49 protein-coding genes and 1 pseudogene (1 of these 50 running past the window's edge) are annotated in these 57,509 nt (G+C 68.0%); 23 read left to right on the top strand and 27 right to left on the bottom strand.

Translation table 11 applies throughout. From position 1 onward, the window contains the following. Window positions 1–169 precede the first annotated feature (169 nt). Window positions 170–1,150, top strand: coding sequence for a tyrosine-type recombinase/integrase (locus CFP71_RS39095; RefSeq protein ID WP_093938927.1), 981 nt, complete (start codon window positions 170–172; stop codon window positions 1,148–1,150). A gap of 1 nt (window position 1,151) precedes the next feature. On the opposite strand, the gene CFP71_RS39100 is transcribed toward CFP71_RS39095, so the two are convergent. Beyond that, window positions 1,152–1,526: a hypothetical protein gene (locus CFP71_RS39100; protein WP_425266647.1), complete on the bottom strand. Its 375-nt coding sequence runs from the start codon at window positions 1,524–1,526 to the stop codon at window positions 1,152–1,154. Between the two features lie 75 nt (window positions 1,527–1,601). On the opposite strand from CFP71_RS39100, the gene CFP71_RS39105 reads away from it, so the two are divergent. Next, entirely contained in the window at window positions 1,602–2,381 is a 780-nt protein-coding gene (locus tag CFP71_RS39105; protein ID WP_093938929.1) for a glycerophosphodiester phosphodiesterase family protein, read from the top strand. 59 nt (window positions 2,382–2,440) lie between these two features. Here CFP71_RS39105 and CFP71_RS39110 read toward each other — a convergent pair whose 3' ends face one another. Then, window positions 2,441–3,115: a transglycosylase family protein gene (locus CFP71_RS39110; protein WP_167406435.1), complete on the bottom strand. Its 675-nt coding sequence runs from the start codon at window positions 3,113–3,115 to the stop codon at window positions 2,441–2,443. 270 nt (window positions 3,116–3,385) lie between these two features. On the opposite strand from CFP71_RS39110, the gene CFP71_RS39115 reads away from it, so the two are divergent. The 3 genes from CFP71_RS39115 to CFP71_RS39125 all read left to right on the top strand — a co-directional run bounded on the left by CFP71_RS39115 (window position 3,386) and on the right by CFP71_RS39125 (window position 6,149). After that, on the top strand, window positions 3,386–4,786 hold the full coding sequence (locus CFP71_RS39115) for an MFS transporter (RefSeq protein WP_093938931.1): 1,401 nt from the start codon (window positions 3,386–3,388) through the stop codon (window positions 4,784–4,786). A gap of 30 nt (window positions 4,787–4,816) precedes the next feature. Continuing rightward, on the top strand, window positions 4,817–5,575 hold the full coding sequence (locus tag CFP71_RS39120) for a thymidine kinase (RefSeq protein WP_093938975.1): 759 nt from the start codon (window positions 4,817–4,819) through the stop codon (window positions 5,573–5,575). Window positions 5,576–5,801: 226 nt separating this feature from the next. Continuing rightward, complete coding sequence (locus tag CFP71_RS39125; protein ID WP_005151365.1) at window positions 5,802–6,149, top strand: RNA polymerase-binding protein RbpA; 348 nt, start codon at window positions 5,802–5,804, stop codon at window positions 6,147–6,149. A gap of 155 nt (window positions 6,150–6,304) precedes the next feature. Here CFP71_RS39125 and dapA read toward each other — a convergent pair whose 3' ends face one another. Next, window positions 6,305–7,195 carry a 4-hydroxy-tetrahydrodipicolinate synthase gene (gene dapA / locus CFP71_RS39130; protein WP_093938932.1) on the bottom strand — a complete coding sequence of 297 codons (891 nt, stop codon included), beginning with the start codon at window positions 7,193–7,195 and terminating at the stop codon, window positions 6,305–6,307. 73 nt (window positions 7,196–7,268) lie between these two features. On the opposite strand from dapA, the gene CFP71_RS39135 reads away from it, so the two are divergent. Further along, a complete protein-coding gene (locus tag CFP71_RS39135; RefSeq protein ID WP_093938933.1) occupies window positions 7,269–8,162 on the top strand; it encodes a LysR family transcriptional regulator in 894 nt (297 codons plus the stop codon). A 322-nt stretch (window positions 8,163–8,484) separates the two neighbouring features. Here CFP71_RS39135 and CFP71_RS39140 read toward each other — a convergent pair whose 3' ends face one another. Next, a complete protein-coding gene (locus CFP71_RS39140) occupies window positions 8,485–8,859 on the bottom strand; it encodes a DUF4406 domain-containing protein (protein ID WP_244199998.1) in 375 nt (124 codons plus the stop codon). Between the two features lie 51 nt (window positions 8,860–8,910). Here CFP71_RS39140 and CFP71_RS39145 point away from each other — a divergent pair, with 51 nt between their 5' ends. Beyond that, on the top strand, window positions 8,911–9,675 hold the full coding sequence (locus CFP71_RS39145; protein ID WP_093938935.1) for a DeoR/GlpR family DNA-binding transcription regulator: 765 nt from the start codon (window positions 8,911–8,913) through the stop codon (window positions 9,673–9,675). On the opposite strand, the gene CFP71_RS39150 is transcribed toward CFP71_RS39145, so the two are convergent. Genes CFP71_RS39150 through CFP71_RS39160 form a run of 3 tightly spaced genes read right to left on the bottom strand, consistent with a single transcriptional unit; the run spans window position 9,662 to window position 13,668 of the window. Continuing rightward, window positions 9,662–10,429, bottom strand: a complete 768-nt coding sequence (locus CFP71_RS39150) for a polyprenol monophosphomannose synthase (RefSeq protein WP_093938936.1) — start codon at window positions 10,427–10,429, stop codon at window positions 9,662–9,664. The genes CFP71_RS39145 and CFP71_RS39150 overlap by 14 nt on opposite strands. Before the next feature lie 26 nt (window positions 10,430–10,455). After that, a complete protein-coding gene (gene lnt, locus CFP71_RS39155; RefSeq protein ID WP_093938937.1) occupies window positions 10,456–12,048 on the bottom strand; it encodes an apolipoprotein N-acyltransferase in 1,593 nt (530 codons plus the stop codon). 9 nt (window positions 12,049–12,057) lie between these two features. After that, window positions 12,058–13,668 carry an amidohydrolase gene (locus tag CFP71_RS39160; protein WP_093938938.1) on the bottom strand — a complete coding sequence of 537 codons (1,611 nt, stop codon included), beginning with the start codon at window positions 13,666–13,668 and terminating at the stop codon, window positions 12,058–12,060. A gap of 52 nt (window positions 13,669–13,720) precedes the next feature. Between CFP71_RS39160 and CFP71_RS39165 the strand changes: the two genes are divergently transcribed. After that, complete coding sequence (locus CFP71_RS39165; RefSeq protein WP_093938939.1) at window positions 13,721–15,094, top strand: hypothetical protein; 1,374 nt, start codon at window positions 13,721–13,723, stop codon at window positions 15,092–15,094. Between the two features lie 84 nt (window positions 15,095–15,178). Further along, window positions 15,179–16,573, top strand: coding sequence for a KamA family radical SAM protein (locus tag CFP71_RS39170; RefSeq protein WP_093938940.1), 1,395 nt, complete (start codon window positions 15,179–15,181; stop codon window positions 16,571–16,573). 61 nt (window positions 16,574–16,634) lie between these two features. Here CFP71_RS39170 and CFP71_RS39175 read toward each other — a convergent pair whose 3' ends face one another. After that, a complete protein-coding gene (locus tag CFP71_RS39175) occupies window positions 16,635–16,898 on the bottom strand; it encodes a DUF6355 family natural product biosynthesis protein (protein WP_143267246.1) in 264 nt (87 codons plus the stop codon). Between the two features lie 328 nt (window positions 16,899–17,226). On the opposite strand from CFP71_RS39175, the gene CFP71_RS39180 reads away from it, so the two are divergent. From CFP71_RS39180 to CFP71_RS39205, 6 genes are all read left to right on the top strand, one after another. Next, window positions 17,227–18,315 (top strand): helix-turn-helix domain-containing protein, encoded by a 1,089-nt coding sequence (locus CFP71_RS39180; RefSeq protein ID WP_244199999.1) that lies wholly within the window; start codon window positions 17,227–17,229, stop codon window positions 18,313–18,315. A gap of 934 nt (window positions 18,316–19,249) precedes the next feature. Next, window positions 19,250–20,005, top strand: a complete 756-nt coding sequence (locus CFP71_RS39185) for a hypothetical protein (RefSeq protein ID WP_244200000.1) — start codon at window positions 19,250–19,252, stop codon at window positions 20,003–20,005. 71 nt (window positions 20,006–20,076) lie between these two features. After that, window positions 20,077–21,801 carry a fatty acyl-AMP ligase gene (locus CFP71_RS39190; protein ID WP_093938943.1) on the top strand — a complete coding sequence of 575 codons (1,725 nt, stop codon included), beginning with the start codon at window positions 20,077–20,079 and terminating at the stop codon, window positions 21,799–21,801. Between the two features lie 36 nt (window positions 21,802–21,837). Further along, on the top strand, window positions 21,838–22,116 hold the full coding sequence (locus CFP71_RS39195; RefSeq protein ID WP_093938944.1) for an acyl carrier protein: 279 nt from the start codon (window positions 21,838–21,840) through the stop codon (window positions 22,114–22,116). Between the two features lie 53 nt (window positions 22,117–22,169). Further along, window positions 22,170–22,946 (top strand): hypothetical protein, encoded by a 777-nt coding sequence (locus CFP71_RS39200; RefSeq protein ID WP_244200001.1) that lies wholly within the window; start codon window positions 22,170–22,172, stop codon window positions 22,944–22,946. Window positions 22,947–23,349: 403 nt separating this feature from the next. After that, a complete protein-coding gene (locus CFP71_RS39205) occupies window positions 23,350–24,339 on the top strand; it encodes an LLM class F420-dependent oxidoreductase (protein WP_093938946.1) in 990 nt (329 codons plus the stop codon). Window positions 24,340–24,375: 36 nt separating this feature from the next. Here CFP71_RS39205 and CFP71_RS45470 read toward each other — a convergent pair whose 3' ends face one another. Next, the gene (locus tag CFP71_RS45470) at window positions 24,376–24,507 is read right to left on the bottom strand and encodes a hypothetical protein (protein ID WP_279629267.1); all 132 of its coding nucleotides are present in this window, start codon (window positions 24,505–24,507) and stop codon (window positions 24,376–24,378) included. Window positions 24,508–24,786: 279 nt separating this feature from the next. Between CFP71_RS45470 and CFP71_RS39210 the strand changes: the two are divergent. After that, window positions 24,787–26,327: pseudogene (locus tag CFP71_RS39210) on the top strand (FAD-dependent oxidoreductase). A 24-nt stretch (window positions 26,328–26,351) separates the two neighbouring features. Here CFP71_RS39210 and CFP71_RS39215 read toward each other — a convergent pair. After that, window positions 26,352–26,648 (bottom strand): polyadenylate-binding domain-containing protein, encoded by a 297-nt coding sequence (locus CFP71_RS39215; RefSeq protein ID WP_167406436.1) that lies wholly within the window; start codon window positions 26,646–26,648, stop codon window positions 26,352–26,354. Window positions 26,649–26,966: 318 nt separating this feature from the next. On the opposite strand from CFP71_RS39215, the gene CFP71_RS44460 reads away from it, so the two are divergent. From CFP71_RS44460 to CFP71_RS39225, 3 genes are all read left to right on the top strand, one after another. After that, window positions 26,967–27,131: a hypothetical protein gene (locus CFP71_RS44460; RefSeq protein WP_167406434.1), complete on the top strand. Its 165-nt coding sequence runs from the start codon at window positions 26,967–26,969 to the stop codon at window positions 27,129–27,131. A gap of 103 nt (window positions 27,132–27,234) precedes the next feature. Beyond that, on the top strand, window positions 27,235–27,864 hold the full coding sequence (locus tag CFP71_RS39220) for a 4a-hydroxytetrahydrobiopterin dehydratase (RefSeq protein WP_093938948.1): 630 nt from the start codon (window positions 27,235–27,237) through the stop codon (window positions 27,862–27,864). 377 nt (window positions 27,865–28,241) lie between these two features. Then, window positions 28,242–28,616 (top strand): hypothetical protein, encoded by a 375-nt coding sequence (locus CFP71_RS39225; protein WP_093938949.1) that lies wholly within the window; start codon window positions 28,242–28,244, stop codon window positions 28,614–28,616. Between the two features lie 103 nt (window positions 28,617–28,719). Here the strand turns inward: CFP71_RS39225 and CFP71_RS39230 are convergent, their stop codons facing one another. Together CFP71_RS39230 and CFP71_RS39235 are read right to left on the bottom strand one after the other, a co-directional pair. Beyond that, entirely contained in the window at window positions 28,720–29,034 is a 315-nt protein-coding gene (locus CFP71_RS39230; protein WP_093938950.1) for a hypothetical protein, read from the bottom strand. 83 nt (window positions 29,035–29,117) lie between these two features. Further along, window positions 29,118–32,114, bottom strand: coding sequence for a BTAD domain-containing putative transcriptional regulator (locus CFP71_RS39235; protein WP_167406437.1), 2,997 nt, complete (start codon window positions 32,112–32,114; stop codon window positions 29,118–29,120). Window positions 32,115–32,328: 214 nt separating this feature from the next. On the opposite strand from CFP71_RS39235, the gene CFP71_RS39240 reads away from it, so the two are divergent. Next, entirely contained in the window at window positions 32,329–33,300 is a 972-nt protein-coding gene (locus tag CFP71_RS39240; protein ID WP_093938952.1) for an ArsR/SmtB family transcription factor, read from the top strand. Window positions 33,301–33,339: 39 nt separating this feature from the next. Here CFP71_RS39240 and CFP71_RS43870 read toward each other — a convergent pair whose 3' ends face one another. The 15 genes from CFP71_RS43870 to CFP71_RS39315 all read right to left on the bottom strand — a co-directional run bounded on the left by CFP71_RS43870 (window position 33,340) and on the right by CFP71_RS39315 (window position 52,731). Further along, window positions 33,340–33,762 carry a hypothetical protein gene (locus tag CFP71_RS43870; RefSeq protein ID WP_143267248.1) on the bottom strand — a complete coding sequence of 141 codons (423 nt, stop codon included), beginning with the start codon at window positions 33,760–33,762 and terminating at the stop codon, window positions 33,340–33,342. A 141-nt stretch (window positions 33,763–33,903) separates the two neighbouring features. Next, window positions 33,904–35,223, bottom strand: coding sequence for an ATP-grasp domain-containing protein (locus CFP71_RS39250; protein ID WP_093938954.1), 1,320 nt, complete (start codon window positions 35,221–35,223; stop codon window positions 33,904–33,906). 20 nt (window positions 35,224–35,243) lie between these two features. Beyond that, window positions 35,244–36,380 carry a saccharopine dehydrogenase family protein gene (locus tag CFP71_RS39255; RefSeq protein WP_208636141.1) on the bottom strand — a complete coding sequence of 379 codons (1,137 nt, stop codon included), beginning with the start codon at window positions 36,378–36,380 and terminating at the stop codon, window positions 35,244–35,246. Then, window positions 36,373–37,413, bottom strand: a complete 1,041-nt coding sequence (locus CFP71_RS39260) for a saccharopine dehydrogenase (RefSeq protein ID WP_093938955.1) — start codon at window positions 37,411–37,413, stop codon at window positions 36,373–36,375. The genes CFP71_RS39255 and CFP71_RS39260 overlap by 8 nt, the downstream gene beginning before the upstream one ends. Beyond that, a complete protein-coding gene (locus tag CFP71_RS39265) occupies window positions 37,410–39,620 on the bottom strand; it encodes an iron-containing redox enzyme family protein (RefSeq protein WP_093938956.1) in 2,211 nt (736 codons plus the stop codon). Before CFP71_RS39265 ends, CFP71_RS39260 begins: the two co-directional genes overlap by 4 nt. Continuing rightward, the gene (locus tag CFP71_RS39270; protein WP_093938957.1) at window positions 39,610–40,533 is read right to left on the bottom strand and encodes a beta-ketoacyl-[acyl-carrier-protein] synthase family protein; all 924 of its coding nucleotides are present in this window, start codon (window positions 40,531–40,533) and stop codon (window positions 39,610–39,612) included. Before CFP71_RS39270 ends, CFP71_RS39265 begins: the two co-directional genes overlap by 11 nt. Beyond that, entirely contained in the window at window positions 40,533–41,288 is a 756-nt protein-coding gene (locus CFP71_RS39275) for a thioesterase II family protein (RefSeq protein WP_093938958.1), read from the bottom strand. The genes CFP71_RS39270 and CFP71_RS39275 overlap by 1 nt, the downstream gene beginning before the upstream one ends. An 18-nt stretch (window positions 41,289–41,306) precedes the next feature. Continuing rightward, complete coding sequence (locus CFP71_RS39280; protein WP_208636142.1) at window positions 41,307–42,332, bottom strand: C45 family autoproteolytic acyltransferase/hydrolase; 1,026 nt, start codon at window positions 42,330–42,332, stop codon at window positions 41,307–41,309. Beyond that, window positions 42,329–42,946, bottom strand: a complete 618-nt coding sequence (locus tag CFP71_RS39285) for a GNAT family N-acetyltransferase (RefSeq protein WP_093938960.1) — start codon at window positions 42,944–42,946, stop codon at window positions 42,329–42,331. The genes CFP71_RS39280 and CFP71_RS39285 overlap by 4 nt, the downstream gene beginning before the upstream one ends. Beyond that, window positions 42,943–43,209 carry an acyl carrier protein gene (locus CFP71_RS39290; protein WP_093938961.1) on the bottom strand — a complete coding sequence of 89 codons (267 nt, stop codon included), beginning with the start codon at window positions 43,207–43,209 and terminating at the stop codon, window positions 42,943–42,945. Before CFP71_RS39290 ends, CFP71_RS39285 begins: the two co-directional genes overlap by 4 nt. After that, a complete protein-coding gene (locus tag CFP71_RS39295; protein WP_093938962.1) occupies window positions 43,199–44,746 on the bottom strand; it encodes an AMP-binding protein in 1,548 nt (515 codons plus the stop codon). The genes CFP71_RS39290 and CFP71_RS39295 overlap by 11 nt, the downstream gene beginning before the upstream one ends. Next, entirely contained in the window at window positions 44,746–48,039 is a 3,294-nt protein-coding gene (locus CFP71_RS39300; RefSeq protein WP_093938963.1) for a non-ribosomal peptide synthetase, read from the bottom strand. The genes CFP71_RS39295 and CFP71_RS39300 overlap by 1 nt, the downstream gene beginning before the upstream one ends. Next, complete coding sequence (locus CFP71_RS39305) at window positions 48,036–50,309, bottom strand: class I tRNA ligase family protein (RefSeq protein WP_093938964.1); 2,274 nt, start codon at window positions 50,307–50,309, stop codon at window positions 48,036–48,038. The genes CFP71_RS39300 and CFP71_RS39305 overlap by 4 nt, the downstream gene beginning before the upstream one ends. 2 nt (window positions 50,310–50,311) lie before the next feature. Continuing rightward, complete coding sequence (locus CFP71_RS39310; RefSeq protein WP_244200002.1) at window positions 50,312–51,406, bottom strand: NAD(P)/FAD-dependent oxidoreductase; 1,095 nt, start codon at window positions 51,404–51,406, stop codon at window positions 50,312–50,314. Beyond that, entirely contained in the window at window positions 51,403–52,731 is a 1,329-nt protein-coding gene (locus CFP71_RS39315; protein ID WP_244200003.1) for a lysine N(6)-hydroxylase/L-ornithine N(5)-oxygenase family protein, read from the bottom strand. Before CFP71_RS39315 ends, CFP71_RS39310 begins: the two co-directional genes overlap by 4 nt. Before the next feature lie 656 nt (window positions 52,732–53,387). Here CFP71_RS39315 and CFP71_RS39320 point away from each other — a divergent pair. The 3 genes from CFP71_RS39320 to CFP71_RS39330 form a co-directional block, all read left to right on the top strand. Beyond that, window positions 53,388–55,538, top strand: a complete 2,151-nt coding sequence (locus CFP71_RS39320) for a hypothetical protein (RefSeq protein WP_093938966.1) — start codon at window positions 53,388–53,390, stop codon at window positions 55,536–55,538. A gap of 95 nt (window positions 55,539–55,633) precedes the next feature. Next, on the top strand, window positions 55,634–56,533 hold the full coding sequence (locus CFP71_RS39325) for a DMT family transporter (protein ID WP_244200004.1): 900 nt from the start codon (window positions 55,634–55,636) through the stop codon (window positions 56,531–56,533). Further along, window positions 56,530–57,509: the 5' portion of a Glu/Leu/Phe/Val dehydrogenase family protein gene (locus CFP71_RS39330; protein WP_167406438.1), read on the top strand. 31 nt of this gene lie beyond the right edge of the window; the window shows 980 of its 1,011 coding nt (coding positions 1–980); its start codon is at window positions 56,530–56,532; its stop codon lies off the right edge, out of view. The genes CFP71_RS39325 and CFP71_RS39330 overlap by 4 nt, the downstream gene beginning before the upstream one ends.

A 57,509-nucleotide genomic window follows, 5' to 3' on the forward strand; every position in this document is an offset into this window, starting at 1 on the left:
GGGTCCCCATGAGACGTTTTTTGTCCCACGGGGACCCCTCATGACACACCAGGAGTGGCAAATGGACCGAGATCCCCCGCGAGGGGTTTCCGGACCCATTACTCCGTTTCATGCATAATCACTATTATGCATGAAACGGAATATAACCCAGTGTAAGACTGTCGGTGCCATGCGGTACAAGGTTCCCATGAGGGTTTCCGAGGCTCAGCAAGCCTTTTTCGCCGCACGTCGTCCCCGTAAGGATTCTCCTCACACCACCGACGCGTACCGCCGCGACCTCGCGGGCATCACCGCTCTTCTGCTCCGCGAGCAGGACCGCTCCCCTGACGAGCTCACCGTCGAGATGCTCACCGCCCAAGCGCTCCGCGACGCCTTCGGTGCGTTCGCGGACACTCACGCGAAGAGTTCTGTCCTGCGTGCTTGGTCGACCTGGAACCAGTTTCTCACTTTCTGCGTGTCCGACGGGCTGCTCGCGGGCAACCCGATGGGTGCGGTCGCCCGGCCGAAGACGCCGCCATTGACGCCGAAACCGTTGCGGGGTGAGGAAACTCCGGAGCAGTTGCTCGCGGCCGCCGCGGACGGTTCGCGCCGGACGCGGGATCCCTGGCCGGAGCGGGACGTCCTGGTCATCGCGCTCGGGCTGGTCGCCGGACTTCGTGCCGCGGAGATGCGGGCGCTGACGGCGCGATCGCTGGTCGGCCGCCAGGGCGAGATGCGCTTGCACGTCCACGGCAAGGGAAGCCGCGACCGCTCGATCCCGGTGCAGCCGATCATGGAGAAGATCATCGAGGAGTACCTGACCTCGTGCCGCCGTCGTTTTCCTCAGCAGCGGTTCGGCCCCTCCACTCCCCTCCTCCGGGATCGGGCGGGTGAGCCGATCGGTCGCGGGGCGCTGGAGTACCTGGTCAAGTCCTGTTATCGATGGGCGGGTCTGCATGACCGCGTGCCGGTCGGCGCGAACCTGCACGCGTTGCGGCACACGTTCGCGACACGGCTGGCCGAGGACGGCGCGACGGCGTCGGAGATCATGGCCCTGCTGGGGCACGCGAGCCTGGCGACCAGCCAGAACTACATCGAGGCGACGGGACGGGAGCAGCGGGCGGCGGCCGCGAGCAACCGGACGTATCGGGCGCTGGACAGGATCGTGTAGGTCAGCGGAGCTGTTCGAGGTCCTTGGCCGCCTGGGCGATCTCGCCGGCGAGGCTGCGGAGTTCGGCGATGGAGGCGCCGTCGTCGGCCGCGGTGACGACGTCTTCGGCGGCGCAGCGGAGTTGGAAGAGCCTGTCTTGCAGGGTGGCGATCTCGGTGTCGGAGAGGACGACGGCGTCTTCCGGGAGGCCGCTGCGCTGCAAGGCGGTGCGGCGTTCGTAGGCCCGCTGCCGACAGGATTGCCCACAATAGCGGCGGCGTCTGCCGACGTTGCCGCCCTGTTCGAGCCGTCGGCCGCACCATCCGCAGTGTTTGGGTGCCCCGGCGCGACGCAGCTCGGACACCTCTTCGGGGGACGTCTTCAGGTGTTCGGCCACTTCCCTCACGAAGCAGACCCTAGCTGGCCATCGGACGCTTACGCCGGGGCCACGACGGAAGTGCACACTAGTGGGGTGCCGACACTGTTTCCGTACCTCGCCGACCCGCTCCCGCGTGCCTTCGCCCACCGGGGCTGGCACCTCGGTGACCTGGAAGGACTGGAGAACTCGTTGCCCGCCTTCCAGCAGGCGGTGACGGAGGGTTATCGCTACCTCGAGACGGATGTGCACGCGACGTCGGATGGTGTGGTGGTCGTGCATCACGACTCGTCGCTGGACCGGACGACCGACGGTGCCGGATTGATCTCCCGGCAGACGTGGGCTCAGGTGAAGTCTGCGAAGGTCGGGGGCCGTGCACCGCTGTCTCGGCTGGAGGACGTCCTCGAAGAGTTGCCGGAAGCGCGGTTCAACATCGATGTGAAGTCGAACCATGCCGTGGTGCCGTTCGTACGGGCGATCGAGCGGACCGGCGCGCATGACCGGGTCGCGGCGGCGTCGTTCTCCGATGCGCGGTTGACGCGGATCAGGAAGCTGGCGGGGCCGAAGTTGGTGACGGCGATGGGGCCGCGTTCGGTGGCGGTGATGTGGGCGAACGGGTTTTTGCCGCTGGTGTCGTTGCGGTCGTTGTCGAGGGGCGCGATGGCGCAGGTGCCGGTGCGGCAGGGGCGGTTGAAGGTGGTGGACCGGGCGTTCCTGCGGCAGGCGGCGCGTGGTGGTTTCGAGGTGCACACCTGGACGGTGGACGATCCGGCGGAGATGCGGACGTTGCTGGATCTGGGGGTGCACGGGATCGTGACGGATCGGCCGGATCTGCTGCGTGAGGTGCTTCAGGAGCGGGGCGCCTGGCCGTCCTGATTTCGCGTTTAGTCCTCTGAACGCGGTATAAGCGCATTCAGAGGACTAAACGCGGGTGGTTACCGGGGTGGTTTGCCGTTCCAGGCGGCGTCCCAGGTCTTGGGGCCGAGGCGACCCGAGTCGTTGATGCCGTTGGCGCGCTGGAGGGCGAGGACGGCTTCGCGGGTCTTGTCGTAGTAGCAGCCGGTTCCGGTGAAGCCGTAGCCATAGGCATTCATCCGGAGTTGGAACTGCTTGAGCGGTGCCGCGCAGTCGCCGTAGGCGTAGACGACGCCGGGCCAGGCGGGTTTGGGTCCGCCGGGAGGTGCGGGCGGGGTGGGCTTCGGCTTGGGGGGCGGTGGCGGCGCGGGCTGTCCTCCCCCGCCGATGTAGGCGGAGTCCTCGTAGGACGGGACGCGTTTGCTGCGGGCGTCGCCATCGTTGCGGAAGCCGAGTTTGCCGGCGCATTCCCAGGGTTGCCAGCCGCGCATGCGGTAGAGGTAGAGGGCCCGGTAGTCCTGTTCGCGGGGGCTGGCTTGGTCGGGTCGTCCCTGGCCGCCGACGCTGCGCCAAGTGGGCAGGTCGAACTGGTAGGCGCCGTAGTAGCCGTTGCCGGTGTTGATGTTGTAGCGCCCGCTCGATTCACACATGCGGAGCTTGGCCCAGTGGGAGCCATGGGGATCCGCGGCGGCGGATCCGGTGGTGGCGATCTGCAAGCCCGTCACGGCGAGGGCGAGCAGGAGCGTTCTCGCCACTACGCGGTGTGCTGTGCGAAGGCGATGGGTCCTCATGAGCGGAACAGTAAATAACGGACACTTGCTTCACAAGAGTCACAGCTCGCACACCAGCCTCACATGAAACACACACGGTTCGTGGCAGCGACACGCCGACGATGGTCTGGCGGATGGACGGGAAGGGTTCGTCACGCGTCGAAACGAACACGGTCCGGACTCGTGCCGGACAGGCGGGCGTGATCACCAGTAGTCTCCCGCTGACCTCGACGTTCTCGACTTCAGGAGCAGTGCATGACGGTGGCCGTGACCCGTGAACGCAAGCGGGTGTGGCGGGCTTGGTACCTCTACGACTGGGCCAATTCGCCGTTCTATTCGTCGGTCATCACGGTGTTCGGAGCGCTCTATTTGAGTGAGATCGCGTCCGCGGATGCCAAGGCGAATTTCACCCTTAACGGGGACAGGCCGTGTACCGATTCGAGTGGAGCTTCGAGCACGTTGCAGAGCTGCGACGTCTCGTTGTTCGGGCTGCATTTCCCCGCGGGGTCTTTGTGGGGCTATCTGCTGTCGATCGCGACGGTGACGCAGGTGCTGGTGCTGCCGATCGCCGGCGCGATCGCGGACCGGAGCAGGCACAAGCGGCGGATCCTCGGCGGGTTCGCGTTCCTGGGCGCGGTGGCGTCGGCGCTGATGTTCTTCATCGCGGGGACGAACTGGGAGGTCGGCGTCTGGACGTTCATCCTGGCCAACATCGGTTACGGCGGCGCACTGGTCGTCTACTACTCGTTCCTGGTGGACATCGCGGAGCCGGACGAGCGAGACGCGGTGTCGTCGAAGGGCTGGGCGTTCGGGTATCTCGGTGGTGGTCTGGCGCTGGCGTTGCAACTGGGCTTTTTCATGGGGCATGACTTCTTCGGGGTGAGCGAAGGTCTGGCGATCCAGATCTGCTTCCTGACGTCGGGGATCTGGTGGGCGGTGTTCACGGTCCCGGCGGTGCGGGCCCTCCCCCAGACTCATGTGCCGAAGTCGGCCGAGCGTGGCCTGTCGGTGCTGACGGCCGGTTTCAAGGAGCTGAAGCAGACGATCAAGGAGGCGCGGGCGTTTCCGCTGACGCTGGCCTTCCTCGGGAGCTACCTGGTCTTCACCGACGGGATCACGACGGTGGTGGCGGTGTCGGCGCAGTACGGGAAGGACGAGCTGAAGTACAGCACCCAGGTGCTGATCGTCACGATCCTGGTGATCCAGTTCCTGGCGTATGCCGGGGCGATGATCCACGGGGCGATCGCGGCCAGGATCGGGGCGAAGAAGACGATCTTGGGCAGTTTGGTGGCTTGGGTGGTCGTGTTGTGCTTCGCGTTCTTCATCGAGGCCGGTCAGCCGTTGCAGTTCTACGCGGTGGCGGTCGGGATCGGGCTGGTGCTGGGCGGGACGAACGCGTTGTCGCGGTCGTTGTTCGGGCAGATGATCCCCGAGGGGAAGGACGCGCAGTACTTCTCGCTGTACGTGGTCGGCGAGCGGGGTACGTCGTGGCTCGGTCCCCTGTTGTTCGCGGCGGTCGGGCAGATCACCGGCTCGTTCCGGTGGGCGATCATCGCGTTGGTGATCTTCTTCGTGCTCGGTTTCGTGTTCGTGTGGCTGGTTCCGGTGCGCCGGGCGATCGAGGCCGCGGGTAACCGACCACCGGCGGTGCTGTGAGGACGGAGCGTGCCGATAGGGTCGACCGTCGTGACCGTACTGAAGGAGAGTGGCCCGGACCCCACGGACGCGTTGTCGTCGGTGCCGGTGGCGGGTTCACGGCGGGGTGTGCCGGTCGTCGGGAAGTTGAAGTTCTGTTACGGGCCGATGGACTGCGGGAAGTCGACGCTGGCGTTGCAGATCGACCACAACCACGCGCGGCAGGGTCGTCGCGGGATGGTGCTGGTGCGGCACGACCGGTCCGGTGAGCCACAGATCACCAGCCGGATCGGGTTGACGCGCAAGGCGATCGAGGTGGGGAACGAGACCGACCTGCGGTTGCTGGTGCGTGAGCAGTGGGCGGCCGGTCGGCACGTGGACTACTTGATCGTCGACGAAGCTCAGTTCTTGTCGCCCGATCAGGTGGATCAGCTGGCTGAACTGGCCGATGACGTCCAGATCGACGTGTACTGCTTCGGGATCGCGACGGATTTCCGGAGTGTGCTGTTCCCGGGGGCGGCGCGGTTGTTCGAGCTGGCGGACGAGTTGCAGCCGGTTCAGGTCGAGGTGCTGTGCTGGTGTGGGCAGACGGGACGGTTCAACGCGAGGGTGGCCGACGGTGAGGTTCTGCGGGCCGGGGACACCGTCGTGGTGGCGGATACCGAGCAGTCGCTAGTTGAAACTTCACCAGCATCACGTTCCGAGGGCGACATGAACACTGTCCGTTATCAGGTATTGTGCCGTCGACACTTTCGACTGGGCGACCTGGGGCCCTCCTCGGCCCAACACGGTCAGTTACGGTTGACGTGACAGGCGTACTACTAGCCCATCTGGGGGATATCCGCACCAAGATGGCCGTATTGACGTCACGCCAGAGCGCGAAATCACTCCTACTAGGAGAAGCTGTTGCCACCGGGTGACACAGCTCATCGTGAGCAAGGACATGGTGTTCAGGGAATCCTCTGGCCGTCTTCGTCGTTGCATAGGGTGAGCATCACCCTGGCTCCACCCGGAGCTGACTGAAAGGACCCCCATCATGGCCGACCGTGTTCTCCGTGGAAGCCGGCTGGGAGCGGTCAGCTACGAGACCGACCGCAACCACGACCTCGCCCCTCGGCGCACCGTGCGCTACGCCTGCCCCAAGAACCACGAGTTCGAGGTGCCCTTCTCCGACGACGCCGAGATCCCCTCGGTGTGGGAGTGCAGGCTGCACGGCAGCGAGTCCGAGATCGTGGACGGCGGGCAGCCGGAGCAGAAGAAGGTCAAGCCCCCGAGGACGCACTGGGACATGCTCCTGGAGCGTCGCTCGATTCCGGAGCTCGAAGATCTGCTCAACGAACGTCTCGCCGAGCTGAAGGGACGCAGGACCACCCGGTCCGCCTGACGCACGGCACAAGTAGCTAGCCCCACCACGAATCGACGAAGCCCCCGCGACCTCCCTCCGCGGGGGCTTCGTCATGTCTCGGGAATGTCAGGAAAGGGTCGTTCAGGACGTAAAACGTCAGGAAAGGCCCTTTCCTGACGTCCGGCGCGCGCAGGTCAGGCGACCGCGGCGACGGGTGCGAGGGCATCGCGAAGCCGCAGCAGATGCTCCGGCGGCGATTCGAGCAGCGGGAGCCGGACCGTCGCGTGCGGGATGACGCCGAGTTCGGTCAGCGCGGCCTTGGCCATGATCGCTCCCTGCGAAGTGCGCATGAACGCGTCCGCGAGGGGAAGCAGTGCGGCGTTGACCGCTCGTGCGGTGTCGAGGTCTCCCCCGCGCACGGCTTGGATGAGCTCGGCGTTGCGGTCGGCGAAGGCGTTGCCGACGACACTGACAAGGCCGGTGGCCCCGGCAGCGAGGTAGGGCAGGTTGAGTTCGTCGATACCGCAGTAGTACGCCAGCGGGGCGCGGGCCATGACGGACATCGCTTCGAACAGGTCGCCTTTGGCGTCCTTCACGGCCCGGATCCGGGGGTGGCGGGCGAGTTCGATCAGGGTGGCCGCTTCCATGGCCGTGCCGGTGCGGGCGGGGACGTCGTAGAGCATCACGGGCAGTTCGGTGGCGTCGGCAACCGCCAGGCAGTGCGCCACGATCCCGGCCTGGGTCGGCTTGGAGTAGTAGGGACAGACGAGCAGGAGCGCGTCGGCTCCGGCGGCTTCGGCTTCCTTGGCGCGCCGGACGCAGGCGGTGGTGTCGTAGGTGCCGACGCCGGCGATCACGCGGGCGCTGTTCCCGGCAAGGTTCGCCACGGTGCGGACGAGCCGGGCGGCTTCGGCGTCGGTGAGGGTGGGTGACTCGCCGGTGGTCCCGCCGACGACGATGCCGTCGCAGCCGGTGGTGAGCAGGTGGTCGACCAGGCCGGTGAGGCCGGGTTCGCTGAGCGCGCCGCCGGGTTCCATCGGGGTGACCATGGCGACGAGGTTGGAGCCGAAGAGCGGTTCGGTCATGCCGTTGATCTTGTCGGCGTCGATACCTGTGGTCCAGCGATGCTTTCTGGTCTTTATTGCGTAGCCTTGCTTCATGATCGAGGTCGGGGCGTTACGGGCGCTGAGGTCGGTGGCCGCACTGGGGACGTTGGCTCGGGCCGCGGATGAGCTGGGGTTCACCGCCTCCGCGGTGTCGCAGCAGATCAAGCGGCTGGAGCGTCAGATCGGGATGCCGGTGCTCGCTCCGGCGGGACGCGGAGTCGTGCTGACCCCGGCAGGGCAGGCCGTCGTCGACTCCTCGCTGGAGGTGTTCCAGGCACTCGAGCGTTGCGCCGATGCGGCTCAGTCGGTCGCGGAGGGTGCGCCTCGTGGTGTCTTGCGGGTAGCGGCGTTCTCGACGGGTATCCGCGGGCTGCTCGCCCCTGTCCACCCTCGGTTGCTGAAGCGCTATCCCGATCTTCGCCTGCACATCAGCGAGCAGGACCCTGATCAGGCGCTGCACAGCGTCGATGCCGGAACCGCCGACCTCGCCCTCCTACACGACGCCGATGGCCTGCCGGCCCCGCTGTCGCCTGCCCTGTCCCGGCGGCTGGTGCACACCGACCTCGGCGACGTCGTCATGGCCGAGACTCATCCGCTGGCGCGGGTCGAGGCGCCACTGGGCGAGGCGGATCTGGCCGGGCACGCGTGGGTGACCAGTCCGCCGGGCACGGTCTGCCATCAGTGGTTCCGGCGGTTGTTCGCCGGTTCGCCCGAGGAGCCCGACGTACGGCATCTGGTGGACGACTTCTCCACGCAGCTGTCTCTGGTCGCCTCGGGCGAAGTGCTCGCGCTGATCCCGCGGCTGGCGCGCCCGCCGTTGACCGAAGGCCTCGTCGTCCGGCCGCTGCGGCGCCCGCCGACGCGCGAGGTGCACGCGGCGTGGCGCCGCAGCGCCGAGGCCAGTCCGGCGATCAAGGCGGTGCTGGCGGAACTTCAGGCGGCTTGAGCGGTGACTCGACCGATAGGGCCCTGGTCAGGTCGGACCAGCGTCCGCGCTGCCCTGAGGGCAGGGTTCGGACTGGCCGGCGGGCCGGTCGCGGCCAGAGAGTCCACATGGGACACCTAGCGGCAATTCAGCGTCCGATTCATGCCCGCATGGGCTGTTCTGCGCGGGGTCGTGAGTGACAAGGAGGGTTCTAACCATCTTTGCCACTCACGACCCCTTCACAAAGCCACGCAAAGTCCCCAAAACGGGCGTTCCAGCCGAAGTCGCGACCTGCTCCCGCAGGCCAGTTCAGCCGGACCGCGAAAGCCGCGCCGGCCACGAACTACGCGGCTAGATACCCGGGGATGTCCTCGACGCGGTGATAGACCGCCAGGCCGCGGGACAGTGCGATGGCGACGTCCTGGTCGGCACCGGCGGACTCCCCCGGCAGGCGCAGGACGGCGTCGCAGTGGTGCAGCAGCCGGTCGGCCGTCGGGTACATGACGTCCTTCGCGATCGGGTCGGCCACGGTCTTCCCGCCCGCGCCGCGCAGCACCGGGAGTGCGACCCATTCGCCGATCATCGGCACGTGTCCGCTGCGGAAGATCGGCCAGGCGGCCTCTTCGAGCCGGGCGAGGTTGCGGGCGAGCAGTTCGGGGTCGTCGCCGGTGCCGGAGCGGAACGGGCCGGCGATGAGGATCATCAGAGGTTTGCTCATGCACCGGAGCCTAATGTGCAACAATCGGCAGGAACAAGGAGGAATGTGCATATGTTGGCTGCGCAACGACGAGACCTGCTGATCGAACGCTTGAAGACCGAAGGCCGGATCGTGGCCAAGGATCTCGCCGCCGAACTCGGCGTTTCAGAGGACAGTATTCGCCGTGACCTGCGAGAACTCGCGGACGCCGGACTCTGTCAGCGGGTTTACGGCGGCGCTCTGCCAGTCTCCCCCGCCACCGCGGACTACGCGACGCGGATGGCGGTCAGCGTCGCGGGCAAGGAACGCATCGCGAAACGTGCAGCAGCGTTGATCCCGCTCGGATCGACCAGCATCCTCGACGGCGGCACGACCGCACTCGCGCTGGCGAAGGCGCTCCCCGTCGACCTCGAAGCGACGATCGTCACGCACAGCCCCACCGTCGCGGCCGCGCTCGTCACGCATCCGAAGGTCGAAGTCTTCCTGATCGGCGGACGGCTCTTCAAACACTCCGCCGTCACCTGCGGAGCGGCCGCGGCCGAGGCGGCGGACGGGATCAACGCCGACCTGTTCTTCCTCGGCGTCACCGGCGTGCATCCCGAGACGGGCCTCACCACCGGCGACTCGGACGAGGCCGCGATGAAACGCACCCTCGCCAAACGCGCCGCCGACACCTACGTGCTGGCCAGTTCGGAGAAGATCGGCGCGGCCTCGCCGTTCACCGTGCTCCCGCTGTCCGACGTCGCGGGTGTGATCACCGACGCGGCGCCGGACGAACCGACGGTGAAGGAACTGGGGAAGCTCGGCGTGAGCGTGCTGGGGGTCAGTCCTTCTTGACCAGGCCGCGAAGCTGCTGCCAGCGACGCTTGACCCCCCACATGCCGACCAGGACGATCGCCTCGCGCACGACCGAACCACTCATCTTCGACTGACCGACCTCACGTTCGGTGAAGGTGATCGGCACCTCGACCACGTCGAAGCCGGCGAGCGCGGTGCGGAACGCCAGGTCGATCTGGAAGCAGTAGCCGCGCGAGGCGATCTCGTCGAGCGGGAGCTTCTCCAGCACCGTGCGACGGTACGCGCGGAAGCCCGCGGTGATGTCGTTGATCTTCGTGCCGAGCGCGACCCTCGCGTAGAAGTTCGCCACCCACGACAGCGCCTTGCGCTGGAACGGCCAGTTCACCGTGCTGCCGCCCGGAACGTAGCGGGAGCCGATGGACAGGTCCGCGTCCTCGAGGGCCGCCAGGACCCGGGGAAGATCCTCCGGCGCGTGCGAGCCGTCGGCGTCCATCTCGACGATGGTCGCGTAGTCACGGGCGAGGCCCCAGCGGAACCCCGCGACGTACGCGGCACCCAAGCCGGCCTTCTCGGTCCGGTGCATGACCTGGATCCGCTCGTCGGCCTTCGCGAGCTCGTCGGCGACGTCACCGGTCCCGTCGGGGCTGCCGTCGTCGACGACGAGAGCGTTCACGTCCGGGAGAGCCTTGAGCAGACGTTCCAGGATCGGGCCGATGTTGTCCCGCTCGTTGTACGTCGGGACCACCACCAGTACCGGGTCGATTCCCTGGGCCCCCCGTGGCGCCTGCGCCATCCGCTTTTCCTCCGTGTTCCGGCGGGTCAGCCCGCCGCTTCCCTCGTTGCCTTGGCGGCGCTCGCGCGCCGGGTGCGGAAACGGATCACGTACCCGCCGGTAACCCCGGCGATCGCCAGGGCCAGCAGCCCGTACTCCGTAGTTACACCGAGTAGATCCGACAGCGTAGTCTGCTGCCTCAGCGGTACGCGCCCCACCAGGGAGTCTGCGGTGAACAGGCTGGTGGAGGCCGTGATCGAACCGTCAGGGGCGACGATCGCGCTGACTCCGCTGGTGGCCGAGACGACCACGGACCGGCCATGCTCGACCGCTCGCAGCCGCGACATCGCCAGCTGCTGGTAGCTCATCTCCCCCGGGCCGTACCAAGCGTTGTTGGTCGGCACGACGAGCAGTTCCGCGCCGTCGGCGACCGATTCGCGGGCCGGGTAGTCGAACGCGGTCTCGTAGCAGATGAAGATGCCGACCTTGGTCCCCGCGACCGAGAGCGCGGCGTTGGCGCCGTCGCCCGGCGTCATGTTCGCGACGCTGTCGACGAACGGTGTGACCAGCTTCGCGATTTCACGGGCGGGCACGTACTCCCCGAACGGGACGAGCTGCTGTTTGGCGTAGCGCTGGCCCGGTCCGGTGACCGGATCCCAGACGAGCGCGGAGTTCTGCGCCGTACCGTCGGGCAGCCGGACCAGCGCGCCGATGATCGCCTGCTTGCCGAAGTCGCGGACCATCTGGTCGACGCCGGCGTCCCCGGTGCGCATGGCCATCGCGGTCTCCGGCCAGATCAGCAGGTCGATCTTGGTGTTGTCCGCCTTGAGCTTTTGGAGGAGCCGGGCGCTTTCGGCGAGGTGGTTGTTCCGGAGCTCGTCTCGGCGGCCTTCCAGCGCCAGGCCGATGTCGGGGGCGTTGCCCTGCACCGTGGCGACGGTGAGTTCGCCGTCTTGCGCCTCGGTTCCGATCGTCGGCCACACGGCGAGCCCGGCCACCACCGGCACCAGCGTCAGCACCGACGCGGCCACCAGGGAACGTCGCGGGTCGGTGCCCTTGAGCCGCAGGCAGAGCGCCGCGATCCCGAACCCGGTCAGCACGACGGCGAGACCGACGAGCGGAGCGCCACCGATCGAAGCCAGCGAGACGAAAGCGCCCTCGGGCTGGCTGAACGCCACGCGGCCCCACGGGAAACCGCCGAACGGGAACCAGGCCCGCGGTGTCTCCAGGGCGATGATCACCAGTGCCGCCCACAGCGGTCCCAGCGGAAGCCTCCAGACCACGGTGGTGAAAGCACCGCCGAACCCGAGGTACACCGACAGCGCTATCGCCAGCCCGAGCCACGGCCACGGCCCGAAATCCGGCCCGAGGAAGTCCAGCAGCCAGGTCAGCAGGGGCAGGAAGAACCCCATCCCGAACACGAACGCGTAGCCGAACGCGCCCCGGAATCTGCGCCCGTGCACCACCAGCGCGAAGCCGGTGAACGCCAGCGGCGCGAGCCACCACAGCGGCCGCGGCGCGAAACTCAGGTACAGGGTGAAACCCGACGCCGCGGCGACGAGGAAACGCAGGAGCCAGGCGCGGGAGAACCGCTTCCGGGGCGCTGCTTCGGGGTCCGGGTTCGTCACGGTCGAGGACACTCCTGAACCCTAGGCCGTCCGGGTGAACACATCGTGGATGACCTGCCCGTCGCGGACCGTGCGAAGGCAGCGGGGCAGTGTCGCCCCTTCGGCCAGGTTCGGCAGCGGCGGCACGCCCGCGCGTGGGTCGGTAGACCAGCGCTGAACCCGTGAGTCCGGGGTCGCGACGACCAGGTCCGTCGCGTCCCAGATCGCGTAATGCGCGGGAGCCCCCGGGACCAGGCTGCCGGTGACGCCGTCGTTGACCCCGGCGGCACGGTGACCGGCACGGGTGTGGGCGGTGAAGGACGCGCGAGCGGACAGTCCCGATCCGGGCGTGCGGTGGTAGGTACCGGCGCGGACCGTGGCCCACGGGTCGACCGGGGTGACGGGAGCGTCGGAGCCGAAGGCGAGCAGGAGCCCTTCGGAGGCCATGGCGGCGAAGGGATTGAGCTTCGGAGCCCGATCGGTGCCGAGGCGGTCGACGTACATGCCGTGCGGGCCGCCCCATTCCGCGTCGAACTGCGGCTGGACCGACGCGACCACGCCCCAGCCCGCGAGTTCCCGAGCCTGCTCGGTGTCGATCATCTCGACGTGTTCGAGCCGGTGGTGCCGGGCGGCAAGCGCCCGCCTGCCGACAGTCTTCTCCGCGAGCCGGAATCCTTCGACGACCTCGGCGACGGCGGCATCGCCGATGACGTGGAAACCGGCCTGGAGCTCGGCTTCGGTGCAGGCGCTGATGTGCTCGGCGATCGCGGGGGCGTCGAGGTAAAGCGTCCCGGAGGTGCCGTGGGCGTCCGCGTACGGCTCGTGCAGCGCGGCGGTTCGGGAGCCGAGCGCGCCGTCGACGAACAGGTCACCCGCCACCCCCCTGGCGCCCAGCGCGCGGGCGGTGTCGACGCCGCCGCGTTCACCCCAGTAGCCGACGACCTCCGGGAGCCCCGGTTCCGTGGCGAGTGCGAGCAGGTCGGTGAGGTCTTCGGTGCCGGAGATGTCGGGGCCCGCGCATTCGTGGACGCTGACGACTCCGCGTGCGGCGGCTTCGGCGAGAAACGCGCGCTGGGCCTCGCGCCGCTGCCGCGGGGTGATCGCCTCACGCATCGCGGCACGGACGCGGTGGTGCGCGTCGCGGGTCAACGGCCCGTCGGGCGACCAGCCCGGCTCGTCGTGCACCCCGGCGGCGAGTGCGACCAGGGCGCTGGAGACGAGCGCGGAATGCACGTCGACCCGGCTCAGGTACACCGGAGTCCCGTTCGCGACCTCGTCGATCTCCGCGCGGCTGGGCAGTCTGGCGTCGGTCCAGCGTGACTCGTCCCAGCCGTGCGCGACCAGCACCTGGCCGGGCCGGGTCGCGTCACGGACCGCGGCGAGCAGTTCACTGGCGCTGCGGATGTTCGCGAGGTTGAGCCCGGTGAGGTGCAGACCGGTCGCGGTGGCGTGGACATGCGCGTCGACGAAGGCAGGGGCGACGAAGGCGCCGTCGAGGGCGATCACCTCGGCGTCGGGATGCAGTGCTTTGGCCGGGCCGTCCTGGCCCACCCAGACGACGGTGCCGTCCGTGATCGCCATGGCGGTGGCGTCGGGGGCCGAAGGGCTGTAGATGCGCCCGCCGAGCAGGAGCGTGGTTCGCGCGTTGGTCACCCTTCCGAGTTTGCAGCGTGCGGATGATCACGACGTGATTAGGGTCGATGAAATGAGCTGGGGAGCTGATCGATCCGTCGTCGGGACCACCTTGTCGGCTGCCTTGGGGCTCGGGGCGGTGGTCGCTTTCACCGCCGTTCGCGACACCTCGATCCTGCGGCCGCTGATCGCGCTGGCCGCACCGCGAGCCTGGCCTGCCGATCTGGTGGCGGTCTCCTTGGTGCCGCTGGTCGCGGTGCTCGCCGCGGTGTTCTTGACGCGATGGTGGCCGTGGCTGCTGGTGGCGGGTGTCGTGCTGTCCCTGCCGACCGCACTCGTGCATCTGTTCCCGGACCTGGGTGCGCATCCGTCGCTGTCGATCATCGCGCCGGCCGGGCCACCGGTGGTGCTGCTGGCCGTGCTCGCCGCCGCGCAGGAACTCTGGCGGCGAGGCGCTCGCACAGCAGGACTCGTGCTGATCGGGCTCACGGTCGGGGCGCAGTTGTTCGCCGCGAGCCTGGCGGGCGCGTCGTGGCTGATGCTCGCGACAGGTGGTCTGGCCTGGCATTTGATCCTCACCGCGTTGAGCGTTGCCGGAGCGGTGCTCGCCGTCGTCACTCGTGGTGTTCGTGCGCGGGATCCGGAATGGCCGGAGTCGCGTCCGCTGAAGCCCCGGTTCGCGGCCGCCGCGATCATGGCGGTCCTGCTGCCCATGGCGTTGCAGGCGGTGGACGTGGTGAAGATCAGCGAGGTCCTCGACCTGCCGGTCGAATCGATCGGCAGGCATCCGGACGTCGTCGTGGCCATCGGTGGGCTGATCGTGCTCGTCGGCGGGGTCATCGCGTGCGCGATCGCCGGTTCGCGGGCGTTCTTCGCCGCCGCGACGTCGGCGAGCGTGCAGGTCGGCGCGATGGCGCCGCTCTTACTGGCGGTGTACTCGGTGGCGTTCCAGCCGGTGCTGAGCTGGCTGGCGGCCGTGGCGGGTGTCGCCGCCGGCTGTGTGGTGGGAGTGTCACGCCGGCGGGTGCAGTTCGCGGTCGGCGGGGCCGTGGTGTCCGCGCTCGTGCTGTTCATCCTGGATCTGGGGACCGGCGGGGTGCCGGAGAAGCTGATCGACCACAACGCGGTGATTCCCGGCGCGCTGCTGCTGGCGTTGCTGTGTGCCACCGTCGTCGCGGCGATCATCACGACCGGTCCTCGTCTCGCCGAGGACGGTGTCGTCGTGCCCGTGCTCGGACCGTTGGCTTCGGTGCTGGTGTTCGGCGGCGCCGGGGTGATGACCGCGGTCGGCGTCCGTGGGCAAAACGCGTCACCGACCCGGCTCGAAGCGGTTCATCACCTCGGCTATTCGGCCGGCCTGCTCCTCCTCGCCGCCGCGCTGATCGCCGGAATCGCTGCCCTCGAACATCTTCGAGCCCGTTCGAACCAGGGGGCAGTGTCCGCCTGACACTCCGGGCAAGACAGGAATATTTACGTCGTCCGAACGATGTGACAGGATATTTTCACGCGTTTCCGACGACGAGGAGTACAAGTGACTGCGATCCAGGAACCGACCTCGCCGGTGGCCGCCTACGATCAGCCCTACGACTACACCCGAGTCGAACTGATCGAACCCGACTGGCGCCGCTTCCCCGGCTGGCACGACGTGACCGAGGCACAGTGGCGCGACGCGCAGTGGCAGCGGGTGCACTGCATCCGCAACGCCAAGCAACTGCGCGCCCTGATGGGCGACCAGCTCGAGGAGCGCTTCTACGAGGACATGCTCGCCGACCAGCGCGAGATGGCCACGATGTCGATGCTGCTGCCGCCGCAGATGATCAACACGATGGCGCCCAACGCGGGCACCGACCCGGCGAAGGTGACCGAGGCCTGGTACGCCGACCCCATCCGCCGCTACATGCTCCCGGTGCGCAGCGATCGCGACACCGAATGGCCGAGCCACCCGCACTCCGAGCGGGACTCACTGCACGAGGCCGAGATGTGGGTAGTGGAGGGGCTGACCCACCGCTACCCCACCAAGGTCCTCGCCGAGATGATCTCCACCTGTCCTCAGTACTGCGGGCACTGCACGCGGATGGACCTGGTCGGCAACTCCACCGAGCAGATCGAGAAGCACAAGCTCTCGCTGAAGCCGGTCGACCGCCAGGACGCGATGATCGAGTACCTGAAGAAGACCCCCGGCGTACGTGACGTCGTGGTCTCCGGCGGCGACGTCGCCAACGTGCCGTGGCCGCAGCTGGAGTCGTTCCTGATGCGGCTGATGGACATCGACACCGTCCGCGACATCCGGCTCGCCACCAAGGCGCTCGCCGCCCTGCCGCAGCACTGGATCCAGCCGAAGGTCGTCGAAGGCCTCGAACGCGTCGCCGGCACCGCCCAGCGCCGCGGCATCAACCTCGCCATCCACACCCACGTCAACCACGCCCAGTCGGTCACCCCGCTGGTCGCCGAAGCCGCCCGGACCGCGCTCGACGTCGGCGTCCGTGACGTGCGGAACCAGGGCGTGCTGATGAAGGGCGTCAACGCGACCCCGGCGGACCTGCTGGACCTCTGCTTCGCGCTGCAAGGCGAAGCGAACATCCTGCCGTACTACTTCTACATGTGCGACATGATCCCGAACGCCGAGCACTGGCGCGTTTCCGTGCACGAGGCACAGGAACTGCAGCACGCGATCATGGGCTACCTGCCCGGCTACGCCACCCCGCGCATCGTCTGCGACGTCCCGTACGTCGGGAAGCGGTGGGTGCACCAGCTCCACGAATACGACCGCGAGCTCGGAATCTCGTACTGGACGAAGAACTACCGCACCGGGATCGAGCACGAGGACCCAGAAGCCTTGCAGCGTCGCTACCCGTACTACGACCCGATCTCGACGCTGCCCGAGGCCGGGCAGCGGTGGTGGCGCGACCAGCCCCCGATGGCCTGACCGGCCAGCTCGCCGAACGGCCGGGAGTGGCCCGGCGGATCTCCGGGCCACTCCCGCTCACTCAGCAGACGTGGTCGTACCAGGCGTTGTTCACCTCTCCCGCGCCACCGATGTCGGTGATTCCGCGATTGGGGATGTGCTTCCACCCGTCGGTGGTCCTCGTGTAGTCGATCCAGATCCAGATGCAGCTGTCCGCGCAATGGTTGTAGTAGGCGGTGACAGCGGTTTTGTAGAACCCGCACACCTCCATGGACGCGGGTTTCGCGGCGTAGGCCGTCGATGTCTCCGCCGGCGCGGCGATGGCGGCCGTTCCGGCGAGGGTCATTCCCGCCACCACTGACGCGGCGACCGTGGAAGCTTTCAGGAAGCGCATTTCTCTGTCCGATCTTCTGGCGATGGATGATTTCTGACCACAACTCGCGACAGCTCCCCGCCGAGCGCGAAAAAGAATCGAATTTCCCCTTTTCGGCAGGTCTGCGCGTTCTCAGCCTAAAAGTGACACAGTGTTCGCGGATTGGAAAAATGTCATATTTCGGCAGAGCTGAAGTGCGCGTCCATCGATCGGATCAACGTTCGACCCATTGGGTGACGGTCTGCCGCTTCGGCTTCGAAATAGAGCTCCGAGTTCGGATTTCGTAGTCGGAAGGTGCAACGTGACGGGAACATTCACTGGCAACGAATCTGCCGACGACCGGTCACAAAGTGCATCGCACACGGAGAGTCAAGTCTGGCGTCTTTTCGAGTCATGGTCGGGCCGGAAACTCGTCCGGAGGCTGACCCGCGTGCCATGCTGCGATCCGGTGATATCGATCTTCGGCATCGACGGCGACAGGGAGACCGTGGTGCAGGACAACGAAAAGTTCGAGTCCGGCGGTCAGTTGTGGCGAACGCGACGGCCCGACCGGCGGCTGGTCCGCTGGGTCAATTTCTATCTCGCCTATCAGCGAACCGCCGGTGTCGCGATGGTTCGTACGGTGGCCGCGCTGAATTCGATAGTGGTGATCATCGACTTGGCGCCCGCGATCCAGCGTTCACTGCTGGGCTCGCCGTTGGCGATGGTGTCACCGGTTGCAGGTATGACCGGCGAGCCGATCGCCTACGAGAGATTGGAAAGGGAAGAAGGGGTCATCCTGGAGCTGACGCCGCTGGGTGCGCGGGCACTGTTCGGCATGCCGCTGCGTGAACTCGGAACCGCGAGAGCGGGAATGGCCGATTTACTCGGCGCCGGTGCACGGCGACTCACAGAGCAACTGTGGGAAGCGGAAAGCCTCGACCATCGATTCCGCATTCTCGACCGTTGGCTTGCCGAGAGACTCTTGGACGGACCGAGTCTTTCGAGGGCACTTGAGGGAAGCTGGCGGGCGCTGACCAGCTCGGCGGGCAGCGTCAGAATCGCCGAACTGGCCGACCGTGCGGGGGTGAGCCGGCAGCACCTGACCACCACCTTCCACCGTGAGATCGGGCTGCCGCCGAAGACAGTCGCACGGGTGGCGCGCTGCCACTGGGCGATCAGGCTCATCACCGGCAGGAACCCACCCGCGTTGTCCACGGTGGCGGAACTGTGCGGCTACACCGATCAGGCACACTTGAACAGGGACTTCCGCCTTTTGGTCGGCTCCACCCCGACCGGCCTCCTTGGTTCCGGTGCTACCCACACCGACCTCTTCCTGGGCAGTGAGATCGCGCTGCGCCCCCGGCAGCGCACCAGAACGCCGCTGGAATCAGGTCTACCGCTCTCCTGAACACCCTTCGACGATCGGGTGGTGGTCTGTGAGGCGGCGCGCCAAGACCGGAGGTGCCGGGCGTAATGGTGGGACCTGTTCGGCGCGGCCGGGCCGAAGCTCGGCTTGGTCGGGGTCACCATGATCTCCGCGTTCGCCGCGTCGAACGTACCGAAGACATTGGGCTTGGACGACCACCCTGCCATCTAGAAGAACTGAACCCGCGACCGGGAGCAAACCTCGCGGGGCACGCACGCCGACGCTTCTCGCTCATTGCAGCCTTCCCGTCGGGCTCCGGACGCGATAAATGGTGCACACCTTCAACCTCGTTGACAATAAACGGATCCTTCGGTTCAATACCGACACACGGCTCGATCAGTCCTCGCCTTTCCAAGCACGGCTTCCTGGATTTACATCCGACTGTGGAGATCCGTCCACACTGTCGATGCTCGAGACTGCACTCGATCCAGGAATTGCGCCCGGCGCAAAAGCACACTGTGTCGCCGTGAAGCGGCCCGCGACGGGTCCGATCTGATGAAAACCGCCCGCGACAGGGAACGTGGGTAGTGTGCCGTTTGGCCGTTGGCTAGCATGGGATCGAGCGGCATTCGCGGCGGCAGTCCACCCCGGTATCTCCCGGAAGGGAGGCGTGTCCGAGCGGGCATCCTGACCGACAGCAGCTCAAGCACCATTCGGCAGCGTTGGCGCGGAGCTGCCCACGACGTTCTTTTACTCTGAAGTAAGAATACCGGAGTTCGCACCGAATAGGCAGACCTGTGTTCTGCAGAGCGCAAGTACCAGGATTCTTGGTGCGACTCAGGCGGCGGCCATCGTCAGGCGTCATTTCCGCATAACGCCGTGAAACAGGTTGTCCCAGATCGTTGTGCAGCAACCACCCCGAACACAAGGAGCAGTCATGTCCACGATCAGTCAGTCCCAGTCGCGCCGAGAAGCCGTGGAGGTCGCGCTGTGGCAGATGCCTTCTCCCGAGTCGGACGCCGCCACGATGGCCTTGATCTCGGACATTCAATCAGAGGACAACGACCAGGCGGTGGGAAACAAGGCGGGCGGAGACGGCAGTTCACTACCTGAACTGGGATCTCTTTCCAAGTTCGGCTCGTGGGAGTCCGTCGCCAGTACCATCGTGCACAAGGCCGTGACCCTCAGCAAGTTCAACCCGGGGAGCGCGACCTTCGATCCGGTCGCTTGGAACAACTTCCTCCACAAGTTCTCCACGATTCCGTTCTTCCTCACCTACACCTACGACAACCGTTCCGCGTCCATCAGCAAGATCTCCCTGGAAAAGGGGGTCAACGCGGTGTCGGACCTGGTCGAGAACATCATGACGCCGGAGAACTTCAAGGGCATCGTGACGACCATCAAGAAGATCGCCACACTGGCGCTTGAGAATGAAGGACAAAAGCAGAAGAACTCCAATCAGCAGGTCGGGGTCCTTTCGCGCCACAAGCAAACCCTCTACCTCGGGGCCGTCCGGACCGACGTGCAGATGGAGTACAAGTCGGGCAAGGGGTACGAGCAACTGCAGCAGGACATCAACGTCTACCGCGGCTACGGCGTCCTCGACTTCGAGAAGTGCAAGCGCAACGCCGAGACGCTGCTGAAGTGGGACGGGCAGGACGTGGACGACTGGGAGAAGGACACGGCCAGCGCCTCGAAGTCGCCCAACAACAGCCCTGCCTGGAACCAGTAGGCCGTTCGGTATTCGCTCGGCTCCCCGGGGGTGGCGGCGTCCCCGGGGAGCCCTACCCACGGGCAGGTCCCATGTGCGCCAAAGAAGCGCTGCGTTCCGAAACAGCGACGGCCTCGACCTTCATTCAGGTGCTCGCCGAGAATCTCGGCCACTCGGACGGTGGCTACACCTTCATCCAAGAGGACGGGCGCGAGCACTTCGTGAGCTGGTCGGAGCTGTCGCGTGAGGCATTCTGCCGGGGGCGCCGGCTACTGCGGAGCGGCTTGCGCAAGGGAGACCGCATCGCGCTCATTCTCCCCGAGGAACGGGAGTTCGTCTTCACCTTCCTGGGCGCGGTCTCGGTGGGTGTCGTCCCTGTCCCTCTGTACCCGCCCATGGGCTTCGGCAAGTTCGAGGCGTACTGCGAGGACGCCATCCACATCCTTCGCTCGGCGGGCGCCCGGGAGGTCTGGATGACCCGAGGACTGGCGGATCTGCTGGATCCGCTCCTCCGGGCGGTCGAAGGTCTGCGGGCGGTCGTCTCGGAAGAGTTCTTCGCCGAGCCCATGTCGGAGAGCGCGCCTCAGCCCGAGGCGATCCTTCCGGGGGACGTGATGTTCTTGCAATTCACCTCGGGAAGCACGGCCGCCCCCAAGGGGGTGCGGGTCACGCACGCCAGTGTTCTCGCGAACTGCGCGGCCATCATCGACGCCCTTCAACTGGAGGGTGGACGAGACCGGGGCGTGAGCTGGCTGCCCCTGTATCACGACATGGGCCTGGTCGGTTTCGTGCTGGCACCGCTCATCGCACGCTGCCCGGTGAGCTTCCTCCCGACGCTGTCCTTCGCGTTCTCACCGAGAATTTGGCTGGAAACCGTGAGCCGCCATCGAGCGACGGTGACCTTCGCGCCCAACTTCGGCCTGGCGCTGGCCGTCAAGCACACTTCGGCGGACGACTTCCAGCTGCTGGACCTGTCTTGCTTGCGGGTCGTGGGCTGTGGCGCCGAGCCCAACCACCCGGAAACACTGCGCTCCTTCGCGACGCACTTCGCGGCGGCGGGACTCCGGCCTGGGGTGGTGGCACCGTGCTACGGCATGGCGGAGGCGACGCTCGCGATCTCGCTGAGCGAGAACGGGGCCCCGTTCACCCCGGACGTCATCCAGAGGGAGCCCTACCACGCGAGCGGCCTCGCCGTGCCGGCCTCGAACGCTGAGCCCCCTGGGCCGCAGGCGGTGTTCGTGCCCTGCGGACGTCCCCTCGCGGGTCATCGAATCCTCATCGTGGACGACGAGGGGAACCTCCTCCCGGACCGGCACATCGGTGAGGTGGTCTTCCAGGGGCCGAGCGTGGCGGCGGGCTACCACGGTGACCCGGAGGCGACGCGACGGAGCTTCACGGCTGATGGCCTGCGTACAGGGGATTGCGGCTATTTGGCGGACGGCGTGCTTTACGTGACGGGCCGCAAGAAGGACCTGCTGATCGTCAACGGGCGAAACCACGACCCCCAGACGGTGGAGTGGGTGGCGGCCGAGGTGCCCGGACTCCGCAAGGGCAACGTGGTGGCCTTCACCCGGCCGGGTTTGGCCACTGAGGAGGTTGTGCTCGTCGCCGAACTCCGCACCGGGGACGCGTCCGCGGTGGCACGACAGGTCCGCGGCCACATCCAGACGAAGCTGTCCCTGCCCGTGGCCGAGATCCTCCTGTTGGCGCTGGGTGAGCTGCCCAAGACCTCCAGCGGCAAGGTGAAGCGAACCAAGACACGGCAGCAGTATCTCGACGGAGTGCTCCGCCGTGGAGCCCTCCATCAGGCGAACTGAACATCATCAACCACGCACTTTCGACGAGGAGCAGCCATGCAAACCCAGCTGATGACACCCCACGAGCGAGACCAGCTGCACTCGCTGATCCGCGAGAAGCTGGACCTCGGCGGTGCGGAGAAGATCGAGGACACCACGTTGGTGAGGGAGCTGCCGGGGGTCGACTCCATGAAGCTCCTCGGCCTCTTGGGCGCGGTCGAACTGGGCTTCCGGGTCAACTTGGGTTTCGAGGCCATCCCGCAGGTAAGAACCGTGCGGGACATCGAGCAACTGATCTGCGATTCGCGCGAGCAGTACGCCTCGCGCGTGTCCTGAGTCCGGAGGGCGACGTGCGGCCTCTGATTCAGGAGCAGATGCGACGAGAGGCGTTGGAGATCGCCATGTGGGCGGAGGGCAGGCAGGCGCTCTCGCAGGACGTGCTGGCGAAGCTGGGACTCCTCGGCCCCGACGGCCACGCGCTCGCCGAGGGAGACCAGGAGACGGGCGTCGGCAATGCCTACGAGGGAGACGGCAGTGGACTGCCCGCCCTGGGGCCGTTGGCATCGTTCGGCTCATGGCAATCCGTGGCCGCCACCATCCTGCGCAAGACCGGCGATTCCGCCGGTTTCGACCAGTCTTCCACCCTGTTTGGGATTCTCCGGTGGATAATCTTCGAACTCCAGTTCAAGACGATGCCGTTCCTCGCCAATATCGTCAGCGACAGCCGCAGCGTGTCCATCTCGTCCCTCTCCCTGTCTCCGGCCATCTCGGCGGTGACCAACCTGCTCGGAGGATTGGTGACACCGGTTGCGCTCAAGGGCATCATCGACTCCCTCAAGAAGATCGGCCAGCTGGCTGTCGAGAACAGGGGGCACGAAGAGAAGAACAGCAATGTGCAGCAAGGGGTCCTGACCGTAGTGAACGGGGAGGTGCGTCTTGGGCTGCTCCGCACCACGGTGTGGATGAAGTACCGGACAGGCAAGGGTTACCAGCAGCTCAATCAGCAGATCACCGTCAGCCGGCTGTTCGGAAGCCTCGACTACGACAAGTGCATCCGTAACGCCGACACGCTGCTGGCATGGGACGGGCAGGACGTGGATGGCTGGGTGAGGGGCGCGTCCAGCAGTCCTTATCCCCCTAACACCAGCCCAGCCTGGAACAGCTGAGTCACTCGGCGTCTCCCGCGCGAGCAGTCGGCGCTCACTGCGGAAGGTGCCCGCAGAGCGACGCCGATGGCGTGCTTGGCTGCCTCTGTGCTGAAGAAGCTCTGCCGTTCGCGCCGCTGATCTGTGTCACCACGGCCTCGGTGGCTGTCTCGGGTGCCGCCGTCGCCGCGAACAGAGCGCTCGTAAGCGTGCCCGCCGCCCACCCGGGCCTTGCCAAACCTGACCTCCTGCTGGTACTTCCCTTCCTGATCTGGACTGAGAAGACCGAACAAGGCCACGGCCCGGTCCGCGCCGGGCCCGGAAACAGCCGGCGTTCGCCCGAAAGATCAGCGACCGAGTGCGTCCGGCTGGAACCCCGGACAACGTGCTGCATTGCGGGGTCCGCCAGGCTAGGTTGAGGATCATGCGCTTCGGACTCTTCGTCCCGCAGGGCTGGCGGCTGGACCTGACCGGCATCGAGCCTGTGGACCACTGGAAAACCATGCTCGGCATCGCGAAACACGCGGAGGCGGGCCCCTTCGAATCGATCTGGGTCTACGACCACTTCCACACGGTGCCGGAGCCGACCGAGGAAGCCACCCACGAGGCGTGGTCACTGATGGCGGCCTTCGCCGCGGCCACCGAAACCATCCGGCTCGGGCAGATGTGCACCTGCATGGGCTACCGCAACCCGGCGTACCTGGCGAAAGTCGCCGCGACCACCGATATCATCTCCGGCGGGCGCGTCGAGATGGGTATCGGCGCCGGCTGGTACGAACACGAATGGCGGGCTTACGGCTACGGCTTCCCGAGCGCCGGCGAGCGGCTCGCCCAGCTCGACGAAGGCGTCCGGATCATGCGGGACCTGTGGACCACCGGAAAGTCCACGCTGGAAGGCGAGCACTACCGCACCGACGGCGCGATCCTGCGCCCGCTACCGCTGCAGGACGGCGGGATCCCCCTGTGGATCGCCGGTGGCGGCGAGAAGAAGACCCTGCGGATCGCCGCGCGATTCGCGAAATACACCAACTTCGCCGCCGATACCGAGACCTTCACCCGGAAGTCGGAGATCCTGGCCGAGCACTGCGAGGACGTCGGCACGGACTTCGGCGCGATCGTGCGCTCGGCCAACTACAACGGCGTCATCGCCGAGACCGAGAAAGAGGTCCAGGACAAGCTGGCCTGGCTCAAGGACCACTACGCGAAGCACGCGTCACCGGAGGCGGCCGAGCGCGCGTACTCGGTCTTCACCGCCGGGGTGGGCATCGGTACACCCGAGCAGGTCGCCGAGCGACTGGCCAAGCTGGAAGCACTCGGCATGACCTACGCGATCTTCAACTTCCCCGAAGCCGCGTACGACCGCTCCAGCATCGACCTCTTCGCCAAGCACGTCGTCCCGGCGCTGAACATCTAGAGCCTTACGACGAGGGTGGGAGAACGGTAGTGGTGGTTAACGCGGTCGGCGCTTCCGCATCTTGAAGGCCACCACGCCCGCCACGGCGAGGACAGCCACGGTCAACCACACCGCGGTCGGCACACCGGAAAACAGGCCGGCGGCAGTCACCAGGGATCCGATCAACATGAGTGGTGCTCCTTCGATGGTCGCTATCGCGACGGTTTGACCGTTGATGACGACGCTACGAACACCGCCCCGGGTGTGTCGTCGGTTCGCGGGAGGAACCGCGGTGGAGATTTCCCAGGCAGATGTCCACCCCCTCTCCACCTCCAGCACCAGGACACCCTGCCCGGAAACCGGTTAGCGTCACCGCCGATCGCTTCAGTGGCCGCACAGGACCGGGGAGGGTGTGATGGCGAGCATGCATGCCGCATCGACGTCGGCAATGCGCCAGGACGGTGCCCGGTGACCGACGTCCTGATCGCGGGCGCCGGACCCACCGGGCTCACGCTGGCCATCGAGCTGGCCCGCCGGGGCGTCGACGTGCGCATCGTCGACCGAGCCGGCGAGCACTTCCCCGGTTCGCGCGGCAAGGGGCTCACCGCACGCACCCAGGAGGTGCTGGACGACCTCGGCGTCGCCGAAGAGGTGCTGCACTACGGGTTCCGGCACCTGCCACACCGGCGGTACCTCGACGGCGACCTGATCGCCGAGGCCGACCCGCACGCCCTGCGGGCACCCACACCGGATCGCCCCTACGACGGCGGGCTGCTGATCCGCAGTGGCGGATCGAGCGGATCCTGCGCGCGCGGCTCGCCGAGGACGGCGTGCGGGTGGAACTGGCCGCAGGCCTCGCCGGGTTCAGCCAGTCCGCGAACGGTGTGCACGCGGTGCTGGATACCGGCGAGCGGGTGGCCGCGCGCTACCTGGTCGGCTGCGACGGCGGCCGCAGCACCGTGCGCAAGGCACTCGGCGTGCGCTTCGAGGGCGAGAGCGGGGAGCGGGCCATGCTGCTCGGGGACGTCGAGGTCGACGGGCTCGAACCGGACGCCTGGTACCAGTGGACCGTTCGCCGGCGCGGGTTCCAGGCCCTGTGCCCGTTCCGCCACGAGCGGTCGTGGCAACTGCAGGCCGTACCGTTCGGCGACTTCGGCGCGGAGGGAGGCCTCCCCGAACCGTCGCTGCCGTACTTCCGGCGGATCGTGGACGATCTCGCCGGCGGGCACGGCATCCGGCTCACGAAGGCAAGCTGGCTGTCCACGTACCGGGTGAACGTGCGGATGGCCGACAGGTTCAAAGTGGGCCGGGTATTGCTGGCCGGCGACGCGGCGCATGTGCATCCGCCTGCCGGCGGCCTCGGCATGAACACCGGCATCCAGGACGCGTACAACCTGGGCTGGAAGCTCGCCATGGTGTGTTCCGGCGTGCGGGAGTCGCTGCTGGACAGCTACCAGGAGGAGCGGCTCCCGGTCGCCTCGTGGACGCTCGGCGTGAGTGCCGAGGGGCTGCGCAGGGTCGCGGAGCGGTTCGTCAACGGTGGCAGCACGGACATCGCGGATGGCGCGCCCCCGGATGGCCAGCAGCTCGAACTCGGCTACCCGGCCAGCTCACTGTCCGTCGACGGCGACGCCGGGAACGGACCGCGTGCCGGTGATCGGGCCCCCGACGCGCCCTGTGTGGACAGCTCCGGTACGCCACGGCGGCTGTTCGACGCCCTCCGGGGCTCCCATTTCACCCTGCTCGGCTTCGGCGAGTCCTGCGCCGGACCGCTGCAGGACGCCGGCACCGTCCACCGTGGACTCATCAAGCCGGTGTCGGTCGGCGCGCCGGGCAGTGGTGCCGATCTGGTGGACGTCGAAGGGCACGCGCGGACCGCGTACGGCGTCACCGGGGACACCCTCGTCCTGGTGCGGCCTGACGGCTACCTGGCGCTGCGCGCGCCCGGCGGGAGCAGAACTGCCGTGCGGGACTACCTGGACCGGGTCGGAGTCAGCCGGAGCGCTTGACCGTGGCGGCGATGATGTGGCCTGTCAGTCGTCGCTACGTCGTACTCGTCCGGTTTCGTCTCGGAGCGCGAGTTCGGATGTCGCTTCTTCCACCTTCTGTTCGAGTCGCGCGTCGTTCTCGAGAAGGGTGAGCAATTCGGCGTCGCTCAGCTCAAGCAGCAACACGGTGATGTGCACCGCCAGGATGGGCTGGTGGTTCTGCACTCGCGGAAGTAAAGCCTGACCGAGCCGGGCCTTCCTCTGCTCAGGGCTCAACCCGGCGAGCGCTTCCGCGTTCACTTCGGAGGGCGGCACGGTCAGCTCGGCCGGGTAGGCGCACACCACACCGCGACCCGGCTCATCGACACATCAGTCATCGCGCTACCGCCTTCTTCGCTCATACCGCCGGCATACCCACTCCCCTGCCGGCCGAACCCCGGATCAGGAGGGAAACCTCGTGCCGCGCGGCACTGCCAGGCCGCCGGGGATAAGGCGAAAGGCCTCGCCCTTCAGCCCCTTACCTCGCCTGATCAGGGAATGAGCGAGGGTAAGGGGTCAAGTCAGGTGCGTCTCTAGGTGATCACCCGATGCTCCAGGGCACCCCTCAGGACGACTCTGATCACTACCAACGAGACACAGAGTTCCTGAAGGGACATGACCGTGATCAACAGCAACGACGTCCTTCTCACCGGCGTGCTGGCCGAGGTCGACTACCGTGCCGAGCAGATGCTCAAGGCGGGTCGCAACGCCTGGATCGACCGAGCACGCCGCGCGGGTAAACGACTCCGCGCACACCGCGCCCAGACCCGGGCGACACTCCACTAGCGCCGCGCCCTCACGCAGCCTGCCGGGGCTCGTGGGGCTTCACCGCGACACACTTACGCCTGTCCATTCTCGCCACCCTAGAGAACAAGGTCCACGAAGCTTGATGAAGCACCAGCAGATCCTCGACGCCCGGCTGGGCGATTGGCGAAAGCTCATCCGGGCCCTCCACGCGCGGTTCCTCACCGGCGACTTCGCCAAGGGACTCGCGTTCGTCACCGCCGTCGGCGAGGCCGCCGAACGCGCCGGCCACCACCCCGACGTCAACCTGACGTACTCCTTCGTAGACCTGAAGCTGATCAGCCACGACGTCGCCCGGATCACCCAGCGCGACATCGACCTTGCCCGGCAGATCAGCGAAATCGCCCGCGCGCAAGGGATCGAATCCGACCCGGGCGGACTCGCCGAGCTCGAACTCGCACTGGACTCCGCCGACCTCGCCGCCGCCGGCCCGTTCTGGGCAGCCTTGCTCGCAGGCGGGTTCACCGGCGATGACGTCGTCGATCCCGGCGGACGGCTGCCCTCGCTCTGGTTTCAGCACACCGACGCGCACGAGACTCCACGCCAGCGTTTCCACCTCGACCTGTGGCTACCGCACGACATCGCCCAAGAACGCATCGCGGCCGCGGTCGCCGCAGGCGGACAAGTGGTCTACGACGACGAAGCCCCTGCCTTCGTCGTCCTCTCCGATCCCGAAGGCAACAAAGCCTGCGTGTGCACGTTCCTCAATCGCTGAACCACGTCGCGACCCGGGCGCCTACGGCTCGATATCGAAGGCTCAAGTGCTCTGCCATGCGGCGAACGCCGTTGTGAAATCAACGGCGGCGACGCTCGTTACATCGGTCTTAGCTGCTTCGGCAAGCGATTCGCACAGGCGACGCCGACTCACGTTTTACCGACAACTTAATCATCTTGACCACGTCGATCCGGTTTGAATAGCGTGATTCTGCGCCTGACTTGGAGGTCAGACCAGGTTTCAACCGCGATCCCATCGACAGCCGCCGCGTTTGCCCACTGGGAGCAGACAGCCGGACGGCCTGGGACAGCAAGGCTTCCGACACCGACTGTTTCCAGATCTGGCTCTCATCACCACGCTGACGAGGAAAGGTGAGCATGTTGAACAAGCTTCGTTACGGCGCCGCGCTGGCCGCCATGGGTCTGGCGACCACGATCGGGACGCCCGCCACCGCGCAGGCAGCGTCGACACTTGTCGCCGAGCGACACTGCGCGGCGGCGGCCTGGTGTGACGTCGGCTTCTACAGCTACGGCGGCCCATTGGTGATCGAGTCCGATGTCTCGGGCGGCGCCAACGTGGCCATCAAGTCCTACATCAGTTCATCGGATTGCTTCCGGTACGGGATGGTGAACGACGCACCACTGAACTGGGCCTGCCAGTCGCCTGGCTATGGCGACCGATACGCCCTCGTCGGCCTCGCCGACGAAAATGGCGCCTGGCAGAGTATGTACATCAAGGTCTACCGGGTTTGAATCTTCTGGTTTCCTCGGAGGGGCGGACGATCGCAGCGATCGTCCGCCCTTGCCCATTTCCCCAGTCGTCATTCTTCACATAAAACGACCACTCGGTGAACGGTCAGCATTCGCGGGCGGCGTGAAACCGGGCCTCGCCGTAGTCGGCGTTGGGTTCGTAACCGGGGTAGGCCTTCCAGGTGCCGATGTTGGATTCCAGGCACCACACCCGGTCGGTGGTGTTGGACCAGCTGCGGATGCGGTAGTTGCCGATACTGATGCCGCTCCAGCCGTTGCTGCAGGTTGTGGACCCGCCGTAGTTCGGTGCCGTGTGTACGCAGAGCTCCGGCCGTGGCGCCGCGACGGCGGTGGGGGCGAGCGCGGTCGCGGCCGTCGCCGCGGCCGCGACCGCCAGGGCGGTCAAGCTCATCTTCGTCACGTCTTCTCCTTCGTTGATGTCGGAAGAACGAAGATCAGTAGCCCACGAAGCGGCGTCCTTGGACAAGACGGTTCAGCCTTCGCTTAAATGGTTGCAACGCAAAGGAAGCGCGATGGCGAGCAGAGGCCGCGGTTGCGCAGCAGGGAGCGGATATCCCTGGCCGCGGGATGACCGATCCGGTCGAACTCCGCGAGAGCGTCGTGCCAGTACTTCTGGGCGGTGGTTGCTTCGCCGGCGGAGTCCGACAGATGCCCGATGGCGCGCAGGGTCGCCGCTCTGCCCTCGATGTCCCCGATTTCGGTGCGAATGGACAGAGCTCGACGGAAGCCGTCCATGGCGTCGTCGTACCGGCTCGCGTGGTGGTGGAGCCGACTCAGATTGTGCAGGGCCAGCGCCTCGAGGTGCTTGTCATCGAGTTCCACACTCAACTTCAGTGCTTCGAGAAGTCGTTCCTGCGCGATCCCTGTCATGCCGAGGTCCGCGGCGACGTATCCCAGGTTGCACAACGCCTTCGCCTGCCCGACAGCGAACCTTGTTCGGTCGCACAGCTTCACTGATTGCTCCAGGACGGTGATCGCTCGGTGCGATCTCCCCGCGTGGTGGAGGACCATGCCGAGGCAGTCGAGAGCCGCTGCCCGCCCGGCAGGGATGTCCAACTCGTGGAACAGGCGTTCGGCACGACGCAGATGCCTTCTTGCCATGAGTGGGTCGTGTCCACTGCAGCGATACGCGGCTCCGAGGCTGTAGTGCATGGCCGCTTCGGCGGTCTTGTCTCCAGCACGCTGGGCCGCGGTCAGCGCCGCCGCGGCCATGGAACTCCAGGTGGCGACATCATAGTTACGCCAAAGATGGCCGCGGAGGACATCGGTCAGCTGCCACGAGAGCTCCTGCGGCCCCTGTTCGGCCGTGTGCAGGACCGAAGCGGCCAGGTTGCCGTGTTCGGCCGCGAGCCAGTCCTTCGGCGCGACGTCGCCTTCCTCGGCGGAGCGGCCTGTCTCGGGCAAAGAGCAAAAACGCAGCATGCCTGGATATGCCTGTTCGGTGATCCTTGCCGCCGTGCGCAAGTAGTAGTCCGCAAGCCGTCGTCGTGCGGAGGAGCGTTCTTCCTCGCTGTCCACCTCGACGCAAAGCTGGGCCGCGTACAGGCGAAGCAGATCGTGGATCTGGTATCGGTCTGGAACGCGACGGTGAACCAGATGGTTCTCGGTGAGCCGCTCGACGAGCTGCACCGTGCCTTCCACGGTGTCCCCTGCCAGCGCGGCCAGCGCCGCGATGCTCACATCAGCCGAAGGAATGAGACCGAGCAGGCGAAACAGACGGGCGGAGTCCCGGTCCAGTGTCGCGTAAGAGAGGTCGAACGCCGCTTGAACCGCCACACCTTCGGTCCGGCCGACAGTCAGCTCGGCGAGACGGTTGCCGGTGCGGAGCGCGGCCACGTAGCCCTCGAGGCTGCCGAGGGCCTCGCGTGCGAGGTTCGCCGCGGCGATCTTCAGCGCCAAGGGCAGGCGTGCGCACAGCTCGCTCAGCTCGACAAGAGCCGGGGTTTCCGGGCTCCGGCCCGACAATCGGGCGAGCAGCGCGATGGCATCACCTTCGTCGAGCACATCCAGCTCGACGAACCTCGCGTCGGTGTGCAGTCCGAGGGCGGACAGGTCGTTGCGGCTGGTCACCGCCACCACACTGCGAGCATTGGCGGGCAGGACCGGAAGGACTTGCTCCCAGCCAGTCACGTTGTCCAGCACGAGAAGTACCTCGCGGTCGGCAAGCAGGGAACGCAGCAAGCCCGCACGCGCGTCGACATCGAGCGGGACCGAATCGGAATCGACGCCGAGACCGGTGAGGAACGCGGTCAGCGCGTCGCCCGCCGTCCGGGGAACGGCGTTCGAATAGCCATGAAGGTCGTAGTGCAGCTGCCCGTCAGGAAACCGGCCACTGACCCGATGTGCCCAGTGAATCGCGAGCGCCGTCTTCCCGACACCCGCCGAGCCGGTGATGACGACGACGCGCGCGGCGCGGTGGGAATCGAGTGCCGACACCAGAAAGGCGTCGAGATCCGCCAGTTGCCGGTCCCGGCCCAGGAAGACAGGACTTTCCGGTGGCAGCTGTTCCGGCGCCGGCCGTGTCCCGCCGCGGCCTGGTCTCGGACGGATCGGCTCGAGACAGCGCAGATAGGCGCTACGCAGCTCGGGTCCGGGGTCGACACCGAGGAGTTCGCCGAGCCTGCCGCTGATCTCATGGAACAAGCGCACGGCGGCCTCTCGTTGTCCCGTGGCCGCCAGCGCGTCGATGATTCGCGCGTTGACACCCTCGTGTAGTGGTTCCGCCGCCGCGGCCTGACGTAACCGCGGCAGGGCATCCTGATGACGACCGCCTGCGAAGGCGAGATCGGTATAGGACAGCACGACGGTTATCCACCGCTGTGTCAGGGCGACGATGACCGGAAGCTGCTGAATCTCCGCCCCGAGATCGGCCAGCACAGCGCCACGCCACAATGAGAGGGCTTCGCGGTATTCGGACTCGGCCGCGACGAGCAGGCCGGTCCCGTGCAAGGTACCGGCGTCGGCCACGCGGACAGCGAACTCCAGAATGTCGCTCTGCGTGGACTCCAGGACAAGCTGATACCCGGTGCCGCTCCTGAGCAGTCGCGTGCCCGCCCCGCCCGGCCCCAAGAGTCGCCGGAGCCGGGACACGTACGTCTGGATCAGGTTTCTGTACGTCGAGGGCACGTTCTCCGCCCACAAGACATCGACGATGTCGGACTGCGCGACCGGCTCGTTCGCTCGCAGGGTCAGCAGGCCGAGCAGTCGGCGCAACATCGGCGCACCCACCTCGACCCGGTGCTCGCCATCATGAACCGTCAATGGGCCGAGGACGTCGATCCGCAGTACCGCCACGGCGGCTATCTCGGCGTCTGAAAGACCCGTGGCATCGAGGAGTTTCCGCACGGACCGACGTTGTGGTCTGCCGCCCGACTCGCGTTCTATGTCCCGCAGCGTACGCACACTGATGCCGGCCTTGTGTGCCAGTTCGTATTGGGTGACTCCCGTACGTGCCCGATAGGCGCGCAGCGCTTTTCCCAAAGTCATGACGCCCCCCAGCGTTCGTTCTTGGCCACCTATCACCAAAATACCGCGCCGTGGTCGCCGAACTACCCCTTTTTCTGCCGGTCACCGGCGATTTCTGCCGGTGACGACCTTTTTCTCCTGGTCAGCGCGGTAGCGCGGCTCAAGAATCGCACCATGCCCGCGGACCGGGGCCCTGCTTAGGCTGGATCGACGAACACTTGGGGGTCTTGTGTTGCGCATCCACTTTTCGGCGGCCGATGTGCTGGGAACGAGGATTTCGGCCGCGCCCGATCCGCTGTGGGAACTTCTCCTGAGCCTGCACGCAGCGCAAACAGTCGGAATCGCCGGGACGCTCCGTGCGTGGCGCACGGCGGTACGCGGGAAACTCGCACCGTCGGCCGCCCTGCTGTGGCCCTTGGCGCGGCCAGTGGGCTACTCACCGGATTTCCTGACGCCGACAGCAGGGGAAACGGACCTCGGTACAGGTCTGGACCAGCTTGTGGCGACATCGACCACGAAACTCCGGGCCGACCTTTCGCTGCTGGCCAAGAGAACGCGCCTGACGTCCTGGATGACCGATCTGGCCGATGGCCGGAGCGCCGCACTCGACCGGCTGCGCGCCGCGTTGGAGGCATACCACGCGGCCGCGATCGAGCCCTTCTCCGAGGTCATCAGGCAAGCGGTCGGGATGGATCGTGAGCGGAGAGCCGCGACCGCGGTCGCGAAAGGGCTGGGATGCATGTTGACGACTCTGCACCCGGACATTCGCTGGGATGACGGTGTCCTGGAAGTCGCCTATCCGGTGGAGCAGGAAGTACGCCTGGACGGGCGAGGGCTGACATTGGTGCCCTCGTTCTTCTGCCAACCGGGCCCCATCACGCTGTTGACGCAGACCGAACGGCCTGTGCTGGTGTATCCCGTTGATCGAGAACTCGCCTTCGGCGCTCTCCGCGGCCACGCGCGTCTCGACCGGTCGCTGGCCGCGTTGCTGGGCAAGACCCGAGCACGTGTCCTGTACGCCATCGCGGCGACGGCGCCGATCACGACAACGGATCTCGCCCGGGCGGTCGGAGTCTCCGCCGCCGGGGTCAGCCAGCACACCGCCGTGCTCAGGGAAGCCGGGCTCATCACCACGGTTCGGGATCGTGGCTACGCGGTTCACCACGTCTCGGTGCGAGGCCGGTCGTTGCTGATCGGGTAGGGGTGTCCGGGCAGCCGTGCCGCCAGGACACCCCGTCGCTCACTCGATCCGGATGCAGGCGTACTCGCCCATGTACGGCTTGTCGTCTCCCGGCTTCACCGCGACACACAAGTCCGAACCAGGCTTGAAATAGCCGTTTCCGGAACCGAAATACCAGTCGACGTACGGATTCGGCCCACAACCGGCCCGCTGCTCGTTCTCCCAATGGTGGTCACCGGAGTCACGGCCGAAGAGCTTGAAAGTCACACCGCAATACCAACCCGGAGGAAGAACGGTGTAGACCCCCTGCGCGCGGTCGACGTGGTTGCCCACCCCGGCGACGTTGATACACAGTTCGTGCGCGGCTCCAGGACCGCCGGTGAAGGTACAGCCGTGTGCGTCTTGGGTTCCGATTTCGCCCGCTGTCGCCGTAGCGGCATTGCTCACCAGCAAGGCGGCTCCGGCAGCGAGCGTTGCCGCCACGGCTCGCACCTTTCGCAAACTTCCCGATTTCACGAATCACTCCAATTCATTGTTGCCCGATGAATTGGAGAGTAGAGGGGGCACGCGACCGTTTCCCAAGATTTCAGGCCTACCTGAAATCGTTTGCCTATCGACGGAGTGTCAGTCAGGTACGACGTCGATCGAGATGGCGGCGCGCGCCCGCTTCTCCAGTTCGTCCAGGTCACCAGGCGTGGCCGCGTCGATGAAGAAGCTGACGGACCGATCATCGGAACTGGCCAGTGGCACCAGTTTCGTTCCCCGTGGCTGGTGTACCAGGACCGCGCGCAGGGTCGGGGCGTCGTCCGGGGCGCCGGGCAGGATGTCCGGCCACACGCCGCTGGCGCCGATCCACACAGGTTTGACCTCCGGCCACTCGACGGTGACGTCGACCAGTTTCCCGGGCACATGCTCGAGGTAGACCTGCCGGGCGTAGCGGGTCGGACGCGGATATGAGGCGCGTTCGCCGAGGGCGATGCGAATGATCTCCGGTTCCAGCGGGGCGCCGGTGGCCAGGTGATAGAGCACCAGAAGACCGTCGCCGGGGGTGCGGCCGGCGATCTCCATCAGCCTGGGCACCCCGTCCTGCCCGACGCGCCATTCTGAGTGCGCGATGCCGTCGGCGAACGCCAGGGTGCCGAGCAGCGCCCGGTTGGCGTCGAGGACGGCATTGCGGACTCCCTCGTCGGCGGCGGGAACGCTGTGCGCGAGTTCGACGAACGTCCGGGCGTGCGAGTCGGTGGTTTCCTTGCCGGTGACCGAGGCGAAGATTATCTCTCCGCGCTGTACGAGGCTTTCCACCGAATACTCCGGGCCGTCCACCTTGACCTCGACCAGGACGACCTCGTGGGCGGGATACCCGGCGAGGCGGCGGCGCAGCTCTTCCTCACCGTGCACGGTCTCGACCCCGGAGCTGGACGCGCGGCCCGCTGGTTTGACCACCGCCGGATAGGTGACGCCGGACAGATCGGCGGTTTCCCGGTCTCCGGCGGGGATGGTCAGTGACGGCGGGCTGAGCTCGGGCGCGTACCAGCGTTGCAGGAACTTGCTACGGCAGGCGCGGCTGGCACGCAGGCCGGGCGACGGGACGCCGAGTGCGTCGCAGAGCAGTCCGGTCGGCTCGGCCAGGTAGTCCCCGACGGCGTAGGCGCCCACGATGTCGTACTTGGTCCGCCACGCGGTGGCCTGTGCGATCGCCCCGGCGAGAAAGGCGCCCTGCACGGTGAAATCGCCCGAGACATAGCCGATCTCGGTGATCTGCGAGGCCGGGTTGTCCGGGTCGCCGATCGCGGCTGTCGCCTGCTCGCGGTAGGACTGCGCGGTGATCACCAGGACCCGCAGGCCACGCCGGGTCACCTCGTCGAGATAGAGCGGGTTGCGCCGGATCACCGGGAACGAGCCGGTGAGGATGACGGCGCCGGGCTTACCGGTCCGCTGGGTCATGCTGTCTCCTCTGGTCGGTCTCAGCTGTCGGTGCCGGTGACGCGGATCGGAAGGCCCCAGGAGGCGAGCTTCTCGATCCACTGCCTAGCGGTGACCGGATCGGGGGCGCCTTGAACGAGCCCGGCCGGGAGAGCTCCGTCGAGAAGCTCGCCGATGCCCAGGGCGAGCGGAACGGAAACGCACCGGGCCATGGCGCTGGCGCCGGGCTCGCCGGTGAGGTCCAGCGAATACCGGCCGGACCAGGTTCGGCCGTCCTCGCCGCGGACGGACAGTTCGACCGCGAGCACCACCCGGTCCCGGTCTTCCGCACGCGTCGGGTAGCGGGCGGCGAGTTCCCCCGCGAGCTCGGTGATCCGGTCGGGGTCGCCCTCACGCAGCTCGGTGAACACCTCCTCCCAGGCGTCGAGCCAGCCGTCCAGGCGGAGGGTTCCACGGACGAAGGTGTCCAGCTGCCAGCTCTCCGGCACTCCGTACTGGCGGATGTAGGGCAGGCTGTCCCGGTTGGGGTAGACCTCGAACCGTTCCCCGTCGAGATCGAGCGGCCGCGCTACCTCCCATGGGCGGTCCGCGATGTGCTTGTCGCCGGCCTCGACGTAGTGCGCCGGTGTGAGCAAGGCGGTCAGCACACCGCGGGGTGCCCAGCTGAACCGGTACCGGAACTCGTTGGGCTCGGCGGGCACGCCGCCGCAGTAGGAGGTGAACGCGGCGGTGGCTCTCGTGCCGGGTCCCAGTGCCCGCGACGCCCGTTCGACCAGGACGTCGGCGAAGAGGTGGTCGATTCCCGGGTCCAGTCCGATTTCGGTGAGGACCGTGAGCCCGGCCGCGGCCGCCTCCTCGGCCCTGTTCCGGATCTCGTCCGAGGCGTAGCTGCTGCAGGCGAAGTGGGCGCCGTTGTCCAGGCAGAGACGCAGCAGCAGCGGATGTTCGGTGCCCGGCAGCATCGAGACGACGACGTCTCCCTCGGTGATTTCCGCGGCCAGGGCTTCCGGGGTGAAGCACCGGGGTTCGCCTGCCGCGCCGAGACGAGCGAGGCAGGCGGCCGCTTTGGCTTCGGTGCGGCCCCAGAGCACGACGTGCGTCCGCTCGGCCAGGGCGGTGAGACCGGGCCCGGTGGACAGGCCGGTGCCGACCCAGTGCACGGTCGGTGTGTCAGGCATGGTCTTCCTTCCGATGGAGGTCATGGGAAGCGCAGGCGGCGGTGAACGCGGCTTCGGCGCGGCGCCAGACGCCGGAATCGTCGAGGACGGCCAGATGCGGCGCCAGATCCGCGGCGAAGTCCACGGTCGCCTCACGCGGCACCAGAGAGGGAAGATTGTCGATCGCGATCACGTCTAGTCCGTCCCGCTGGAGCACCGGGTCCTGCCAGGTGGTGGTCCGGTCGTAGATCGGCAGGGTGTGGCACGGCGATCCGACATCGCAGGTGACGTCGGCGATCACGGACAGCCGTCGGGGGCGCCGGAGCGTCTCGGTGGTCACGAACGGGGGGATCGGCCCTGTGGCGAGGACCGCGTTGACGAGGACGTCGTGGTCGAGCAAGGCCGCGACGTCGAGGTTCTCGGTCTCCGCGAGATCCCAGCGGGTCACTTCCGCGCCCGCCGCGACGAGCGCGTCCCCGGCCCCGCTTCCGCAGCGGCCGAGTGCCCCGATGACCAAGGCTCGCAGAGGTTCCGCGTTCTCGGCGAGAGCCTTGTCGAGTTCTCCGCGGGTGGTCGGCGTCAAGGGCTCGACCAGAGCACCGCGGTGACGCAGGACGGCGAGCGCGGCGCCGACGTAGCCCGCCCAGTACCCGAAAGCGGCGACCCGGCGTCCTCGCTCGTCGACGAGGCTTTCCAGGTCCAGCAGTGTCCCGCCGCCCTCGGTGAATCTGCGCAGCAGGTTCACCGAGCCAGGCTGGTCCTTGTAGGCGTGCCCGAAGAAGATGTGCCGGTGCCGCAAGAGGTGGGGCCGGTCGGGCAGTTCCTTCAGGCCCACCACGTACACGTCTTCCGGGGCGTCCGGCCAGCTCCCCGGCGGGACCAGCGCACAGCCCGCCGCCGCGTACTCCTCGTCGCCGAACACCCGTCGCGACGAGCGCTCCACGCTGATGGCGACGCCCTCGCGGATCAGCTTCCCCGCCGTTTCCGGGGACAGCGGCGCGCGCCGTTCGGTCGGGCGGGACTCGTCGCGCATCAGCAACGTCAACTCGGTCACAACACCAGCTCCGCACTGTCGTCTTCGGTGGATCCGGCCACCGCGACGTCACGAAGCAACGGCTGTTCGAGGAAGTAGGCGAAAGAGGCGTACCCACGCCAGATCCGGTGCCACTCCCCCGCCACAACCGCTTCGCCGCTGGTGCGCCGCACCCGGTCCAGGTAGGCGACGATGATATCGGCGGCCTGCTTGGCGTGCCCCGCGGAGAAGTTGTCGATGGTCAGGTGTGCCTGCTCGTAGCAGTCGTCGAAACCGTGGTGGCGCAGCTTCTGGATCTCGTGCAGCCGCATCTCGCCGGAGCCGAACATCTCGATCGCCAGGTTGTAGCCGAGGATCTCGTTGTAGAACCGGTCGGGGAACAGGCACATCGACAGTTGCTGCAACGCGAAGCCGTACATGTCGTCGGGCAGCTCGTCCTGGTCGGCGAACTCCTCGGTGCGGATGTGCGGCAGGTCCCGGCCCTGGCTGACCATCGCGCGACGGGTCAGGGTGAGATGGTTCTTGCGCAGGTCCCCGTTGCCCATCTCGTCGGCGTGGATGCGGAACAGCATCCCGTCGCTTTCCCGTTCCCGGCGGCCCAGCCTGCCGACGCGGTGCAACCAGGCGCCATCGATCAGGTAGGTCAGCTGGTAGGTGCTCTGCCGGAACAGAACTTCCTCCACGTCCGGGACCTCGCTCAGCGGCTCGTACGGGTCCACCAGCTTCTCCCAGTAGATCTTCTCCGCTCGCGCGTAGAGCGCGTCGGCGTCGTACTCGAAGAAGCTCGCGTCGGTGTAGCGGCCGCCCGCGCCGTGTTCGAACAGCACCTGCGCGTCGGCGAAGCAACGCTCCGCGCGCTCGATGGCTACCGGCAGCGTGTTGGCGTGGTTCTCGATGTTGACCAGACGGTGGAAAAGGTCGCGTTCGTCGGCCGGCGGCGAGTCGTCGAACACCACGTCGCCGGGAGCGGCCTCGGCGAACGCGGCCGACCATCGGGCGGCGAGTTCGTCGCCGACGGTGTTGAGGCGCACCGTGATCGACGGCCGGTCACCCTTGTGCACTGTGGCGACCCAGTCGGCGAGCACCTCGGCTTCGGCTTCGTCGAAGATGCCGAACATCGGCCCTCCGAACCGGGTCGCGGCGAGGAACCAGCAGTCGCCGTCGTCGCGCTCCGCCAGATACGGCGAGTCCCGGAATTCGGTGAGGAACGCGGCGAGCGCGTCGGGTTCCGCGCCACCGGCGGCCCGGCCGAATCCGGCGAACACGTCCACCAGGTGCCGGTCACCCAGCGAGACCCCGCCGTGCTGCCGACCGGCCAGCGGCGCGTGCCGGGAGATCACTTCGGCGACTCGTGACTCCAGCGTCTGGGTACGACGGAACTCGGCGAGTTCGGTGAGCAGCCGCACGTGCTCGCGTTCGCACGACAGTGTCACCGCGACCGCCGCCAGCACCCGCTCGCGATCCTCCGGGCTCGCCTGGGCGGCGTATTCGGCGAGCAGGTCATCGAGATCACCGGCCGGGATCGGCGGCGGAGTACCCAGCAACCGATCGTCGACTCCCAGCCGGTGGAAGGCGTGATGCAGGCCGACGACCTCGGGCAGGAAGTTGCCCGGCAGCACCGCGAGCGAAAGCGGGAGACAGGCGAGCAGGATCGTCGCGGGGCGGGCACCCGCACGGTCGAGAAAATCGGCGGCGGCGACGTCCGGCAACGCCGCCCCCGCGTCTTCCAGTGCCCGCGCCCGGTGGTGCTGCGCGGATGCGAGGGGATCGCCGCCCCCTGCCAGGTCGAAGTGATGGGCGAACAAGCGGTTCACCACGACGGCGGGCTGGGTGGCGGGCTGCGAGACGGCGTCGAGCCAGCAGCCGTCGAGCAGAGCGATCACCCCACGCTGGCGGAGGAGATCGGCGCGGATCCCCGGTTCGGCGGCGGAGAGGGATTCCAGCGCGGAGGCGAGGTCCGCACGGGCCCGGTCGATCAGCTCGCTGACCGCGCCGGGCAAGTCACCGACCTGTTCGTGAGCGTGGCCGAGGAAGGCGTGCAGGACACGGCGGGCGAGGAGCAGGGTCGCCTCGGATTCGCGTTCCTGCAGAAGCGTGCGGAACATCTCGCGCGGGCCGGCGGCGATGATCGCGTCGACGGCGCCGTCGGTGCCGGGAGTGAAGTGGAACGGCCGGCGGGGCAGGGAAGTCGTGGTGTCGTCGGGGACGAGGGTCGGCTCAACGGCCATCGATCGCTCCTTCCGGTGTGCGGACCAGGACCCCGATCCGGGAGCCGGGCACGCTGGAGGCCAGCAGGTAGTGCCCGCCGGGGCGGACGCGGCCCGCCGTTTCGCGGTCGGCGAGATTGATCAGCGGGTCGGCGGCGAAGCAGTGCCCGACGCGGCTGATGTTCGTTGTGTCGAGCTGGCGGGGGCCGAAACCCGCTTGGCGTTCCTTCATCACCAGCAGCGGCAGGAAGATGTTGCTGTGCAGCAGCGCGTCCAGCTCACCGACGTCGATCCCCCTGGCACCGAGGAGTTGCTCGTTGACCCGTTTGGCGAGGTCGGAGCTGATCTCGGACGACCAGTCCAGCGACGCCGTCTCGTGGGCGGACGAGCACCCGAGGACTTCGTAGGCGCCGCCGTCGGCGTCGACCAGGCAGGCGGCGCCACCGTCGCTGAACAGCGCGTAGCCGGTGATCCGGGTGTCTTCGTCGAACACCCGGTCCGCCGTGACGACGAGGACGCGCCGGAACCGTCCGGCGGCGACCAGCGCGGTGGCGACGTCCAGCCCGGACAGCAGGTTGACGCACCGGCCCATGCTCGTGCCGTAGACGGGGATGTCACCGAGGCCGAGCCGGGTCAGCACGCCCCGGATGAACGTGCCGTGTCCCTCCGGCGGTCCCGGCAGGTAGGTCGAGCAGAGCACCAGGGCCTCGACCGTTCCCGGGTCCGTACCACCGGCGCGCAGGGCTTCCGTGCCCGCGTCGACGGCGAGGTCGTCGAGTCCGCGTTCGGTGCGGAACACGCTCCCCCAGCCCCACAAGGCGGGTTCGAGAGCGAGCCCGTACTGCTCCGCCTTGGTCTCCAGGCCGGGCAGGTCCGCGTGGTCGATCTCCTGCTCGCCCAGAACGTAGCGAGGTTCGCCGAGGTAGACCGGCATCAGATCACCTCCACGTGCGTCTCGGATTCGGCGTGCGCGCTCAGCACCGCCACGACCGGGCCCGGGTCGGGATCGAAGTAGAAATGGCCACCGGGGACTCGGATGTGCTCCGGCGGCCCGGCGCATTCGCTGTCCCACGGGGCGATCTGCGCGGAGCCGACGTGCGGATCCTCGGTGCCGACGATGATCGAGACGCCGATCTCCAGCGGTGGCGCCGTCCGGTAGCGGTAACCCACGGCCAGCTCGAAATCGGCTTTGAGCCCGGGAAGCAGCAGAGCAAGGACGTCCTCGTCCGCGACGGCGTCGGGCGGGAACTGGCCGAAGAACACCAGCGCCTCGGCGAATTCGGCGCCGTCCAGCCCGGCGATGCCGAGCACCCGCTCCGACGGCAGCAGCGAGGGGGCGGAGATCCCGGACGCGGTCAGATGACCGATCGCGGGCACGTCCCGCAGCCTGCGGGCGACCTCGAAAGCCAGCAACCCGCCGAAACTGTGGCCGAACAGCTGAGCCGGTCGCGGATCCCGCTCGACCTCATCGGCGATCGCCTCGGCGATCCGGTCGGCGAGCTCGTCGAACCCCGGCAGTGGTTCGTGCGCGCGGTGCGCCTTGCCCGGAGGACAAACCGCGACGACGTCGGCGTGGCCGTCGAGCAGCGGCTGCCAATCCAGGTAGGTACGCGGGTCTCCACCGGCGTAGGGGAAGCAGAAGACCCTGGCGGGGCGATCACCGCCGCGGGTGAGGAACCAGTCGGGCACCGGGTGTCTCCTCTCGGGTCACAGCGCGAAGGATTCGGTGGACGAGGCTGCCGGGTCGCCGGGGCGCACGTGCAGCTCCCCGCGATCCGGGCGGAGCACCACCGCGGCGACGGTCCGGTCGCGGCGGATGTCGCCGTCGCCCGCGACGCGCACAGGGTCGCGGGACAGCAACGCGAAATGGTCCTCTGTGGACGCTCGCGCCGGCAGCACGGCCAGCCGCTCTTCGCAGGCGGCGAGCCGCCGGACGGAGAAGTTGCGCGCGAAGACGGTCAGCTCGTCCCGCGGGACGAGGTCCGGATGCAGGAAATGGTTGGTGTGCGCCACTTCCGCTCCCGTGCTCACCCGGAGGTCGTCGTCGGCGATCTCCACCCACGCGGCTGTTTCCCGGTCGCACAGGGTCAGCGACCGTGAGCTGGCGAGCCGCAGGTCACGCACCGCGTCCACGGCTTCGGTGACGCTGTCGCAGGTGTCGAGCAGATGCCGGATCGCGAGGTAGGGCGACGGCCCGTGCCGCCATTCGCCCGCCAGCACCAGATTCAGCCCGACAGCGAGCCCGGCGCTGTTGACGCCGAGATAGCCGAGCAGGCCACCGAAACTGAGCACCAGCGACCGGCGCGGTCCCACCCGGACGTCGAGCACCGCGATGTGGTCGTCGAGATCGCCGTTGAGATCGACCGTCTGCGCGAGCACCGGCTCGGATCCCGTCCGGGCGTAGGTCGTGCAGTCGCCCATCGTCGGCAGCTTCCGGTAGCCGAGCACCTCACGCCGCATCTGCAGCAGCACCGCTTCGTCGTGGGAGATGCCGGCACCGTCCGCCAGGCCGCGGATCTCCTCGGCCAGGTCCGGGAGCTGAGCGTCGATCGCTCGGGCGTACTCGGTGAGGTCCGGGCGTAACACGTCGAGGTCCAAAGGGTCGGGTGAGAGCGCGTTGAGCCGGGCGAAGCGGTCGCTGAGGAAGGCCCGCAGTTCCTTCCTCAGCGCCTCGCCGTGAGCGCGGCCGCGAGCGAAGGCGTCCCCGTGGGCACGGACCAAGGGGATGGTCACGAGCCGCGCTCCTTGCCCTTCTTCCCCGCCAGCAGGGTGGCCGACACCTCGGGCCATTCGGCGCGCAGGACGCTGTAGTAGACGGCGTCGCGGCGCCGGTTGCCCGGCATGGGGTTGAAGCTGCGCAGGATGCCCTCCTCGACCGCGCCGATGTTGCGCAGCCCCCGGCGGGCCTGTTCGTTCAGCGCGTCGGTCTTGAACTCGACCCGCTCGGCGCCCAGCCGTTCGAAAGCTTCGCGCAGCATGAGGTACTTGGCCCAGTGGTTGACACCCTTGCCGTGGAACTTCGTCCCCAGCCAGGACCAGCCGATCTCGAGCCGTCCGGCGTCCTGGTTGATGCTGCAGAAGCTCATGCTGCCCGCGATCAGCCCGGACGAGCGGTCGGTGATGACGTACACGACCCGTTCGCCGTTGGCCTGGTCGGCGACGGCGGCGTCGAAGAAGGCGTCGAACTGCTCGTCGGTCTCGATGAGCTGGACGAAGTAGCGCCAGATCGCCGGGTCCAGAGCCTGTGTGCGCAGCGGCTCGCGATCGGTCTCGGCGATCGGCCGCAGCAGCACGTGCTCGTCGGACAGTTCGGTGCGGGCGGCGTCCGCCCAGCGCGGCCCGGTCATCCGGCCACCGCCCCGGCGAGCGCGTCGGTGACGTCGCGGAGCGTCTTCATGGCGGCGACGTCCGGCTCGGTGAACGTCTCCAGCGCGACCCCGGTGTCGTCGCAGGCGGACATCAGGAACATCACCTTCTGCATCGAGGTCAGCCCGTAGCCCTCGGCGAGATCACGGTCCGGGTCGAAGTCCGCCGGGTCGACCGGCTTGCTCAGCACGCGGGACAGGTTGTCCCGCACCGCGTCGTCGATGGTGGACAGGTCAGCAGACATGCACGCTCCCTTGATCGTCGTGGATCTCGTCGTGATAGCGGTCGGCGATACGCGACCGCAGTGGCTTGAACTGTGAGGTGAGCAGCCCGTTGGCGGAGCTGAACGGTTCGTCGGCGACGACCACCTTGCGGATCTGCTCGTCGGCGCCGAACGCCGCGTTGGTGCGGGCGAGCTGTTCGGCGATGGCCGCTTCGTCGGCGGGGAGCGAAGCCGGGGACACCACCGCCACCAGATAACTCTGGGCAGGGCAGAACAGCACGCATTCGGCGATGGCGGGACTGGTGCGCATATGGTCTTCGACCGGGCGCACCACCACCTTCCGGCCGTTCTCGAGCACGATCACGTCGTCGGCCCGACCCTTGATGTAGAGGAAGCCGTCGTCGTCCACTTCCCCCAGATCACCGGTGCGAACCAGGTCCGGCTCGGGAAACACCCGTTCGGACGCGCCGGGTGGCGCGAACTCGTAGCGGTGGCACACCGGGAACCGGCTGCGGACGCTCACGACGCCGTCTTCGCCGATCAGGACTTCCTTGTGCGGGAGCACCTTGCCGACGCTTCCCCGGCGGTGCGCGCCGGGATGATTCTTGGTCACGACGCAGGTCTCGTTGAGCCCGTATCCTTCGTAGATGGGCAGCCCCGCGTCGGTGAAGAACCGCAGGACGTCTTCGGCCGCCGGCGCGGAGCCGGTCCACAGGTAGCGGACGCGGTCGCCGAACACCCGGCGGGCGCCGTGGGCCAGCGCCTCCGACGGCGGGGTCTCCGGGCCCGTCCTGGCGACCTGTCGCTCGATGAAGGCCTTGGCGGTGGCGAAGAACCCCGGCACCCCCATCACCACGGTGGGCGCGACCCGCCGCAGCGTCGGGAAGGCGGCCTCGTAGGTGCTCAGCGTGACGTCGTGTCCGTAGCGGAACGCCGAGTAGACCCAGTACCGCTGCTGCAGGACCGCCAGCGGAAGGAAGACGAACAGATCGTCGTCGCCGCCGTGCTGGAAGATCTCCTGCACGGCGGCGATCCCGGCGTCGATGCTGCCGACCGACGCGGTCATGCCCTTGGGCTCGCCGGTGCTACCCGACGTGAGCTTCAGGGTCGTGACGTCCTCCGGCCCGTAAAGCACCGGCTCGGGCGCGACGGCGTCATCGTCCGTGGCCAGGGCCCGGACGTCCGTCAGCGGCTGGATTCGGTCGCCGTCCCCGTCGGCGAAGAGCGCCGTCAGTCCGTACCGGACGGCCAGCGCGGGGTCGGCGTCGAATTTCGCCGGGTCGAACCCCACGGTCACCGCGCCGACGCGCAGGGCCGCGAGGTCCAGCAGGACCCACTCCAGGCAGTTGGGCGCGAGCACGCCGACCCGGTCGCCGCGCCGGACACCGAGGTCGACGAGGGCGTGGGCGACCCTGCCCGCCATCTCGTAGACCTCGCGCAGGTCGAACTCCTCGGTCTTGTCGAGCCTCGCGACCCGTAATCGGTGACCGGGCTCGGGTGGGGCCGCGATGATGGCGTTCAGCAGCCCGTCCGGGATCCTCGTTCCGAGGGCGGTCATCAGCGGACTCCCTTCTTCCTCGGCGCGGCCGCGATCATCGCGGCCATACGGCGCACGGTGTCCAGTTCGGGCAACCGGTCCAAGGTGAAGCCGACGCCGAACCGTTTGCGGACACCGGCGAGGATCCGGGCCGCGACCAGCGAGTCACCGCCGAGGTCGAACAGGGTCGTGGTGGCGGCGGGAACGCCGGACTTGAGCACCTCCGCCCACAGGAGCGCGACGTCGTGCTCCAGTTCGGTGTCCGGTGGCACCTGGGCGGCGGCCGCCTGGCCGGGCTTGTGTTCCTGCAGCTTCGCGCGGTCGACCTTTCCGTTGCGGGTCAAGGGGAACGCGTCATGCCAATAGACCCCGGACGGCACCATGTACTGCGGCAGCACCTCGCGCAGCCGCGCGCCGAGGTCGTGGGCGGTGGGCCGCTCGTCCCCGGCGGGCACGAGATGCGCGACAAGGCGGTCTCCCCGTCCGGCGGACTCGCGCGCCACCACGGCGCGGCGGACCTCGTCCAGTGCGACCAGCCGGGTCTCGACCTCGCCCGCCTCGATACGGTAGCCGTTGACCTTGATCTGGAAGTCCGTGCGGCCGAGGATCTCGATCTCGCCGGTGGGCAGCCAGCGGCCCAGGTCACCGGTGCGGTAGATCCGTTCGCCGCGGACGGGATCGTCGGCGAACCGCTCGGCGGTCCGCTCCTCGTCGTTCCAGTAGCCGCGCGCCAGGCCGGTGCCGGCCGCACAGATCTCCCCGGTGACCCAGTCCGGCAGATCACGGCCCGCCGCGTCGAGCACGTAGGCCCGGTTGTTGGCGTTGGGCCTGCCGTAGGGGATCGACTCCGAGCCGTCCTCGTGGGTGCCGACCGGATGCGAGATGTTCCAGATGGTCGTCTCGGTCGGTCCGCCGAGCGAGACCACGTCCAGTCCGGGAAGCGTTGCCCGCAGCGCGGCCGGGAGCGCCGGGGGCAGCCGGTCGCCGCTCATCATGACCAGCCGCAGCGTCTTCAGCGCCTCGGCGCCGTCGGCCTCGGCTTGTTCGAGCAGCAGTCCGACGATGGCGGGTACCGAATTCCACACGGTCACCCCCGTCCGGCCGCACAATCGCAGCCAGTGCCCCGGATCGGCCGCTTGATCGGCGTCGGGCAGCACGACGGCCGCTCCTGCCGACAGCGCGCCGAACACGTCGTAGACGGACAAGTCGAACGAAAACATGCTGATGCCGAAGAACCGGTCACCGGGACCGACGCCGAACCGTCTGTTGCAGTCGGCGACGACGTTGGCGACCGCGCCGTGGGTGACCATGACGCCCTTGGGCCTGCCGGTGGTGCCGGAGGTGTAGAGCACGTAGGCCATGTCGTCCGGATGGGCATCGGGCAAGGGCTCCACGGGCGGCACCGATTCGGCGGGACGGGTGAGGTCCAGGTTCAGCACGGCGCGCTCGTCATCGCTGTGGCCGGCGTTGGTGAGGACGAACCTGGTGCCGCCGTCGGCGAGCATGAGCGCACGTCGTTCCCCGGGCAGCCCGGCGTCGACCGGCAGGTACGCCCCGCCCGCGAGCACGACGGCGAGGATCCCGGCGACATGTTCGGGCCCGCGGGTCATCACCAGCCCGACAGGCTCGTCACGACGTACTCCTCGATCCCGCAGCCAGCGCGCCGCCCGCTGGACATGGGCGAGCAGCTCGCGATAGCTGATCTCGGCCGTTCCGGTGATCACCGCGGGGGCGTCCGGGGTGGACTCAGCCTGCGCCAGGAAGCGTTGCGGTAGAACAGGGTCCGGGATTTCGGTCGCGGTCGCGTTGACTTCCGCGCGGCGGGCGCGCTGGGCTTCCGGGCGCAGGTCGAAGAGCCGGCGCGACCAGGCGTCGGGATCGAGCAGTTCACCGAGCAGCCGCCGGAACCCGTCGACGACAGCGTCGATCAGTCCTTCGGGGAACAGTTCGTCGACACTGTCGAACTGCACCACGAGCCCGCCGTGCTGCTCGTAAGGCGACACGTCCAGCCACACCTGCGGAGTCTGGCTCTCGGTGTACACCTCCGGGCCGAACAACTCCATCGCCGACCCGTCGGCGCCTTCGTAGCCGATGGCGCTGTTGAAGGTGTAGGGCATCCGGGCGTCCGCGCCGCCGTTCCTGGCCAGCTCGCGCAGGACGTCGATGCCGGAGAAATGCCGGTTGTCCAGGGATTCGCGCAGCGAGGCCTGGATCGCGCGGGCCCGGTCGGCGAACGCCGCGCCGGGGTCCGGTTCCACCCGCACCAGCATGGTCTCGCCGAAGTTCCCCAGCGCGGTGTGGATCCGCGGGTGGATCGGCGGCCGGTTGGCCACGGTGGTGTTGAGCGTGAACCGATCCCCCGCGCCCCAGCAAGTCAGCACTTCGCTGTAGACGGCCAGCAGCAATCCGGACGGTGTCAACCCGTATCCGGCGGCCAGCTCCTTCAGTGAAGTCCATTGTGGACTGTCGAGGCGGGCGAACCGCGTGGTGAACCGGGCTTCGGTGATCGAAGACGGGCTGGTGCGCAGCGGCAGATCCGGATGCGGTGCGAGGTCGTCCAGGCGAGCCAGCCAGTAGTCACGAGACCGCTTCGCCGGTGCACGGCCGCGGGCTCGTTCCTGGGCGGAGACGAAGTCGGCGAACGCCGCTTCCTCCCCCGCCTCCGCGGGCTCGCCCAGGTACTCGGCGTGCCACTGCTGGAAGAACAGGAAGATGCTGATCGCGTCGAGGATCAGGCCGTCGTGGTCGACGTGCAGCAGCATCTCCTCGTCGGAGAGCAGGGTGACCGCGACGGCCAGCAACGGTGCCTCGTCGGCGGGCAGGCTGCGGTGGGCCCGCTCGGCACGCACCGATTCCCGGTGCTCGTCCTGCTCCTCGGCGGGTTTGCCGCGCAGGTCGTACCGGAGGATCCGGACGGGTGCGGAACGCTGCTCGATCTGGGTGCCGTCCTCGGTGAACCGGGTGCGCAGGATGCCGTGTCGTGCCACCACGGTGTTCAGCGCGCGTTCCAGCCCGTCGATGTCCCAGCAGCCCGAGATCTCGTGGTAGACGTGGCTGGCGGAGCCGATCTCCACCTGACGGTCACGGCCGATCAGGTAGCCGCGTTGCAACGCCGTCAGCGGCTCGCCGGGCGGGGTGTCCAGGTAGTCGACGAGGTCGGCCTTGTGCGCCTTGACCTTCGCGACCAGATCGGCGTCCATCCGCTCACGCGGGCCCTGCAGTTTCAGGTCGGTTCCCGAGAGGCTCACGGTGAGCCCCCGCGAGCGCAGTTCCCGCACCACCTGGGCGGGGGTTTCCCGTTCGGTCGTCGTCATCGGCCCACCTCCGCGTGCTTGCGCACCACGTCTTCGGGGAGGTCCTTCACGAGGGTGTCGGCGAGCCCGGCGACGTCGCCGCCGTTGAGCAGTGTCTCCAGTGGAACGTCAGCGTCCAGCCGGTCGGTCAGCTGGTACTGCAGCGCGACGGCCTGCATGGACTGCATGCCCAGCTCGGTCAGGGAAAGATGCGCCACCGGCTCGTCGGCGGGCAGCCTGAGCACCTCGCGGACCACCCCGGACAGCCAGGGCAGCAGCGGTGATTCGGCGGCGCTCTCGGGTTTCGCGCCGAAGAAGACACGACCGGCGAGGGTGACGGCGGTTCCCGCGGGCACCAGGTCCACGGTGTGCGGCCAGGTGCGGTCCGCGGGCAGCCCCAGTGCCTCCGCCAGGACACTCGCGAACCGCGGCATGACCGGCGTGCCGCAAGTGGCCAGCAGCCGGGCCGCGGCCAGTTCCAGCGCGAGGGCGGTACGCGCCTCGTCGGCCCAGTCCCCGACGTGCGCGGCGGCCGATTCCGCGGCCGCGAACGCGCGCGTGTCCTCGACCAGGCCCAGCAGTTCGGCGGCGGCGGAGTTCAAGGAGAACCCGTCGGCGCCCAGTGACCGGGTCAGCGCGGCGAGCCGCTCGGTGAGCCGGGCCAGGAACGCGGTGTGCTCCGGGGTCCAGACACCCGCGTCGGGAACCTTGCCGCCGTGATCGCGGACGATCCGCTCTCCCAGGCCCGCGAGCCAGCCCTGCCATCGGGTTTCGAGCGTGTCCCGGGTGAAGGCGTCGAACTCGTCGGGGTCGAAGTTGGTGCGCCTGCCCTCCGGGCGGGTCAGCGCCAGGTAGAGCCGGTACGCGTCCACGGTCTCCGGGCCGAGCACGTCACGGCCCCAGACCGCGTGGCGGCGGCTGGTGGAGAACTTGCTCTCCTGGAGCAGGTAGAACTCGTTGATGTGGTAGTCGATGTCGGGCGCCCACTCCGGATGCGCGGCCCGGTAAAGCGCCGGCACGACGATCGGATGGAAGAAACTCCCGTCGGCGCCGAGGAAGTGCACGATCTTCCAGTCCGCGTCCGGCTCGTCGGCCCGCCATTCCTCGCCGGTGTGTGCGCCGAGCGCGCCGACCCCGTGCAGGATGCTGTAGGCGTAGTCGATCCACGACCAGATCACCTGCCCGTCCACTGCCGACTCGGCGGGAGGCAGGCCCCAGCCGGCGGGATGGGTGAGCGGGACTTCGACCGGGCCACGCGACAGGACCCGGGCGGCCAGTTCCTTCACCGACGAAGGCACCCGGCCCTTGCGGTGGTGGTCACGCACGTGATCGGCCAGTTCGTGCAGGGAAAGCTGATAACGGCGCACGGTGCCGCGCCGGGGTGCGGCACCGGACTCCGCCGAGACCGGGTCCACCAGGTCGGCGACCGAGTTGGGTTCCTTGCAGCCCTCGCAGATGTTGCCGCCGGTGGTCTCCCCGCACGACGGGCACTTGCCGCTGACGCCGGATTCGAAGAGGTACCTTCCCGATTCCGGGTCGAACAGCGCGTCGGCCTCGGCCAGCCGGACGGAGTCGGACGCGATCAGCGTGCCGAAGAAACCCCGCAGGCCGTCCGGGTAGGTGTCGTCGGCGCTGGTCGCGGTGAATTGGTGGACCTCGATGTCCATGGCCGCGAGGGTCTCGCGGATCCGCCCGCTGTAGTGGGTCGCGGTGTCCAGGGCGGAGCGCCCTTCCTTGGCCCCGGCCGCCTCGACGTAGTTCTGGTAGTCGTCGCTGCCGCAGAGGTGCCAGGCCCGCACCCCGTTCATCCGCTGGAACCGGGTGTAGGCGTCCGCGGCGAAGAAGGGCCCGGCCAGATGTCCCAGATGCAGGTCGCCGTTGGGGGTGGGCGCGGACGAGAACACGAAGACCGGGCGCTCCCCGAAACGGCGGCGCACCGATCGGCCGGCGGCCGCGGTCGCACGGGCGGTGTCGCGCCAGAAGAACGACGCCAGCACGAGATCGGTTTCGCCGGTGTTGGTGACGTAGTGGGTTTCGAACGGGTCGAAGCGCACTACGGCCCCGGCCTCGATCTGGTGTTCGGCGCCATCGACGACGAGGTCGCCCCCGCCGGCGACCAGCACCCACACCTCGGTCTCGTCGTGTTGATGGGTCAGCGACCGTACGCCCGGGGCCACCCTGCCCCAGGACGCACCGACGCCCAGGTCACCGGCGGCGCCCGGATCCAGTGCGGCGACGTCGATGCCGAACGCGCGGCTCAGCCCTTCGCCGGTGAACGTACTGATGTCCACGATCAACTTCCTCCCGATTCGAGCAGGTCGGCGGCACGTGCGGCGATGGCGGGCGCGAGCCGGTAGCCGGAGCCGTTCGCCGCGCCGGCGAACACGATCCGCCCGTTGCCGAGTGCGCGTACCAAGGGTTCGCCGGTGCCGCTGTAGGCGTCGCAGAAGACCCGGCCGGAGAGGCGGTCCACCGCCATCCCCGGGGCGTGACGCCGCAGGATCTCCCGGGCGTCGTCCAGGTGCCGCCCGGTCAGCCCGGCCGACGGCGTGTCCGGATCGACGTCCCATTCCGGACAGGTGTAGCTGAACAGCCAGTGGCCGCGCTCGGGCAACGGCAGCAGGAAGGCGTCCTCGCGTTCGAAGATCACCGCCGCGTCGGCCGGATCCGGCCGCCCGCCCACGTGCAGCGCGACGATCTTCTTCACCCTGGCCGCCAAGGGAGCGACCAGGGATCGCCACGCGGGAGCTCCCAGCCACGGGCCGGGCGCGAGCACGACCCGTCCCGCGGTCAGTTCCTCCCCGGTGCCCAGCCGCAGCCCTACCCCGTCCGCGTCCTCGGACACCGCCTCGACCCGGACGGCCTCGCGGACCTCGATCTCGGTGCGCAGATCGGCGGTCACGGCACGGGTCACGGCGGTTACGTCGGCGTACTGGGCGCCCTGGACGGACCAGGCGATCGATCCCGCCGGCGGGCGCACCCCGTCCGGCAGGTCCTCGGCCGCGGTGAGGTCGGCTTCGGGCAGGTAGTCCGAGCGCAGGCGCGGCTCGTCGGCGACGGTGCCCACCACGCGCATGGCCACGGGGCGGATGGGCAGATCGGGGCGGCCGCGGACCAGCTCGGTGTAGTAGCGCTGGCTGAAGCGAGCCATCTCGCGTACCGCCGGAGTGGCGCCACGCGGGGTGTGCAACCCCGCCGACCGCAGCGAGGCGCCCCCGCCGACCAGATCGCGGTCGATCAGCAGGACCGAGGCGTCCGGTCTCCGGCGGGCGACCTCGCGAGCGGTGAGGCAGCCGATGATGCCGCCGCCGAGCACGGCGATGTCCGCTCTGGCCGAGGCGCTCCGCGTCGGAGCGCCGAAGATTTCGGCCGTTGTCGCCGCTCTCACGTCCGGTCCAGCAGTTCTGTGGTGTGTTTGCCCGCCCAGTCGATGAACGGTTCCAGTTGTTCGTTGGAGTGCACCCCGAGCAGCCGGTCCATGATCCGCTGGCTGCGCCAGGCGACCAGGCTCAGGTTCGGGTCGGCCAGGCCGCGCTGGTCGCGGACCCCGTTCTGCAGGAACACGCAGCGATCGCGGGGACCGTCCCAGCGGATCGCGAAGTCCTTGTCCACGTTGTATTCCTCGCCTTCGCGGGCGAGCTTCGCCTCCAACGGCGACAGGAAGTCCGCCGTCGCGGGGCGATAGCCGGTGGCCCAGACGACGAAGTCGGACTCGACGTGTTCGATCAGGCCGGGGTCGTCGTTTCCCGCGACGGTCAGATCCCACGCGTCGTGGCCGGCTCTCACGCCGGTGACGGTCCGGTTGGGCAAGAGGGCGAAGAGGTCGTCGGCGCCGTCGACGAAGCGCCGGGCGTAGCAACGCTGGTAGATCTCCCGCAGGGTCGACTCGGAAATCCCGTCGCTGGTCAGCACGTTCTGCGCGTTGAGCGCCACCCGGGCGGGCCGGTCGAGGTCGAAGAAGTAGTCGGAATAGCTGGGGACGAAGTACTCGTTCGTGAACGGCGTGTCGTCGATCGGGAAATAGTTGTGCCGACGTGAAATCCAGATGACGCGGCGGGGAAGTTGTTCGATCGGGCGGGAGATCAGGTCGAGGAAGACTTCCGCGCCGGACTGCCCGCCACCGACCACCGCGACCCGCTTGCCCGCGAAGTCCCGATCGCGCGAAACGAAATCGCTCACGTGGAACTGCGATCCGCCCAATTTCCCGCGAGCCGGTTCGGGCACCCACGGCCGGGTGCCGATTCCCACCACGACGTTGTCCGCCGTGGCCGTCCGTTTGTTGGTACGCACGACGAAAGACGTCCCGTCGAAATCGACCTCTTGGACTTCCTCACCGAAGCGGACATTCGTGTTGGTCTTGCTCGCCCATTCGAGGTAGTTGCGGAACTCCTGTCGTGGCACTGCGTCGAACTGGGCGTTGATGAAGTGGTAGATCCTGCCCTGATCGTGCAGATAGGACAGGAATGAGAACCGGTTGGTCGGCTCGGACAACGTGACCAGGTCTTTCAGCAACGACACCTGCAGTGTCGCACCCGGTATCTGCTGTCCGTCGTGCCAGCCGAACCGTTCCTCCCTGTCGAGGAAGAGGTTGCTGACCTCGTTCTTGTCATGCAACAGCGCCGCCAAGCTCAGATTGGCGGGCCCGACGCCGACTCCGAGGCACCTGTAGTGGGCTGTCTCGTGCCGTCGCTGACGCGGCAACGGAGCGGTCACCACTCGCCTCTCCCCTCGTAGGCCGTAGCCTGCTGCCGCCTTGCGGTCGGCTCGTTCTTCTCGCACATCGGGATCCCTTCCCGTACCTCCGCCACCTGTCACGGCCATGTATGCCCCAGGACGAATCACCCGGCGGCCGATCGATACCCGCCAGTGCGATTAATCAGGACTTCAACTTGAGGACACGCCGAATTCGCGCTGCGTCCGAAATCCGGCTGAATGCGCTCACTTGAGCGACGTTCCCCAGGACCTGCTGTCGCGATTAATCCATCGAGAACCAGGACCGGACACCATCAGCGCGAGGCGCGCACATCCATTTCGACGCCTTCTCCGGTGTCCTCGTCGACGCTAGCACGCGATTCACCGACACCGCACGCCGAAGGGTGATTTTCCGTTATTCCACAAGGGAAAACCTGCGGAAATGCCCGCCCGGTACACCGTCCGCCGCCCTCCACGCCGCCACATGGCCGACGAATACCGCGCCCATTTCGACCACATTCCGTCCATTATGGACGAAATAGCGAAACGCCTCACCGGCATTCGTCGTACGCCGAACGCGTGAAGATACTTACCCGGGTTGTCAGTTCCTCACGACCTGACAAGCTGGATCGGTGAGGAAACCGGAGGAGAGTATCGATAGCGTGACAGAAACTCGGATGACGACAATCACGGGACTATCACCGTCCGACCGGGCGGACGCGCTCGACCAGGCGATCCAGGCCGCGGGAAGCATCACCTCCGACATCACGGTGATCACAACCGGTCATCTCCCGGGCACGTTTCCGCAGACCGCCGCGGCGGCGCTGAACGTCGTGGAACGACCCGCCGATCCCCTGGCCGAGGCGCTGCGCACACGGCTGCGACAGGGCAGGCCGCTGCTCGTCGTCCGAGGTGGCAGGCGCAGCAACGCGGACGTCGCCGGGACGATCGCCGACCTTCTCCGTCATTGCCCGGGCTTGACCGTGCTCGCCGAGGCGCCGGCCCCGCTCGGTGTGCCCGGAGAGCAGGTCGTCGCGCTGCCCTCGGCACCCGGTCCTTTCGACGCGGAGAGGGTCACGCGGGTGGCGAGGTTCTCCCTTCACAGCCGTATTTTCGACACCCGGATGGCCGCGGCGCTCGCCGGAACCACCCAGGAAGACGCCGAGACCCTCCTGAACGGGCTCACGGCGGAAGGCCTGATTCAGCGGGATGAGGACGGCTGGCGTCTCCCGCCGGATATCGTGGAACTCCTCCCCCAGCCGGACAGCGACGCCCTGGAGCGACGCGTCCGCTGGGCTGCCAAGGAAGCCGCCGAGCTCCGCGCCCTCGTCGAAACCGGTGGTGCCTGGCGTGATCGCTTCGACTTCGTCGCCGATGACCTCCGGGCCACGGTGCGCGACCGGACCGAGCCGGACGCGGACGTCCGTCAGCACGAGATCGCCCGCACGCTGGCCGGACTTCTGTACGCGCGTCAACTGCTCGCGGAAGCGCGCAGCGCCTTCGAACTGGCGGCCACACTGGCCCCCGACGACCGCACCGCGGCCCGTGACCTGCGCTCGGCCGCCGACGTCGCCATGGCCGAGCACCGGGGCGAGCCGGCGTTCGCGCTGCTCCAGCAAGCCGCGGCACGCGCGGAGCGGGGCGGGGACCCGGTGGGGGCGGCGATCGCACTCGCGTACGCGGTCTGCGTCGGGAACCGGTTTCCCGCCACGTTCACCGAACTGGTCCCGCATGAGCGGCTGGTCGAGCTGATGCACGAGGCCGAACGGGTCGCACCGGAGGGTGATCCCATCGCGGAGGCCTACCTCGCGGCCGCGAGGGCCTGGAACGCCACCGGCGAGAAGACCACACCCGACCTGGACTTGACCGCGATCGCGCTGAACGCCGCGCGCGCCACCGATCAGCCAGTGCTGATCTCGGCCGCGCTGGACGCGGTGGCCAGTGCGGACGTCACCGCCGGCCGCTTCGCCCGCGCGCACCATTCGTGCGGGGAACGGCTGTCACTTCTGGAAAGGCTTCCCCGGCACGAGCCGAACATCGGCGTCGAGATCGTGGACACGCTGCACGTGGTGCCGCTGGTCGCGCTCGCGGCGGGGCGACTGCCGGAGGCGGTACTCGCGGCGGAGGAGTCCTGGAAGGACCCCTTCCGTGGCCTCTACATGCGGGCAGGCAAACTCGTCGTCCCGCTGGTCCTCAGCGGTCACCTCGACAGGGCTCTGGAATACGCGGAGATCTCCTGGGACGCCTGGCAGCGCCTCGGCGGGCCACCCGCACGCTGGATGGCCCCTGCCGCCCTGGCCGCGGGCATGGCGAACGCCCTTCGCGGAAATGTCTCCCAGTACGACGCTTGGGCCAGGCGGGCGCTGACGTTGTCGGAACCCGGTGTGCACAGCGGGCTCAGGGAAAGCTTCGAGGCTTTCGTCCGCCCCCGGGTCGCCCTGCACCAGGGCGACGTCGAATCGGCGATGTCCACGTCGCTGACCCCGAAGGGCGGTTGGTACGACAGCGCTCACCAGTTCTACGACGCCTATGCCTGGGCCGTGGCCGCGGAGAGCGCGATCGTCGCGGGCGATCCCCGGGCCGGGGAGCTGCTGTCCGCCGCGGAACCCGCCGCGGCGGAGAACCTCTGGGCGGCGGCCTGTCTCGCCCGCGCTCGCGGCAGACTGCACGACGACCGCGCGGCCCTGGAGGAAGCCGTCAACGGCTGGCAGGCGATCGGCGCCCGTTTCGAACTGGCCTGCACCCTCAGCCTGCTACCGGACCGGCGGGACGAGGCCACCTCGCGGCTGGCCGCGCTGGGCTGCCGACTCCCAGTCTCGCCGTTATGATCGAAAACCGGGCCGCGAGCGCGGTCGGAAGCAGGTCGTCGGAGCGCGACGAGAAGCGACGGCCCAATAAGGGCACGAGGGGACCGAAGTCGGACGTGGCCAGCACACGCCAGGAGACCGACTATCGAGCACTAGCCTCGGCAGGCATCACGATCGTTCTGTGGGCATCGGCGTTCGTGGTGATCCGGGACGCCGGGGAGCACATTTCCGCAGGAGCGCTCGCCTTGGGCAGGCTCGTGACCGGGGCGCTGGTACTGGGCGCGTTCCTGTTGGTACGCAAGCAAGGCTTCCCACCCAAAGCGGCATGGCCGGGCATTCTGGTCTCGGGCGTGGCGTGGTTCGGCGTGTACATGGTCGCGCTCAACGCCGGTGAACAACGCATCGACGCGGGTACCGCCTCACTCGTGATCAACCTTGGCCCGATCCTGATGGCCGCGCTGGGAGGCTGGCTGCTCAAGGAAGGGTTCCCGCCGCAGCTGATGGCGGGCTTGGCCTTGGGTTTCGCCGGCGCGGTCCTGGTCGGCTTCGCGTCGTCCGACGGAGGAAGCGCCAGCCTGATCGGTGTGTTGTTGTGCGGCCTCGCCGCGGCGGGCAGCGCCGTCGGGGTGATCGCCCAGAAGCCGGCACTGCGCCACGCGACGGCCTTGCAGGTGACGACCTTCGGAAACGCGATCGGGGCGCTGGTGTGTCTGCCCTTCGCCGGATCGCTGATACGGGAAGTGGCGGCGGCTCCCTCGAGCGCCCTGCTGGAGATCGTGTATCTGGGCGTGTTCCCGACCGCTCTGGCCTTCTCCACTTGGGCCTACGCGCTCTCCCGGACGACGGCCGGGAAACTGGGCGCCACGACCTACCTGGTCCCGGTGCTGGTGGTCGTCGTGAGCTGGGTCGTGCTCGACGAGGTCCCCGCGGCACTGTCGCTCGCCGGTGGCGCGCTGTGCCTGATCGGCGTGGCCGTGTCCCGGCGCAGATCGCGAGAAAAGGTGGAGGAAACGTGACCGTGGAAGAGGTTTCCGTCGACGGCTTCGAACGGGTCGTGATCGACCGGGGTCCGGCAGGCGAAGCACGCTCGATCATCGCGGTGCACGACACCCGTCTCGGCCCTGCCCTCGGCGGCGTGCGGATGCGCCCGTACCCGAACGAGAGCGATGCCGTCTCGGAATGCCTCGCCCTGGCTCGCGCGATGACGGTGAAAGCCGCCGCGGCCGGACTGGACCTCGGTGGCGGCTGGAGCATCATTCCCGCGGACACAGCCGAGAAGACACCGGAAAGGCTGCTGTCCCACGGCCGGGCGATCGCCACGTTCGACGGCCGGTTCATCCCGGTGAACGACGTGGGCACCGATCAAGCCGACCTGCGCGAGATCGGCAAGGTGACTTCGCCGGTCTGCGCGCAGGACGACCCGTCACCCTGGACCGCGCTGGGCGTCGCGGCGGGCATCAAGGCCTGCGCCGAGTTTTCCGGCCGCGCCGACCTCAAAGGCGCACGAATCGGAGTGCAAGGCGCCGGGCATGTGGGCAGCGCGCTGGTACGACTGCTCATCCGGGAAGGCGCGGACGTCACGGTGAGCGACGTGGACGAGGACCGCGCCGTCTCGCTCGCCGCCGAGACCGGTGCGATGGCGGTCGACCCCGATACCCTGCCCACGAGCGAGCTGGATGTTTTCGCGCCTTGCGCACTGGGCGGAGTGGTCACACCGGACGTGGTGCCCGCGCTTCGTTGCCGGATCATCGCCGGTGGCGCCAACAACGTCCTGGCCACCCCGGAGCTCGCGGACGAACTACGGAAGCGGCGCATCATCTACGCACCGGATTTCTGTGTGAACTCAGGCGGCGTGATCTTCCTTCAGTCCCAGCTTCGGGGTCTCAGTGAGGAAACCGCACGAGACCAGGTTCAGGGCGTGGGCACGACGATCTCCGAACTGCTCGCACACGCCGAAACCAACCGGGTCACGACGAGCCAGGCAGCGAACGA

The organism is Amycolatopsis thailandensis, from assembly GCF_002234405.1.
GTDB classification, from domain to species: domain Bacteria; phylum Actinomycetota; class Actinomycetes; order Mycobacteriales; family Pseudonocardiaceae; genus Amycolatopsis; species Amycolatopsis thailandensis.

What these genes read in the sequence shown, in the direction of transcription:
- CFP71_RS39095 (WP_093938927.1), top strand. Translation starts at nt 170, where the DNA reads ATGCGGTACAAGGTTCCCATGAGGGTTTCCGAGGCTCAGCAAGCCTTT.
- CFP71_RS39115 (WP_093938931.1), top strand. Translation starts at nt 3,386, where the DNA reads ATGACGGTGGCCGTGACCCGTGAACGCAAGCGGGTGTGGCGGGCTTGG.
- CFP71_RS39125 (WP_005151365.1), top strand. Translation starts at nt 5,802, where the DNA reads ATGGCCGACCGTGTTCTCCGTGGAAGCCGGCTGGGAGCGGTCAGCTAC.
- dapA (WP_093938932.1), bottom strand. Translation starts at nt 7,195, where the DNA reads ATGACCGAACCGCTCTTCGGCTCCAACCTCGTCGCCATGGTCACCCCG.
- CFP71_RS39135 (WP_093938933.1), top strand. Translation starts at nt 7,269, where the DNA reads ATGATCGAGGTCGGGGCGTTACGGGCGCTGAGGTCGGTGGCCGCACTG.
- CFP71_RS39140 (WP_244199998.1), bottom strand. Translation starts at nt 8,859, where the DNA reads ATGAGCAAACCTCTGATGATCCTCATCGCCGGCCCGTTCCGCTCCGGC.
- CFP71_RS39145 (WP_093938935.1), top strand. Translation starts at nt 8,911, where the DNA reads ATGTTGGCTGCGCAACGACGAGACCTGCTGATCGAACGCTTGAAGACC.
- CFP71_RS39150 (WP_093938936.1), bottom strand. Translation starts at nt 10,429, where the DNA reads ATGGCGCAGGCGCCACGGGGGGCCCAGGGAATCGACCCGGTACTGGTG.
- CFP71_RS39165 (WP_093938939.1), top strand. Translation starts at nt 13,721, where the DNA reads ATGAGCTGGGGAGCTGATCGATCCGTCGTCGGGACCACCTTGTCGGCT.
- CFP71_RS39175 (WP_143267246.1), bottom strand. Translation starts at nt 16,898, where the DNA reads ATGACCCTCGCCGGAACGGCCGCCATCGCCGCGCCGGCGGAGACATCG.
- CFP71_RS39190 (WP_093938943.1), top strand. Translation starts at nt 20,077, where the DNA reads ATGTGCGCCAAAGAAGCGCTGCGTTCCGAAACAGCGACGGCCTCGACC.
- CFP71_RS39195 (WP_093938944.1), top strand. Translation starts at nt 21,838, where the DNA reads ATGCAAACCCAGCTGATGACACCCCACGAGCGAGACCAGCTGCACTCG.
- CFP71_RS39205 (WP_093938946.1), top strand. Translation starts at nt 23,350, where the DNA reads ATGCGCTTCGGACTCTTCGTCCCGCAGGGCTGGCGGCTGGACCTGACC.
- CFP71_RS45470 (WP_279629267.1), bottom strand. Translation starts at nt 24,507, where the DNA reads ATGTTGATCGGATCCCTGGTGACTGCCGCCGGCCTGTTTTCCGGTGTG.
- CFP71_RS39220 (WP_093938948.1), top strand. Translation starts at nt 27,235, where the DNA reads ATGAAGCACCAGCAGATCCTCGACGCCCGGCTGGGCGATTGGCGAAAG.
- CFP71_RS39225 (WP_093938949.1), top strand. Translation starts at nt 28,242, where the DNA reads ATGTTGAACAAGCTTCGTTACGGCGCCGCGCTGGCCGCCATGGGTCTG.
- CFP71_RS39250 (WP_093938954.1), bottom strand. Translation starts at nt 35,223, where the DNA reads ATGACCCAGCGGACCGGTAAGCCCGGCGCCGTCATCCTCACCGGCTCG.
- CFP71_RS39255 (WP_208636141.1), bottom strand. Translation starts at nt 36,380, where the DNA reads ATGCCTGACACACCGACCGTGCACTGGGTCGGCACCGGCCTGTCCACC.
- CFP71_RS39265 (WP_093938956.1), bottom strand. Translation starts at nt 39,620, where the DNA reads ATGGCCGTTGAGCCGACCCTCGTCCCCGACGACACCACGACTTCCCTG.
- CFP71_RS39270 (WP_093938957.1), bottom strand. Translation starts at nt 40,533, where the DNA reads ATGCCGGTCTACCTCGGCGAACCTCGCTACGTTCTGGGCGAGCAGGAG.
- CFP71_RS39285 (WP_093938960.1), bottom strand. Translation starts at nt 42,946, where the DNA reads ATGACCGGGCCGCGCTGGGCGGACGCCGCCCGCACCGAACTGTCCGAC.
- CFP71_RS39290 (WP_093938961.1), bottom strand. Translation starts at nt 43,209, where the DNA reads ATGTCTGCTGACCTGTCCACCATCGACGACGCGGTGCGGGACAACCTG.
- CFP71_RS39295 (WP_093938962.1), bottom strand. Translation starts at nt 44,746, where the DNA reads ATGACCGCCCTCGGAACGAGGATCCCGGACGGGCTGCTGAACGCCATC.
- CFP71_RS39300 (WP_093938963.1), bottom strand. Translation starts at nt 48,039, where the DNA reads ATGACGACGACCGAACGGGAAACCCCCGCCCAGGTGGTGCGGGAACTG.
- CFP71_RS39320 (WP_093938966.1), top strand. Translation starts at nt 53,388, where the DNA reads ATGACGACAATCACGGGACTATCACCGTCCGACCGGGCGGACGCGCTC.